Annotated in this window: 46 protein-coding genes, 1 tRNA gene, 8 pseudogenes and 1 riboswitch (1 of these 56 running past the window's edge); of the genes and pseudogenes, 24 read left to right on the top strand and 31 right to left on the bottom strand. The window is 71.8% G+C overall.

Translation table 11 applies throughout. From position 1 onward, the window contains the following. Positions 1-109, top strand: partial view of a hypothetical protein gene (locus ASD33_RS12370; RefSeq protein WP_157870033.1) — the 3' portion only. 632 nt of this gene lie to the left of the window's left edge; only the last 109 of its 741 coding nucleotides appear in the window; its start codon lies beyond the left edge, outside the window; the stop codon is at positions 107-109. Positions 110-146: 37 nt separating this feature from the next. Here the strand turns inward: ASD33_RS12370 and ASD33_RS12365 are convergent, their stop codons facing one another. The 4 genes from ASD33_RS12365 to ASD33_RS12350 form a co-directional block, all read right to left on the bottom strand. Beyond that, positions 147-1553 carry a GH1 family beta-glucosidase gene (locus ASD33_RS12365; RefSeq protein WP_056557848.1) on the bottom strand — a complete coding sequence of 469 codons (1407 nt, stop codon included), beginning with the start codon at positions 1551-1553 and terminating at the stop codon, positions 147-149. Between the two features lie 48 nt (positions 1554-1601). After that, positions 1602-2471 (bottom strand): carbohydrate ABC transporter permease, encoded by an 870-nt coding sequence (locus ASD33_RS12360; RefSeq protein WP_056557846.1) that lies wholly within the window; start codon positions 2469-2471, stop codon positions 1602-1604. Then, positions 2468-3415: a sugar ABC transporter permease gene (locus ASD33_RS12355; protein WP_242426971.1), complete on the bottom strand. Its 948-nt coding sequence runs from the start codon at positions 3413-3415 to the stop codon at positions 2468-2470. Before ASD33_RS12355 ends, ASD33_RS12360 begins: the two co-directional genes overlap by 4 nt. 216 nt (positions 3416-3631) lie before the next feature. After that, positions 3632-4996 (bottom strand): extracellular solute-binding protein, encoded by a 1365-nt coding sequence (locus ASD33_RS12350; protein ID WP_079044727.1) that lies wholly within the window; start codon positions 4994-4996, stop codon positions 3632-3634. Between the two features lie 339 nt (positions 4997-5335). Between ASD33_RS12350 and ASD33_RS12345 the strand changes: the two genes are divergently transcribed. Then, a complete protein-coding gene (locus tag ASD33_RS12345) occupies positions 5336-8107 on the top strand; it encodes a glycosyl hydrolase (RefSeq protein WP_056557842.1) in 2772 nt (923 codons plus the stop codon). A gap of 153 nt (positions 8108-8260) precedes the next feature. Here the strand turns inward: ASD33_RS12345 and ASD33_RS12340 are convergent, their stop codons facing one another. Beyond that, a complete protein-coding gene (locus ASD33_RS12340; RefSeq protein WP_056557840.1) occupies positions 8261-9286 on the bottom strand; it encodes a LacI family DNA-binding transcriptional regulator in 1026 nt (341 codons plus the stop codon). Between the two features lie 288 nt (positions 9287-9574). Between ASD33_RS12340 and ASD33_RS12335 the strand changes: the two genes are divergently transcribed. The 4 genes from ASD33_RS12335 to ASD33_RS12320 all read left to right on the top strand — a co-directional run bounded on the left by ASD33_RS12335 (position 9575) and on the right by ASD33_RS12320 (position 17737). Continuing rightward, positions 9575-9646 (top strand) — tRNA-Pro (locus tag ASD33_RS12335). A gap of 3 nt (positions 9647-9649) precedes the next feature. Further along, positions 9650-11974 (top strand): hypothetical protein, encoded by a 2325-nt coding sequence (locus ASD33_RS12330; RefSeq protein ID WP_056557838.1) that lies wholly within the window; start codon positions 9650-9652, stop codon positions 11972-11974. A 267-nt stretch (positions 11975-12241) separates the two neighbouring features. Then, positions 12242-17152 carry a hypothetical protein gene (locus tag ASD33_RS12325; RefSeq protein WP_056557837.1) on the top strand — a complete coding sequence of 1637 codons (4911 nt, stop codon included), beginning with the start codon at positions 12242-12244 and terminating at the stop codon, positions 17150-17152. Between the two features lie 216 nt (positions 17153-17368). Beyond that, on the top strand, positions 17369-17737 hold the full coding sequence (locus ASD33_RS12320; protein ID WP_056557834.1) for a VOC family protein: 369 nt from the start codon (positions 17369-17371) through the stop codon (positions 17735-17737). A gap of 112 nt (positions 17738-17849) precedes the next feature. Here the strand turns inward: ASD33_RS12320 and ASD33_RS12315 are convergent, their stop codons facing one another. From ASD33_RS12315 to ASD33_RS12305, 3 genes are all read right to left on the bottom strand, one after another. Continuing rightward, positions 17850-18113, bottom strand: a complete 264-nt coding sequence (locus tag ASD33_RS12315; protein WP_242426964.1) for a hypothetical protein — start codon at positions 18111-18113, stop codon at positions 17850-17852. 378 nt (positions 18114-18491) lie between these two features. Then, positions 18492-18926, bottom strand: a complete 435-nt coding sequence (locus ASD33_RS12310) for a hypothetical protein (RefSeq protein WP_056557832.1) — start codon at positions 18924-18926, stop codon at positions 18492-18494. Between the two features lie 265 nt (positions 18927-19191). Continuing rightward, the gene (locus ASD33_RS12305; RefSeq protein WP_056557830.1) at positions 19192-19626 is read right to left on the bottom strand and encodes a hypothetical protein; all 435 of its coding nucleotides are present in this window, start codon (positions 19624-19626) and stop codon (positions 19192-19194) included. 170 nt (positions 19627-19796) lie between these two features. Between ASD33_RS12305 and ASD33_RS34080 the strand changes: the two are divergent. The 3 genes and pseudogenes from ASD33_RS34080 (at position 19797) to ASD33_RS12285 (ending at position 22208) form a co-directional block, all read left to right on the top strand. Next, positions 19797-20620, top strand: a pseudogene (locus ASD33_RS34080) (IS5 family transposase). A gap of 426 nt (positions 20621-21046) precedes the next feature. Continuing rightward, a complete protein-coding gene (locus tag ASD33_RS12290; RefSeq protein WP_056557827.1) occupies positions 21047-21706 on the top strand; it encodes a pentapeptide repeat-containing protein in 660 nt (219 codons plus the stop codon). Between the two features lie 151 nt (positions 21707-21857). Beyond that, the gene (locus tag ASD33_RS12285) at positions 21858-22208 is read left to right on the top strand and encodes a hypothetical protein (RefSeq protein WP_242426963.1); all 351 of its coding nucleotides are present in this window, start codon (positions 21858-21860) and stop codon (positions 22206-22208) included. A 120-nt stretch (positions 22209-22328) separates the two neighbouring features. Here ASD33_RS12285 and ASD33_RS12280 read toward each other — a convergent pair whose 3' ends face one another. The 5 genes and pseudogenes from ASD33_RS12280 to ASD33_RS12260 all read right to left on the bottom strand — a co-directional run bounded on the left by ASD33_RS12280 (position 22329) and on the right by ASD33_RS12260 (position 25870). Further along, a complete protein-coding gene (locus tag ASD33_RS12280) occupies positions 22329-22736 on the bottom strand; it encodes a DUF6193 family natural product biosynthesis protein (protein WP_242426962.1) in 408 nt (135 codons plus the stop codon). Positions 22737-23016: 280 nt separating this feature from the next. After that, positions 23017-23736: a GNAT family N-acetyltransferase gene (locus ASD33_RS12275; protein WP_056557882.1), complete on the bottom strand. Its 720-nt coding sequence runs from the start codon at positions 23734-23736 to the stop codon at positions 23017-23019. A 350-nt stretch (positions 23737-24086) separates the two neighbouring features. After that, a pseudogene (locus tag ASD33_RS12270) lies at positions 24087-24434 on the bottom strand (transposase); the annotation flags it as partial. A 75-nt stretch (positions 24435-24509) separates the two neighbouring features. Then, positions 24510-25103, bottom strand: a complete 594-nt coding sequence (locus ASD33_RS12265) for a hypothetical protein (protein ID WP_157870032.1) — start codon at positions 25101-25103, stop codon at positions 24510-24512. Between the two features lie 239 nt (positions 25104-25342). Then, the gene (locus ASD33_RS12260) at positions 25343-25870 is read right to left on the bottom strand and encodes an ATP-binding protein (RefSeq protein ID WP_056557880.1); all 528 of its coding nucleotides are present in this window, start codon (positions 25868-25870) and stop codon (positions 25343-25345) included. Positions 25871-25960: 90 nt separating this feature from the next. Here ASD33_RS12260 and ASD33_RS12255 point away from each other — a divergent pair, with 90 nt between their 5' ends. Further along, positions 25961-26524: an N-acetyltransferase gene (locus tag ASD33_RS12255; protein ID WP_056557877.1), complete on the top strand. Its 564-nt coding sequence runs from the start codon at positions 25961-25963 to the stop codon at positions 26522-26524. Positions 26525-26726: 202 nt separating this feature from the next. On the opposite strand, the pseudogene ASD33_RS34070 reads toward ASD33_RS12255, so the two are convergent. The 6 genes and pseudogenes from ASD33_RS34070 to ASD33_RS12230 form a co-directional block, all read right to left on the bottom strand. After that, positions 26727-26884 (bottom strand): annotated as a pseudogene (locus ASD33_RS34070) (leucine zipper domain-containing protein); the annotation flags it as partial. A 103-nt stretch (positions 26885-26987) separates the two neighbouring features. Then, entirely contained in the window at positions 26988-27446 is a 459-nt protein-coding gene (locus ASD33_RS12250) for a nuclear transport factor 2 family protein (RefSeq protein ID WP_056557823.1), read from the bottom strand. 190 nt (positions 27447-27636) lie between these two features. Beyond that, positions 27637-28257, bottom strand: a complete 621-nt coding sequence (locus ASD33_RS12245; RefSeq protein WP_056557821.1) for a hypothetical protein — start codon at positions 28255-28257, stop codon at positions 27637-27639. A gap of 173 nt (positions 28258-28430) precedes the next feature. After that, on the bottom strand, positions 28431-32948 hold the full coding sequence (locus ASD33_RS34950) for a DEAD/DEAH box helicase (RefSeq protein WP_056557819.1): 4518 nt from the start codon (positions 32946-32948) through the stop codon (positions 28431-28433). A gap of 172 nt (positions 32949-33120) precedes the next feature. Beyond that, positions 33121-33978 carry a CbtA family protein gene (locus tag ASD33_RS12235; RefSeq protein ID WP_063991947.1) on the bottom strand — a complete coding sequence of 286 codons (858 nt, stop codon included), beginning with the start codon at positions 33976-33978 and terminating at the stop codon, positions 33121-33123. Positions 33979-33992: 14 nt separating this feature from the next. Continuing rightward, positions 33993-34220: a CbtB-domain containing protein gene (locus ASD33_RS12230; RefSeq protein WP_056557815.1), complete on the bottom strand. Its 228-nt coding sequence runs from the start codon at positions 34218-34220 to the stop codon at positions 33993-33995. A gap of 60 nt (positions 34221-34280) precedes the next feature. Beyond that, positions 34281-34357, bottom strand: a riboswitch (cobalamin riboswitch). 80 nt (positions 34358-34437) lie between these two features. Between ASD33_RS12230 and ASD33_RS34065 the strand changes: the two are divergent. Further along, positions 34438-35070, top strand: a pseudogene (locus tag ASD33_RS34065) (histidine phosphatase family protein); the annotation flags it as partial. 90 nt (positions 35071-35160) lie between these two features. On the opposite strand, the gene ASD33_RS12225 reads toward ASD33_RS34065, so the two are convergent. From ASD33_RS12225 to ASD33_RS12200, 6 genes are all read right to left on the bottom strand, one after another. Next, complete coding sequence (locus ASD33_RS12225) at positions 35161-36261, bottom strand: iron chelate uptake ABC transporter family permease subunit (RefSeq protein WP_242426960.1); 1101 nt, start codon at positions 36259-36261, stop codon at positions 35161-35163. 89 nt (positions 36262-36350) lie between these two features. Further along, positions 36351-37319, bottom strand: coding sequence for an iron ABC transporter permease (locus ASD33_RS12220; RefSeq protein ID WP_277922086.1), 969 nt, complete (start codon positions 37317-37319; stop codon positions 36351-36353). 81 nt (positions 37320-37400) lie between these two features. Continuing rightward, positions 37401-38453, bottom strand: a complete 1053-nt coding sequence (locus tag ASD33_RS12215) for an iron-siderophore ABC transporter substrate-binding protein (RefSeq protein WP_056557811.1) — start codon at positions 38451-38453, stop codon at positions 37401-37403. Between the two features lie 307 nt (positions 38454-38760). After that, positions 38761-39657, bottom strand: a complete 897-nt coding sequence (gene argB / locus ASD33_RS12210) for an acetylglutamate kinase (protein WP_056557873.1) — start codon at positions 39655-39657, stop codon at positions 38761-38763. 263 nt (positions 39658-39920) lie between these two features. Beyond that, a complete protein-coding gene (locus ASD33_RS12205; RefSeq protein WP_056557809.1) occupies positions 39921-40667 on the bottom strand; it encodes a hypothetical protein in 747 nt (248 codons plus the stop codon). Between the two features lie 119 nt (positions 40668-40786). After that, positions 40787-41455: a hypothetical protein gene (locus ASD33_RS12200; protein ID WP_056557871.1), complete on the bottom strand. Its 669-nt coding sequence runs from the start codon at positions 41453-41455 to the stop codon at positions 40787-40789. 209 nt (positions 41456-41664) lie between these two features. Here ASD33_RS12200 and ASD33_RS12195 point away from each other — a divergent pair, with 209 nt between their 5' ends. The 7 genes and pseudogenes from ASD33_RS12195 (at position 41665) to ASD33_RS12170 (ending at position 47823) form a co-directional block, all read left to right on the top strand. Beyond that, positions 41665-42282, top strand: a complete 618-nt coding sequence (locus ASD33_RS12195) for a TetR family transcriptional regulator (protein WP_056557808.1) — start codon at positions 41665-41667, stop codon at positions 42280-42282. Between the two features lie 63 nt (positions 42283-42345). Then, positions 42346-43119, top strand: coding sequence for an SDR family NAD(P)-dependent oxidoreductase (locus tag ASD33_RS12190; protein ID WP_056557805.1), 774 nt, complete (start codon positions 42346-42348; stop codon positions 43117-43119). 47 nt (positions 43120-43166) lie between these two features. Next, on the top strand, positions 43167-44207 hold the full coding sequence (locus ASD33_RS12185; RefSeq protein WP_056557803.1) for an NAD(P)-dependent alcohol dehydrogenase: 1041 nt from the start codon (positions 43167-43169) through the stop codon (positions 44205-44207). Positions 44208-44272: 65 nt separating this feature from the next. After that, positions 44273-44956: pseudogene (locus tag ASD33_RS36785) on the top strand (FAD-dependent monooxygenase); the annotation flags it as partial. 193 nt (positions 44957-45149) lie between these two features. Next, a complete protein-coding gene (locus ASD33_RS36780; RefSeq protein ID WP_277922085.1) occupies positions 45150-46013 on the top strand; it encodes an FAD-dependent monooxygenase in 864 nt (287 codons plus the stop codon). 228 nt (positions 46014-46241) lie between these two features. Next, positions 46242-46973 carry a TetR/AcrR family transcriptional regulator gene (locus ASD33_RS12175; protein ID WP_079044724.1) on the top strand — a complete coding sequence of 244 codons (732 nt, stop codon included), beginning with the start codon at positions 46242-46244 and terminating at the stop codon, positions 46971-46973. Positions 46974-47145: 172 nt separating this feature from the next. Further along, complete coding sequence (locus ASD33_RS12170) at positions 47146-47823, top strand: hypothetical protein (protein ID WP_056557801.1); 678 nt, start codon at positions 47146-47148, stop codon at positions 47821-47823. Positions 47824-47934: 111 nt separating this feature from the next. Here the strand turns inward: ASD33_RS12170 and ASD33_RS12165 are convergent, their stop codons facing one another. Continuing rightward, positions 47935-49494 carry a pectate lyase gene (locus tag ASD33_RS12165; protein WP_056557799.1) on the bottom strand — a complete coding sequence of 520 codons (1560 nt, stop codon included), beginning with the start codon at positions 49492-49494 and terminating at the stop codon, positions 47935-47937. A 362-nt stretch (positions 49495-49856) separates the two neighbouring features. Here ASD33_RS12165 and ASD33_RS12160 point away from each other — a divergent pair, with 362 nt between their 5' ends. The 3 genes and pseudogenes from ASD33_RS12160 to ASD33_RS12155 all read left to right on the top strand — a co-directional run bounded on the left by ASD33_RS12160 (position 49857) and on the right by ASD33_RS12155 (position 51146). After that, on the top strand, positions 49857-50231 hold the full coding sequence (locus ASD33_RS12160) for a VOC family protein (RefSeq protein WP_056557796.1): 375 nt from the start codon (positions 49857-49859) through the stop codon (positions 50229-50231). Positions 50232-50528: 297 nt separating this feature from the next. Next, positions 50529-50669 (top strand): annotated as a pseudogene (locus ASD33_RS36265) (IS5/IS1182 family transposase); the annotation flags it as partial. A gap of 99 nt (positions 50670-50768) precedes the next feature. Continuing rightward, positions 50769-51146 carry a nuclear transport factor 2 family protein gene (locus tag ASD33_RS12155; protein ID WP_056557794.1) on the top strand — a complete coding sequence of 126 codons (378 nt, stop codon included), beginning with the start codon at positions 50769-50771 and terminating at the stop codon, positions 51144-51146. A gap of 58 nt (positions 51147-51204) precedes the next feature. Here ASD33_RS12155 and ASD33_RS12150 read toward each other — a convergent pair whose 3' ends face one another. Both ASD33_RS12150 and ASD33_RS36260 read right to left on the bottom strand, forming a co-directional pair. Continuing rightward, positions 51205-51969, bottom strand: a complete 765-nt coding sequence (locus ASD33_RS12150; protein ID WP_056557792.1) for a maleylpyruvate isomerase family mycothiol-dependent enzyme — start codon at positions 51967-51969, stop codon at positions 51205-51207. A gap of 62 nt (positions 51970-52031) precedes the next feature. After that, positions 52032-52204 (bottom strand): annotated as a pseudogene (locus ASD33_RS36260) (IS5/IS1182 family transposase); the annotation flags it as partial. A gap of 97 nt (positions 52205-52301) precedes the next feature. On the opposite strand from ASD33_RS36260, the gene ASD33_RS12145 reads away from it, so the two are divergent. After that, positions 52302-53240, top strand: coding sequence for a MerR family transcriptional regulator (locus ASD33_RS12145; RefSeq protein WP_056557790.1), 939 nt, complete (start codon positions 52302-52304; stop codon positions 53238-53240). Between the two features lie 74 nt (positions 53241-53314). Further along, positions 53315-53881, top strand: coding sequence for a GNAT family N-acetyltransferase (locus ASD33_RS12140; RefSeq protein WP_199863517.1), 567 nt, complete (start codon positions 53315-53317; stop codon positions 53879-53881). A 35-nt stretch (positions 53882-53916) separates the two neighbouring features. Here the strand turns inward: ASD33_RS12140 and ASD33_RS34055 are convergent. The 3 genes and pseudogenes from ASD33_RS34055 to ASD33_RS12130 all read right to left on the bottom strand — a co-directional run. After that, positions 53917-54225 (bottom strand): annotated as a pseudogene (locus tag ASD33_RS34055) (IS256 family transposase); the annotation flags it as partial. 80 nt (positions 54226-54305) lie between these two features. Beyond that, positions 54306-54590, bottom strand: coding sequence for a hypothetical protein (locus ASD33_RS12135; RefSeq protein WP_157870031.1), 285 nt, complete (start codon positions 54588-54590; stop codon positions 54306-54308). A gap of 212 nt (positions 54591-54802) precedes the next feature. Further along, on the bottom strand, positions 54803-55168 hold the full coding sequence (locus tag ASD33_RS12130) for a hypothetical protein (RefSeq protein ID WP_242426957.1): 366 nt from the start codon (positions 55166-55168) through the stop codon (positions 54803-54805). A gap of 1051 nt (positions 55169-56219) precedes the next feature. On the opposite strand from ASD33_RS12130, the gene ASD33_RS12120 reads away from it, so the two are divergent. Further along, positions 56220-56618, top strand: a complete 399-nt coding sequence (locus ASD33_RS12120) for a hypothetical protein (RefSeq protein WP_157870030.1) — start codon at positions 56220-56222, stop codon at positions 56616-56618. The last annotated feature ends 111 nt before the right edge of the window (positions 56619-56729 follow it).

Genomic DNA, 56729 nt, shown 5'->3' with positions numbered 1-56729 from the left:
CGGGGCGGCCGGCGTCGTCGACTTCTTCCCGGCCGATGGTCAGTACCTCCCGATCGACTCCGCCGTCCCCTGGACCAGGGACTTCGTCGCCGGGGCCCTGCGCAAGTGACGCCGGGAGCGGGCGTACGCGCCGGTCGTACGCCCCCTCAGGCCTCCGCCCCGAGCCCCCCGCGCGCGATGACCTCCGCGTACCAGCGCGCACTGTCCTTGAGGGTCCGGCGCTGCGACGCGAAGTCGACGTGCACGATGCCGAACCGCTTGCTGTAGCCGTACGCCCACTCGAAGTTGTCGAGCAGCGACCACAGGAAGTACCCGCGCACGTCCGCGCCGTCCGCGAGCGCGCGGTGCACCGCCGCGAGATGCGCGTGCAGATACGCCACCCGCTCCGGGTCCTTCACCCGGCCCGAGGGGTCGGCGTAGTCCTCGTACGCCGCGCCGTTCTCGGTGATCACCAGGGGCACGCCCGGCAGTTCGTCGCGCAGCCGGACCAGGAGCTTGTGCAGCCCTCCCGCGTCGACGGGCCAGTCCATCGCGGTGCGCGGCCCGGGGGCCGGCTCGAACCGTACGTGCCGCTCCGCGCCCGCCCACGGCGAGGGCGACTCCGAGACGCCCGCCCCGACGACCGAGGGGGAGTAGTAGTTGATGCCCAGCGAGTCGATCGGCGCCGCCGCCGTGGCCAGGTCGCCGTCCCGCACGAAGGACCAGTCCGTGACGGACGCCGTGTCCCGGACCAGATCCTCCGGGAGCCGCCCGTGGAACACCGGGTCGAGGAAGATCCGGTTGCCGACCGCGTCGATGCGGCGGGCCGCGTCCAGGTCCTCGGGAGCCGCCGAAAGGGCGCGCACGGCATGCAGGTTGAGGGTCAGGGACACCTCCGCCGACCCGGGCAGCGCACCGCGCAGGGTCCGTGCGGCGAGCCCGTGCGCCAGGTTGAGGTGGTGGGCGGCCCGCAGCGCGGCGAGGTCGCTGGTGCGGCCCGGCGCGTGGACGCCGCTGCCGTAGCCGAGGAAGGCCGCGCACCAGGGCTCGTTGAGCGTGGTCCAGGTCGCCACCCGGTCGCCGAGCGCGTCCGCCATGATCCCCGCGTACTCGGCGAAGCGGTACGCGGTCTCCCGCTGCGGCCAGCCGCCCGCGTCCTCCAGCTCCTGCGGCAGGTCCCAGTGGTAGAGCGTGGCCACGGGACGGATGCCGGCGTCGAGGAGCCGGTCGACGAGCCGCCGGTAGAAGTCCAGGCCCTTGCGGACGGCCGGGCCGCGCCCGGTGGGCTGCACCCGGGGCCAGGCGACCGAGAAGCGGTAGTCGGTCACGCCGAGCCGCCGCATCAGCGCGACGTCCTCGTCGACCCGGTGGTAGTGGTCGGCGGCGATGTCGCCGGTGTCGCCGTTGCGCACCTTGCCGGGCGTACGGCTGAACGTGTCCCAGATGGAGGCCGTACGGCCGTCCTCGGCGGCGGCCCCCTCGATCTGGTAGGCGGCGGTGGCGGTGCCCCAGCGGAAGCCCGCGGGGAATCGGAGGGCGGTCGTGCCGTCGGTACGGGCGTCGAGCGCGGTCATGAGGGGAACTCCCTGGAGTGAGTCGTCGTGTGTGGGGGAGCGGACGGTTCAGCCCTTCACCGCGCCCTGCATGATGCCGCCGACGATCTGCCGGCCGAGCAGGCCGAAGACGAGCAGCACCGGCAGCGTGCCGAGCAGGGTGCCCGCCATGATCACGGACTGGTCGTGGACGTAGCCGCCGCCGAGCTGGCGCAGCGCGACCTGGACGGTGGGCTCGGAGGAGGTCAGGGCGACGACCGGCCAGAAGAAGTCGTTCCAGGCGGCCATGAAGGTCAGCAGCCCGAGCACGGCCATGCCGGGCCGCGCGATCGGCACCACGATCGACCAGAAGATCCGCGCCGTGGAGGCGCCGTCGACCCGAGCGGCCTCGATCAGCTCGTCGGGGAGCGACTGCACGAGGTACTGCCGCATGAAGAACACCCCGAACGCCGACACCAGCCCGGGCAGGATCACCGCCTGGAGCTGGTTCACCCAGCCGAGTTCGGCGATCAGCATGAACAGCGGGATCACCCCCAGCTGCGGCGGGATCATCATCGTGCCCACGGTGACCGCGAGGAGCGCGCCCCGGCCCCGGAACCGGAGCTTGGCGAAGGCGAAACCGGCGAGCGTGCAGCACAGCACGGTGCCGAGGGTGATCGAGCCGGAGACGAGGAGCGAGTTCAGGAGGGCCTTGCCGATGTCCGCCTCTTCGAGGACCGCGTCGAAGTTGCGCATCAGGTTCGGCCCCGGCAGCAGGGTCGGCGGGACCTGGGCCAGATCGGCGTTGGAGCGGCTGGCGGCGACGATCGTCCAGTAGAAGGGGAAGGCCGAGACGAGGACGGCGAAGGCGAGGACGCCGTAGGCGAGCGGCCCCGCGTGCAGGGTGCGGCCCGCCCGGGAGGTGCCGCGCCGCCGGGGAGCGTGGACGGGCGCGGTCATCGGCCGGCCTCCTTGCGGGAACGACGGCGCGCCAGCAGGGCGTTGACCCCGACGAGCACCACGATGAGCAGGAACATCACCCAGGCGATGGCGGCGGCCCGGCCCAGGTGGAAGAAGCCCCAGCCCTGCTCGTACATGTAGAGCCCGAGCGTCTGGTACTGGTGCGAGATGCCGCCGGAGACGGACCCTTCGAGCAGCAGCGGCTCCCCGAAGAGCTGGGTCGCGCCGATCGTCGAGACGACGACGGTGAAGAGGATCGTCGGCCGCAGCCCCGGCAGCGTGACGTGGAAGAACTGGCGCCACCGCGAGGCCCCGTCCATCGCCGCCGCCTCGTACAGCTCGTGCGGGATCGACTGCATCCCGGCCAGGTAGATCAGTGCGTTGTAGCCCGTCCAGCGCCAGATGACGACGGTGGACACGGCGATCTGCGAGGCGACCGTGTCGTTCTGCCAGTCGACGGGGTCGATGCCGATCAGCCCGAGTGCGTAGTTGATCAGACCGAAGTCGCGTCCGAAGAGCTGGGCGAAGACGAGCGTGGCGGCGGCCACCGAGGTCGCGTACGGCAGGAGGACGGCCGTCCGGAGGAAGGTCCGGCCGCGCATCCGGTAGTTGAGGAGGTGCGCGAGCCCGAGGGCCATGACCAGCTGCGGCACGGTGGAGAGCACACCGATGGTGAAGGTGTTCCGCAGCGCGAGCCAGAAGTACTCGTCGCCGAGGAGGGCGGTGTAGTTGCCGAGGCCGCGCCACTCCATCACACCGGGGGTCTGGAGCTCCACCCGGTACAGCGAGACGAAGGCGGTGTAGAGGAGGGGGAAGAGGCCGAAGGCGGCGAACAGGGTGAAGAACGGGGCGAGGTAGGCGTACGGCGAGAGGGTCCGCCACGTCCACCGGGCCGAGCCCCGCCGGCCGGGCGGTGGGACGGGCCTCGGCGGGGCGGCCGGGATCTCGGATGCGGTCAGGGTCACGGGGCGGCCCTTCGGGGGAGTCGGGGAGGGCGGGGGCGGGGAGGGGAGCCGGGGTGCGGGGTGGGGTGGGTCGCGCGGACAGGTCGGGTGGGGCCGGTGGTGGGTGCGGCCGGAGGCGCGGCCGAGCTCGACGCTGCGGGCCGCGCGGCCCGGCCGGATGGGGCCGGGGCCGCGCGGACGGGCCGCCTCGCCGGGTCAGCCGATGGTGTTCTCGACGCCCTTGCGCGCGTTGTCCCAGGCCTTCTCGGGCGAGGTGCCCTTGCGCTCGACCTCGCTCAGCGCGTTCGTGATCTGCTGCGCGATGTTCTGGTCGTGCACGCCGAGCACCTGGACCGGGGCCGCCTTCGCCGCGTCACCGAAGATCCGGCCGATCGGCGCGCCGGAGAAGAACGGGTCCTTCGCACCGGCGACCTTCTCGATCGCCCCCGTGGCCGAGGGGAAGTTGCCCTGCTTCTCGAACAGCCGCTGCTGCTGCGCCGGCGCCGTGAGCCACTTGACCAGCTCGTACGCCTCCTTCTTGTGCTTCGCCGCCTTCGGCACGGTGAGGTAGGAGCCGCCCCAGTTGCCGGGGCCTCCGGGCAGCGCGGCGACGTCCCACTTGCCCTTGCCGTTCTCGCCCGCCTGGCCCTTGATGTAGCCGAGCATCCAGGCGGGGCAGGGAAGGGTGGCGAAGGAGCCGGCCGCGAAGGCCTGGTTCCACTGCGGGGACCACTGGTCGAGCTTGGCGCTGAGGCCGTCCTGCGCCGCCCGCACGGAGTGGTCCCAGGCGGCGCGCAGGGCGGGGTTGGTGTCCCAGATCAGCTTTCCGGAGGCGTCGTAGTACCGCTCCTTCTCCTGCCCGATCATGATCGAGTAGAGGCTGCCGACGCTGTCGAGCCACGCGCTTCTGCCGGGGGCCTTCGCCTTGTACTGCTTCCCGAGCGCCAGGTAGCCGTCCCAGGTGGACCACTTCTGGGCGAGGACGGCCCGGTCGGTGGGGAGGCCGGCCTGCCGGAACAGGTCGGTGCGGTAGCACATGGCCTCGGGGCCGACGTCCGTGCCGAGCCCGAGGATCTCGCCGCCGCGGCCGGTGGCGGCCGCCCACTTGGCCGGGGCGAACTCGTCCTTGAGGGCTTCCGCGCCGTACTTCCGCAGGTCCTCGAACTTGTCGGACTGCTGCTGGGCGACGGAGGCGATCCGGCCGACCTCGATGCCCTGGACGTCGGCGAGGCCGCCGCCCCCGGCGAGCCGGGTCTGGAGGGACTTCCAGTAGTCGTTCTCGTCCTCGGTGTCCGTCTGCTTGATCGTGACGCCCGGGTGCAGCTTCTCGTACTCGGCGTAGAGCCCGGCCTCCTTGTATCCGAAGGATCCGAAGAGGTCGACGGTGAGGGTGATGTCACCCCCGGCTCCGTCGGAGGCCGAGCCGTCGGTGGAGGCTCCGCAGGCGGCGAGCAGCGCGCCGGTCAGCACGAGCGCCCCCAGCCGGACGGCGGCTCTTCCCGCGCGGGCGGGGCGGCTGGTGACGGAGGTTCGGACGGCTGCGGCAGCTCGGTCGGTGTCGGCGGCTCGGGCGTCGGGCATGGGAGGGCTCCTTGGGCTCCGGAACGAGCGAGCGCGTTTGAGAGCGCTCTCAAGCTTGCGGGGGGAGCGTGCCCGTGGAGAGGGGTGTCCGTCAAGACTCGAAGGCGTAACGGACGGGAGGGATCGCCAACTCCCGCCTGTGTTCAATCTATTGACACGCTCGATTCGCGGGTTCTACGTTTCCGGCGACCTGAGAGCGCTCTCAGACCTGCTCTCGGATCTGCTCTCACGACTGCCCCCACGACCTCCCCCGAACCCACGACCTCCCCCGAACCCGAACCCGAAGCCGCCCCGCCCCGCCCGAGCGCATCCCCCCGCGACGACATGAGGTGCTCCTTCATGCCAGCCCCCCGCACCAGGCCGGCCGCCGCGCTGGTCCTGGTCTCCGCCCTCGCCGCCCTGGGACTCGGCCCCGCCGCCGCCCCGGCCGCCGCCGCCACCGTCCCCACGGGAGCCGGAAGCTACTCCGACACCCGCCCCGCCGGAACCTCCGGCCCCACCACCAACACCGGCACGCCCGTCACCCCCAAGGTCACCCCCGCCGCCCAGGGCAAGCCGGTCCCCACCAACGACTGGTGGTCCTCACTCGCCTTCCAGCGCTACGGCGACAACCCGTACTCCACCCCCATGTACGGCCATCCGCTCACGTATCAGGCCGTCGCGGGCGGCCTGGAGATCGGCTACCCGACCAGCCCCGCGATCGTCGGCGACGGACGCCAGTACGAGTTCCCCCACAAGCGCGACCTCACCCTCGGTCTCACCGGTCTCAACTCGCCCGACACCAAGGCCGATGCCTGGTCCGACTGGACCGTCACCCCCTACTGGTCCGACGGCGCCCGCACCCTGCGTACCACCATCGGCCACGGCATGCCCTTCGTGTACGCCAAGGGCACCGGCGGCGACGCCCGGATCACCACCGCCGAGACGCCCGCGGTCTTCTCCGACCAGGGCAACGTCCTCGGCGTCACCGTCGCCGGGCACCACTACGCCCTCTTCGCGCCCAGCGGCACCGACTGGAACGTCTCCGGCACCACCATCACCACCGGACTCGGCGGGAAGGACTACTTCTCCGTCGCCGTCCTGCCCTCCACCGACGCCCTCGCGACCTACCGGAAGTACGCGTACAGCTTCGTCACCGGCTCCGCCGTGAACTGGAGCTACGACGCGGGCACCGTCCGCGCCACCTACGCCCTCACCACCGAGGCGAAGGAAGGCACCGAACGCGGCACCCTCCAGGCGCTCTACCGCCACCAGTGGCTGAACACCACCGACCCCCTCACCCCTTACACCTATGTGTCGCCGCGCGGCACCATGAAGGTCCGGGAGTCGGCCTCCTTCACCACCACCCAGCGGGCCGCCGCGACCCTGCCCGCGCTGCCGGGCGGAACCGGCGCCGACCCGTCGCGACTGCGCGGCTACCTGAACGAGGTCGCGAACTCCGCCGACCCCTTCTCCGGGGCCGTCGACACCTACTGGACGGGCAAGGCCCTCGGCAAACTGGCCCAACTGGTGCCGCTCGCCGACCAGATCGGCGAGACCGCGCTCCGCGACAGGCTCCTCGGCCAGATCAAGGGCCGCCTCCAGGACTGGTTCACCGCCGGCGGGGCGAACGAGTTCTCGTACGACCGCACCTGGAAGACCCTCACCGGTTACCCGGCCTCCTACGGCAGCGACACCGAACTCAACGACCACCACTTCCACTACGGCTACTACGTGTACGCCGCCGCGATCGTCGCCCAGTACGATCCGGCCTGGGCCGCCGATCCGGCCTGGGGCGCCATGGTGAAGACCCTGGTCCGCGACACCGCCAATCCCAGCCGCACCGACACCTCCTTCCCCTTCCTGCGCGGCTTCGACGTCTATGCCGGACACAGCTGGGCCAGCGGTCACCAGGGCTTCGCCGCCGGCAACAACCAGGAGTCCTCCTCCGAGTCGACCAACCTCAGCGCCGCACTCGTCCTGTGGGGATCCGCCACCGGCGACACCTCCCTTCGCGACCTCGGCACCTTCCTGCTCACCACCGAGGGCGAGGCCGTCGCCCAGTACTGGTTCGACGCCGACCAGCAGGTCTTCCCCGGCGCCTTCCAGCACGACACCGTCGGCATGGTGTGGGGCAGCGGAGCCGCCTACAGCACGTGGTGGACCGCCAACCCCGAGGAGATCCACGGCATCAACGTCCTCCCGGTGACGGGCGGTTCGCTCCACCTCGGCGCGCGCAAGGACGCCGTCCGGCGCAACATCGCCGAGATGGAACGGGAGAACGGCGGCCCCGCCGTCGAATGGCGGGACATCCTCTGGGAGTTCCAGTCCTTCGCCGACCCCGGCGCGGCCAAGGCCAAGTGGGACGCGGGCAACGCCGGATACACCCCGGAGGCGGGGGAGTCGAAGGCCCACACCTACCACTGGCTCACCGCCCTCGACACGCTCGGCGCGCCCGACACGACGGTCACCGGATCCATCCCCACCTCCGCCGTCTTCGCCAAGGGCACCACCCGGACGTACGTGGCCCACAACCACGGTGCCACCGCCCGCACCGTCACCTTCTCCGACGGTAAGTCCCTTTCCGTGCCAGCGCGTTCCACCGCGACCGGCAGCGGCACGGGCGGCCCCGGCCCCGACCCGGAGCCGTCCACCGGCGACACCTTCCAGCTCCGCACGGGCGGCACGCTCACCACGGCCACCGGCGCCACGGAAGGCAGCGACACCGTCCTCTCGGCGCAGGGCGGAAACTACGACGGCACCCCGAACCGGCCGCTCGTCTACCAGGTCAAGGGCCTCAACGGCACTCTGAGGAGCGGCGGTGCGACGGCCTTCCGCCTCCACGTCGACGCCGGGACGGCCGTCGGCCTCGGCCAGCAGGCCAGGATCAGCTACGACCTCACCGGCGACGGAACCTTCGAACGGACGGAGACGTACCAGTACTTCGCGACCGACCCGGTGACCGGCTGGGAGGAGTACGGCCAGAACCGAGGCCTGAAGTCCGCCACCGGAACGCTCGGTGACCTGCGCGGCGGCACCGTACGCCTGGAGGTCTGGGGCGCGATCGGGAACGGCGACGCACGGCTTCGGACGGGTACGGACAAGTCCGTGGTCGTCATCCCGTACGACTGACGGCACCTCCGGCGATCCGGAGACAGGGCGACACGGCGTCGGCGGGCCCGGGTGGAACGATCACCCGGGCCCGCCGGCTCGCCCGTAGCGGCCGTGTTGCCGGGGCGTGCCGGCCTGCCCGTGCGGCCTGGGCGAGGCGGGACGGTGTCGAGGTCAGGCCGAGGCGCGCCGGACCAGCGACGTCGGCGTGATCACGGAGGCCGGGGCCTCCGGCCCCGTCCCGTCGAGCAGCCGCATGAGCAGTTTCACCATCAGCCGGCCCATGCCCTCGACGTCCTGGTGCACCGTGGTGAGGGCCGGATCGGTCCTGCGGACCACCGACGCCATGTCGTCGAAACCGACGACCGCCACGTCCTCCGGCACCCGCAGCCCCCGCTCCCGCAGCGTCAGCAGCGCCCCCGAGGCCATCAGGTCGTTGGCGACGAACACGCCGTCGACGTCCGGCCGCCGGTCGAGCAGCTCCGCCATGGCGCGGGCGCCGCTCGCCTCCGTGAAGTCGCCCCGGCCCAGGAGGGCGGGATCGGCGTCGACGAGGACGTCGTGATAGCCGTGCAGCCGGTCGATCGCCGAGGTCTGGTCGTCGGGCCCGGAGATGTGGGCGATGTTCCGGCGCCCGAGACCGACCAGGTGGCGCACCGCCTCCCGGGCACCCCCTCGGTTGTCGCAGTCGACGAACGGGACGGCGGGGTCGGTGCCGGGAGCCGGGCGGCCGCCGAGGACCACCGGGATGCGGGTCCCGTCGATCACGGCCGGCAGCGCGTCGTCGTTGTGGAGGGAGAAGGCCAGCGCGCCGTCCACGTGCCCGCCGCCGAGATAGCGGGCGATCCGGTCGTGGTCGCCCGGGCCCTCCATCCACAGCAGCACCAACTGGGAGTCGTGCGCGGTGAGTTCACGGCTGATGCCGCGTACCTGCTGCTCGAAGAACGGGTCCGAGAAGATCCGGAACTCGGGCTCGGCGATGATCACGGCCACCGCGCCGTTCCGCCGGGTGACCAGCGAGCGCGCGGCGTGGTTGGGGACGTAGCCGAGCTCCTCCACGGCCCTGCGGACCTTCTCGACCAGCGGAGGCCGCACCCCCGCGCCGCCGTTGACGACCCGGGAGGCCGTGGCGCGGGACACGCCGGCGCGGTCGGCGACGGCTTCCAGCGTGGGGCGGGACCCCGTGCTCTGCTCGGACAAGGCGGGCGCTCCTCGGCTGCGTCGGGCGGGCTGCGGTGTGGCGTACGCGCTGCGGGGGTCGCGGTGTGCGGCGTACGTGCGTGCGTGTGCGGTGAGCTGTGTGGGTTCTTGTACGGATCAGGATATCCACAGCGGGCATGCCCCTGAGAGCGCTCCCAACCCGAAGGCCTCACCCCTCCGTACGGGGGGGCGGGCCAAGGCCCCGTACGGCGCCGGTCACCACCCCGAGCCGCCGCCGCGAAACCCCGTTGCCGGGCCGTCCGGGATCTGGCTACCGTCGGCGTCCTACGACGTGTAGCTCAGCAGCAGAGCGCCGGGCTCGGGACCCGGAGGGCGCGGGGGCGGAACCCGCCACGTCGGCTTATGGACATCCACGCTGACAAGCAGCCCCCGATCATCTCCGGCTCCTACGCCGAGGGCCGGCTCGCCCGCGCCTTCGTCACCGCGCTCACCCACGCGGACCCCGCCACGCGGGCGCGTGCCGAGGGACGGGCCGACGGCTGGCGCCGTGTGCTCTCCGGCATGGCCGACGGCACCCTCAGGGTCGGCTCGCGCACACCCGTGAGCGGCCTGCCCGCCTGGGTGACCCTCGAAGTGCTGCACGGCGGCTTCGCCACGGGCACCCCGCGCGCCGACGGCCCCCTGCTGCCGTACGAGGCCGATGCGGCGCGTGAGGCCGGGATCCCGGAGGAGAGGGAGGCCCTGTTCGCCCACTGCCTCACCGAGCGGGGCCTCGCGGAGCTGTGGGCGCTCCTCGACAGCACACGGTACGAAGTGACCGTGCCCGAGGAGGCGGCGCTGCTCACGGTGGCCTGGCTGGTGCGGGCCGGCGAACCCGACGCCGCCCTCGAACTGGTCCGGGAGATCCGCCCGTTCGCCGCCACGCTGAGGTTCACTCCGCGGCCTTCCGCCGCCCCGGCACCCGACACCGACGCCGTGCACCGCCGCACGGTCGGAGACGCCGGAGCGACCCTCGCGGCCCGGGGCCCGAACGCGGCCGTCGAGACCCAGCGCGAGGCGCTCCGCGTCTGGCGGCCCTTCGAGAACGAACTGCTCGGACACTGGCTGGAGACGGCCGGCCCCGACCATCGTGTCCTCGACCGCGAACCCGGCACCGGGTGGCACGCGCGCGGCGTCGCCCTCCTCGACCGCTACCGGGCCCTGGCCCGGGAACACACCCTGTGCGGTCGCCACCGCGACCCCAAGGGCAACCCCGGGATCCTGCGCGGAGCACTGGAGGAGACCGCGGCCGGGCGCCCGCTCGACGCACGGCGGCTGGGGCTGCTGCGGCACGCCGTGACGTCGATGGTCCGCAAGCGGGGTCTGCCCGGCTCGGAGCGTCACACGGCCGTACGGAGCGCGCAGGCGGCCCAGGCGGCCCTGCCGTCCCACCAGGACCTCGCCCACCTCGTCGCCCACCGGATGTCCGGCCTTCCGCAGGACACCGGGGCGGCGGACGTGACCGCGCTCGTCGCCCCGGTGACCGAGGCCGAACAGCGACGGTCGGGCCTGCCCGCCGGGACGGCCGTCCCGCCCGCGATCCGCCGTGTCGTGGAGGGCGCGCGCAGCGCCCCGCTCCACACCCTGGTGGAGCTCGGGGTGCTGCCCTCGGCCGAGGTGCTGGCCGAGCTGGTTCCGCAGCTCGTCGCCGCCGAGACCGCGGGGGCCTACCGGGACGCACCGCTGCGCGCGCTCGCGGCCGCGAACTACCGGGCGTTCCGCACCCGCCGCTCGGTGCTGCTGCTCGACCTGAAGCGGCAGGTCGGGCCCGAGGAACTGCCCTGGGTCCGCGCGGTGGCGGCACAGCGCTCCTCGGACGCGCACGTCCGCGACTCCGCGCACACGACACTGCGCCGGCTCGCCGAGGTCGCCGTGGAGGGCTTCCCCGGCACGCTCCTGCCGAACCCGCTCGTCCGCGAACTCGCCGTACTCGCACGCCGGACCGACCTGGACGCCCCCCTGGTCGAGGAGCTGGCGGCGGACATCTTCATGGGCACCTTCAGCCCGAAGTTCCAGGCCGCCGCCGTGGTGGCCGGGGAACTCCTCGGCGGCGGATCGCTGTACGAGCGGTACTACGGCATCGACTACGCCGCCGTCCGCGCCCTGCCGGACGGAAGGTCCGGACGTGGGGACGCCCGGCGGAAGGCACCCCGGGACGCACCGGACTTCGCCGCGCTGTGCCTGGAGCGGGCCGGCGCGTCACCCTTCGGCGGGGTGGCGGAGAACGGCACGGTGATCGAGCAGGCCCAGATCCTCACCACCCACAACCTCGCCACCCTGGTCCACCGGGTCGGGGTCGCGCCCGCCGCCGGCTGGGCCGAACTGGCAAGGCGCTGCTTCGCCACGGTGTGCCGCCTGACGGGGCGGGCCCACCACGAACGGCGCCCCCTCGGCACGGTCAAGGACGCGGCGTACGCCTGGCGGCAGATGCTGTTCCACCTGTCCCTCTGCGACGAGGCGGAGGCGGCCGGGGTACTGGCCTGGACGCACACGGAGGCGGCCCGTCACCCCGCGCACGTGGCGGCCCGGCTGGCCCCCGCCCTGGCGGGCCTGCGACTGGTCGCCGAAGGAGGCTCCTTCGCGGCGGACGGGACGGCCGACGAGGGGCGCGCACGCAGGCTGACGGGCTGGACGACGACGGGCGGCCACTGGCTGAGCGGCGAGCGGACGGGACGGGGACGGGGGTGAGTTCCTGACGGCGGAGGCGGGAGAGTTCCTGACGGTGGGGGCGGGGTGAGTTCCTGACGGTGGAGGGCGGCCGGGTCGTTGGGGCGGGCGACGTGACCGGGGCCGCTCGGCCCCGTCGTGACGGGTGCCGCTCGGCCGTGAGCCCCCGTGCCCGCACGGAGCCCCGCCCCACCGCGTACGAGACGACCACACCGGCCCGGGCCGGGCGCACGGTGCCGAACACCCGCCCCACGGGGCGGTGTCAGTGGGCCGTGTCAGGATCGGAGCATGATCGCCTCGCTCGCATCCCTCGTGCCCGCCCGGGGCCGGGCACACGTCTCGACCGCGTACGCCGACTGGGTCGCCGCCCACGACCCGGCCGCGGCCACCGTCGCGCGCGACCTGATCGCGGACATGGGTGCCGAACTCAACCGGTCCTGGACCAAGCCCGGCGCCTTCGTCGACGCCATGGCCGCGCGGGCGCGGCGACTGCCGCCTGCGCACCTTCCGTGGTTCTGGGACACCGTGGGGCACCGGCTGATCGGATACGGGAGCCGGCCGGGCGGCAGGGCGTACGTGGCGGCCCGAGCGGCCGAGGCCCAGCACGGGCTGCCCGTGGACCCCGCCTACCGCCGCGCCAACGGGCTGCTGTTCGCCACGGGCGGAGCCATGCCGGCGAAGGAGTTCGGTGCCCACCAGCGCTTCCTCGCGGACACCCTGGAGCCGGTCGAGGCCCACACGGCACTGGACGCCTTCCTGCGCGCGTGGGCCGGGTCGAAGGCCGATCTCCCGGCGGACCTGGTGCGCCGGGTACGGGCCTCCGCGAAGGCGGCCGGGCACGGCGAGGAGGAGGTCGCCCGCGTGGTGGGCGCCATCGTCTCCGTCACCCGGAAGAAGTCGGTGCCCGACGTGCTCCTCACCGCCGCCGAACCGGTCCTGGCGGCCCATCCGCCGACGGACGAGATCGCGGCGGGACTCCTCGACGTCTTCCCGGAGAGCGTCACCGACGGCGGACCGTGGCTGCGGATGCTGATCGCGTGCGGCGCGACGGAGGCGCTCGAAGCCGGCCGGGTGGTCCCGGAGGGCGGCCTGCACCAGTGGATCGGCACCTTCGTCCACATGTACCAGTACGCCCGGCAGTCCGGCGGCGGCGTCGGACGGCAGCAACTGCCGCCGGAGTTCCTCGACCTGGTCGGCCGACTGGGCCCGCGCCTGCGGGCGGCGGGCGAGCCGGTGACCGTGCACACCACCCGGCACTACTACCAGGGCTTCGACGCCGACGTCCTCGACGCCTGCCTCGCCGCCGGGGCCACGGTCGTGGACCCCGGGCCCGAGGTCCGGATGCGCTTCTGGGGCGAGCGGTCCCGGCGGGACCTCGCCGCGCTCGCGGCCGACCCGGTGTTCGGCCCCCGGCTCGAAGGAACCGTGCACGCGGACCTGAGGAACGACCGGTTCGGCACGCGCGTACGCAAGCCGGGCTCGGCGGTCACGCTGCTCCCGGGCAACGAGGGCATCGCCCACGAAGTGGCCGGGCGGGTCGGCAAGCTCGTCGACACGGTCGGCGGCGGGGGCATGGCGGGCGCGGAGGAGGCCGTGTCCGAACTGGAAACGGTACTGGACCGCCCCACGGTGACGGCCCTCGACGGCATCGCCGAGGCCCTCGCGAACGCGGACGCGGCGGGTGCGCTACGACGCTCGCTCGCGGCGGGCCTGCCTGAGGAACTGGGCTGGCCGGCCCTGGAGTCGGTGTACGCGGAGTTCGCGGAGGCGGCAGCCGAGGCAGAGACGGCGGGAGCGGAACCGGCGGCGGGGGCCGCGGACGATGTGCGGGCCGCAGGGCGCGCGCGGGTCGGCGCCGCCGGGCTGCCCGGCGTCGTCGGAGTGACGTCCACCTGGCCGGTCCTGACCGTGTTCGGCCCGGACCGCGCGGTCGCCGTGGCTCCCGACGGTGTACGAGCTTCCTGCGGGTTCACCGTCCCCGAGGCCGCGACCATGTACGCCGTCCACTACGCGGGTGGCTCCTTCCTGGTCAGCTGGAGCCTGAAGGAGAACCCGTACTACTGCGACACCGCGGTCTGGGCGGACCGCCCCGACGAGCCGTTCACGCCGGACGAGACCGGGGGCCTGGTGCCCTACGGCGGCAAGCTGGACGGAGCGTACGGCTTCCAGTTCGAGACCGCCGACGGCGGCGGTCGGCACGGCGGTCTGCGGGCACTCGGGCCGGGTGGCACGGGCGGGATCGACCGGTACGAACTGCAGGTCGGCGACGGATCGCGGATCTGGACCAACGGCGTGTACGAGAAGAGCCCGTGGCGTGCCGTGGACGCGGTCAGCGGCGAGCCCCGGGACGACGTGGAACCGCCGGACCTCCCCGGCGACGACCGGGCGCTGACACCCTTCCCGGAGGGGATGGCCCTCGCTCCGGGGGCGCTCCACCTGGCCCCGCTCCCCGCAGGCCTCACCGATTCACCCCTGGGCAGCCGGGACGGCCTGGTGGGGACCCGGCTGCTGTTCCGCACCCGCCACCGCGACCCCGCGCCCGACCACTACCTCCTCGAAAGCATCGACGGGCGCTCCGCCCGCTTCGACATCGACCGGCAGGGCCAGCGGCCCTGGGGTCTCTGGGCGCCGCCGGAGAGCACGGAACCGGGCGCCGGCGCGTCGGAACGGGGGTCCGAGCACACGAAGGAGCTCATGGACCCGGACGACAGCGTGACGGACGCGCCGGATCAGACGGATCACGCACCGGACACCGTGGTCCTCGCCGAGGCGGAAACCCCGACCGGCGTGCGCGCGTACACGGCCGACGGCGTACTCCTCTGGGAGCTGGACGGACACCACTCGCCCGCGCACCCCCGGGTACGGCCCGCCCGGCGCGTCACCGTCTCCGGGGGAGTGGCCCTGCCACCGGCCTTCTGGTACCTCCTGCGGACCAGGGACACCGCCGGCTCCCGCGCCCTGAGGACTGTGCGGAGGGGGACGGCGGACGTCCTGCTCGCGGCGGCACACGAGGGGGCGGAGGCGCTGCGCGCGGCCGTCGCGCGCGAGCTGCCGCAGATCACCGCACCGGTCCTGGTCGACGCCGTCGTCGCGGTCGCAGACCGGGCCGCCCGGGTGGAGGAGCGCCGCCGGGCCCTGCACCGGCGGGTCACCCTGCTCGCGGAAGCCCCTCCGGCCCTGCCGCGCGGAACCGCGCCGGACACCGAGCTGCTGCCCGCGCTGTTCGGGCTCGTGGCGAGCGGTGAGCGCGACACCTGGCGGCGGACCCCGGACACGGCCCTCCCGGCGACGCTGAGCGCGCTCGCCGCCGATGGTGCCTGCCTGGCCGGGACGATCGGGGAGGAGGTCCGGCGCCTCTCGCCGCCCGCGGCGCCGCACGACTGGTCGCAGCTGCTCGGGTCGATCGACGCCGTGGCCTGGCGGGCGGCCGTGGCACCGACCCCCGACCCCGACCGGGCCGCGTTGCTCGCGCTCCTGGCCACCTGGGCCGACCAGCCGTTCGCCCGCTCCGGCAGCGGCTGGTGGGTGGGCCGTACCTCCGGCAGCGAGGCACTGGACCGACTGCGGGAGAGCGGGACACCGGTGGCGTCCGCCGCCGTATGGGACGGCGGAGCGGTGAACTGGTTCGTGGCGCCCGCCGCGCGGCAGCAGGACGGCGGCCCGGTGCCGACAGCGTGCGCCGGGGCACGGCTCGTCCGCGTCGAGCGGGACGACACCGCCCGACTGCGGGCACTGATCACCGCGATCGAGGCGAACGGCCCGCTCCCGCTGCCGGAGTCGGCGGCCGTGCGGTTCGCCGAACTGACCGGTGTACGCCTCTCCCTGGCCCGGCTGGTCCTCGCGGGGCTCGTGGGCCGCGACGACCGCGAGGAGGACCGGTCCCTGGCACGCAAGGCCCCCTACAAGGCGACGCCACTGACGGCCGAGACGTACGAGGAGCTGCGCGGCCGGCTGGGCTGCGCGGGCCGCAGGGCCGTCCTCGCCGCCGCCGTACCGGAGGACCCGGCCGAGCTGTGGCGACCCGGAGGGGTGGAGGCGGCCGTGGCCCGGATGGCCGGGGCATGGAACGACCGGATCGGCGCGCTGCCCGCCGTGCACGACGAGGCGGCCGACGCCCTCGAAACGAGCCTGGGCCTCGGGGAGGTATGGGCGCGGCGCCTCGCCGACGGCTACGAAGCGGCCCGCGACGCGACGGTGCCCGCGGCCGACTGGGACCTCGCGGCACCCTCGTACGGCCTCGGGGTCGAGGTGAGGGCCCTGCCGCCGAAGGGCGTCGAAGCCCCTTACGGCACCCGGGTCGGGCTGTCCCTCGGGGAGATCGCGAGCGCCCTCGTGTGGGCGTGGACGGACCGGCCCGTCGGCGATCCGGCGGCGGCGGGCGCGACCGACCTCTACGAGCGGCTGCGGGCCGAACTGGCACGCCCGGAACTCCTCCTCGAACTGCCCCACGTCCGGGTCAGGGACACCTCGGAACGCATCGCCGAGCGATTCGGCCCCGCACGGCTCCCCGTGTCGATGGACCGCCGCAAGGACGAGGGCGAGCGGCCCTCCATGACCGCGTACGACTCGGGCACCCTCGTGGTCTGCGCCCCCGGCGGCACCGCCTTCCTCCGCCCGGCGCGCTGCGCCGACCCCGAGGTGTGGCGGCGGGTCCGGGAGGTCGCGGACCTCGGTGAGGAACTCGACCGGGTGGCGCTCCTCCTCGAAGGCGGCGCACTCGACAGGATGATGCGCAGGTCCCGTTCGGGCGCGGTTCCGGACGGCGCCTACGAGGCGGACCCCCGCAGTTCCTGCCCGGACCTCGTCGCCCACGCGGCCGTCGAACTCGGCGTGGGCACGGACGCCGCCGCGCTCTACCTCCAGATCGCGACGCTCGCCGCACCCACCGACCGGAACGTACGCAGGTGGAACGGCTGGACGACCAAGCAGCACGCGGAGGTACGCGCGGAACTCCTCACCACCGGCGCGGTCAGGGAGGCCAAACGTCCGAGGGCGGGCCGAACGGTGTTCCTGCCCGGCGAATGGACGGAACTGAAGGCCCCGTACCCGCCACTGGAGAAGATCAAACTGACGAGCCACCAGGTGCGCCCCTTGTGGGGCAACCAGATAGAGGCCCCGTTCGTACGGATCCTCCCGACAGCGCCGTTGCACGAGATGTTCGCGGAGGCGTGGAAGCGCGGAGGGGAGGGGCGGAACTGAGCGGAGACGCCGGAGAACGCCCCGGACGAAGCGGGCGAAGGTCGGACGGGGATCCGGAGAGGGGGCCGAGGAAGCTCGGGCGCGGTGCGGCTGAGCGAGAAGGCTCGGACGTCGTGCGGCCCGGGGCGTAGATCGTCTGGCAGGGCGGCCTTGCCGATGAGTTCACCGTCCGCGAACGGTCTACCCAGCAACACGCCCCTTCTCGACAGGAGTGCCATGTCCACCATCCAGCCGGTGATCCTGACTGCCGACCAGGACGTCCTGTTCGGCTTCTATACGAAGTTGTTCGGCGCCGAGGAGATCTTCCGGGTACCGGAGGAAGGACCGGCCTTCTACCGCGGCTTGCGCATCGGCGACACGGACCTCGGGCTGGTGGCCAAGAAGGACCTGGGGACCGGGGCGGCACCACGGATGCTGCTCAGCATCGGCGTGGACGACGTCGACGAGACACTCGGCCGCGTAGAAGCTCTGGGCGGCACGATCAGCGGCGGACCCCACAACATGCCGTGGGGACAACGCGTCGCCCACATCCAGGACCCCGACGGCAACCCGGTGAACCTGACCCAGCCGATCCGGGATCAGTGACACTGTTCCCCGTATCCGCCCGGGTGGCCGACCGCTGAGAGCAGCGCTCCACCACCGGCCCGGACGAGGGCAGCAGTGAGACCGGGGCCGTGAAGGCCGGGACTCCGACCTGTCAGAGCCCCGGGGCGGGGATGAGGCTTGGCCACCACGGAGGGACGCCGCCGGGGCAGGGCGGAGTGGCGGCGCCCTCCCAGAAGAGGGAGATGGCACACCAGACGACTCCGATGAGCGTCACCGCGAGGGCAACGGCATGGAGTACGGGACGGCCCCTGAGCAGGGCGCCCACCACAACCCAGACCAGCAGCAAGATCGTCCAGAGGCCCGGGACGAACAACCACAGCAGGAAGCCGCTGTTGGCAGCGTTGTTCACTCCCACGTCACAGGCATTCCACGCCCTGCCCAGAAGCATGGCGGCAGGCAACGCAAGGGCCAGCCCCACCGCTGTCCCGAGTACTCCGTGCAGCCGACGACTCTCCATGGCCCCCCGATCGCGGTCCGTTGCGGGAAGCACCGGATCCGTACCCCTCGTCATCGCCGCCGCATCCACCCGGTCAGGCAGCGCCGGCCGGCAGGATCGGCGCCCCTTGATCGTAGTAATCACATGATCCGCCGGACAGGCCGTGGAGTCCGGGTCCCGGCGCCTGCGGCATCTGGGCGAGCCGGGCTGACCTGGACCCAGCCCACCATCGCGGTCTCCCTGGCGGGACCAAGCGGGCCCCGCCAGGGACGGCCGTCGATGTGCGGGTGCGGGGGCTCAGTCGGTTTCGATGCCGCGCGCGGCGAAGACCTCCGCCGCGTCCGGCACTGCCAGGACGCCGTCCTCCAGGAAGGTGATCTCCCGCAGGTTGGGCAGCAGGGCGAGGTCGTCGAGCGAGCGGATGTCGAACAGGTCGTCCTCACCGTCCCAGGCGGGGGCGCAGTGCTGGAAGACGTTCGCTCCGGCGTCGAAGCACAGCTCCTCGACGCGGGCGAGCAGTTCGGCCGGGATCTCCAGGGACTCGAAGTGGGCCCGGGACTCCGGCAGCACCTCCGCGTGGAGGCCGTTCTCCAGAACGTAGGACGCGGGATCGCGGATTCCTCGCTCGGCCAGCCGTGCGGACACGTCGTAGACCGGGAGGAGCGGCTCGGGGCCGTACATGAGCTCCTCGATGACGAGCAGCTTGAGGTTGAAGTCGCGGAACTGGCTCATGAGACATGAGTACCACGGAGGTACGACAAGGCTCCTCGGGCCCGGCTCCCGCCGGGCGAAGGAAGGCGGCGCCGACCGCAAACGGAGCGAGATGACCGCCCGGCGTCGATGCAGACTGCTTCAGGAAGAGCGACAGCATCGAACGGGCGAACATCCGCCTGAAGTTAGTTCCGGGCAGTGGCCACTCGCCACGACAAGCGTGGCTACGTCCTCCTCGGCCGTGCCGCCGCTGCGGTCGCCGCGATCCGGCGACGAACACGAGCCCCTACGCGACCCAGCAGTAGACGCCTTGGCCCCGGCGCCGGGCGCTGCCGGCGAGCGCGGCCACATCGCTCACGATCGCGTCGGCGATCTCCGCGTCGATGATCTCGCCGTCCTCCGCACGCAGCTGAGTCCACGAGGTGGCGACGGCGCTCAACCTGGAGTTCGTGGCGTCCGCCAGTGCAGCGGTCAGGCGAGGAGAGAGGGTGAAGACGACGCATGCATCGTCGTCCTGGCCGCCGACGACGCGAGGCTCGTCGGCTTCGACGAGTTCCTCGAAGCTGCCGCCGGCCAGGAGGCATTCCCACTCGATCACGGCTTCCATGGGATCGAAGTTGCCGAACGAGAGCGACTCGAATGCGCGTCCCGGCCCGGTCTGGAGGGTCAGGCTCGCCGACGTATCGTCCGGCGCGACGAAGAACTCCACGATGATGCTCACCCGGGCATGATGCCCGACAGCCCACCGCCATGGTCGTCCGGACAAGTGCCAGGCGTCGGCGCACTCGCGACGGCGCTCACCGAAGTCCGGGCCAAGCCGCTAAGAACTCCTAACGAAATGATCTTCAAGGTGGTTGGATCACTCCGGGGCCGTTGATCTGGGGGTGCGGGGTGGCTCGGCGGAAGCCGTGGGACATCGATGACGAGCTGTGGGCGGTGATCGAGCCGCTACTGCCGAAGGTCGAACGTCGCGCTCGTCATCCGGGGCGGAAGCGGCATCCGGACCGGCTGGTGTTCCAGGGCATCTTGTTCGTGCTGCATACCGGGATCGCCTGGGAGCACCTGCCGCAGGAGCTCGGCTTCGGTTCGGGCATGACGTGCTGGCGCCGCCTGGCCGAGTGGATCGAGGCCGGCGTGTGGCGCCGGCTCCATGAAGCGCTCTTGGCCAAGCTCCGGAGCGCGGACGCCCTGGACTTCTCCCGGTCGGCGGTTGACGGCTCCCACATCCGGGCGTTAAAGGGGGCCCAAGACGGGACGAAGCCCTGTTGACCGGGGCAGGGCGGGCAGTAAGCACCACCTGATCACGGACGCCACCGGCATCCCGCTCGCCGTCACCCTGACCGGCGGCAACCGCAACGACGTCACCCAGCTCATCCCACTGCTCCAGGCAGTGCCGCCCGTGCGGGGCAAACGCGGGCGACCTCGGCGCCGCCCCCGACGCCGTGCTCGGTGACCGCGGCTACGACCACGACAAGTACCGACACCTCGTCCGCGCGCTCGGCGTGAAGCCACTGATCGCTCGACGCCTCACCGAACACGGCTCCGGACTCGGCACCCAACGCTGGATTGTCGAGCGTGCCTTCGCTCACCTGCATTGGTTCCGCCGCCTGCGGATCCGCTGGGAGATCCGCGACGACATCCACGAAGCCTTCCTCACCCTCGGATGTGCACTCATCTGCTGGCGACGGCTGAAGTCCTCGCTTCCCGTGCTCTGAGCAGCGCTTTTCGCCAGAACGGCGCGAGAGTCCGATCTTCGCAGGCGGGCGAAACGGCCCGAGGCGCAAAATCGAGCCCAGAGAAGCCCAGGGGAGCCCGGCGGGCGCTTCCGAAGCAGCCGTCGCCGCAGGCAAACACCCAGGTCGCGCCTGGAAGTTGGGCAGCAATGCCAGGTGCCGACCGGCCCATCCTCACCATCAGGTGTGACGGGAGTCACGGTGCAAGTATGCCATTTTTCGTATTTGCCTCTTTTGGCCCCCTCTTTGGGGTGTGGCCGCGCGCCTTTGCTGCCGACTCTCCGTCGCTGGCGCGATTGGCCGGGACCGCTCCGGTGCGGGTAAGCATGGAGGCATCCCCCGCACCCCTCTGCGCCGCCTTACCGCTGCGTCTCAGTGGTGTCCCGTGACCTCCCCCGAAGGACGCCGATGCACGCACCCACCCCCCGGGACCTGCCCTCCCTGCCCTTCGCGCACCGCCTCGAACCCTTCACCGACGACCTGGAGCGGGACGAGGTCTACGAGTGGCTCCACATCGACGGCCGCACCTTTGACGACACCGACGGCGGCATGACCCGCTTCAGCGAATGCGCCCTGTCCTCGGTGACCTTCACCGGCGGCCGATTCCGGCGCGCACGCCTGGACACCGTCTGGCTGGACAACCTCCGCACCGTGGGCAGCGACCTCGCCGAGACCGCCTGGCTGGACACCGAATGCCGCTCCAGCCTCCTGGCCGGCACTCAGCTCCACGGCAGCCAGATGCGCCGTACCGTCTTCCACCACTGCAAGTTCGACTCGGTCAACCTGCGCGCGGCCCAGCTGCGCGACGTCACGTTCGCCGACTGCCTGCTGCGCGACGTGGACTTCGCCGGCGCGACCCTGACCGGCGTCACCTTCCCGGGAACGACACTGGACCGGGTCGACTTCACCAAGGCCACGCTCGCCCGGGTCGACCTGCGCGAGGCGACCGCACTGGGCATCACCTCCGGGATCGAGGCCCTCAAGGGTGCCACCATCAGCACCCTCCAGCTCTTCGACCTCGCACCCGCCCTCGCCCAGCACATCGGCCTCACCGTGAAGGACAGCTGACCACCGTCAGCCCTTCACAGCCCCGAGCTCGGTAGGGCAACCCTCATTCCGTTAGGAGTTCTAAGCGGGAGGAGACGACATCCACCTGGCTCAAGCGGGGGCATGCCACGATGGCCACATGGAGAGTTCTGGTCCCTCGGCCCGTCGTCGCATGCTGATCGAGGCGTTGCGCGTGGTCGCGGCAGCTGCCGCGGTTCAGGTCGCGTGGCTGGACAAGTACGGCGTGCCGCCGGACGAGATCGCCTTGGACTTCGATGACGCAGTCGGTCTCGCTGGGCAATTGGTCGAGGACGGTCAGCTCGGCCGCGAGGTGCTGTCCTCGCTGCAGATGATCGATGAGGTCTTCAACGAGATGACCCAGGACTCGAACGTGGACCGATGGACGAGGGAAGCACTGTCCACTGACGCCGGATGGGCACACGCCCGCCAGTTGGCGCGAGAAGTCCTCACGGCGCAAGGCGAGCAGCCCACTCCGCTGCCGGACATCTGCGTCATTCGATGAATTCCGAAGCCCGACCCACGACCTCGGCCGCGTCTCGCGCTGAACAGCGGCGACGTTCTTCTTGTGTGTGGTTCGGAGCTGGGGACTAGAGCCCGTCTTCACCAAGCCAGTGAGCCCGCCCTACTTGCTGTCTCGTGCCTTCTCGTGAGCGGCCAGATCTCCCGCATTGCCGATGAAGGCCGGGCCGCAACGTGGCGGCAGGCGATCGACGACCATCGCTACTGCGGCCTGCGCGCTGTCCGTCTCGGCGATCCGAGGGCTGCTCCGATGCGGTCCTTCGACGTAGTACCGGCCGTCTCTCAGCGTGCCGATGTACGGGATGTCCCAGGTGTACTCCATCTCCGTGCACCTGCTGAAGTGCAGCTCCCACATACCGGTCCATGGGGAGAGCCGGCGAAGCAGCGGTTCGGCATGCGCTACCCGCACGAGCTTTGCGAACGGTTCCGGAAGCGGTGACTCTGCGGGCCGGAACGGTTCGCCGTAAGTGGTCAGGATGTCGTGCCAGGCTGCATCGACGATGTTAGTCATACCGCGATTGTGCGGGGCCCTTTCGGCCGACCAACACGCAACCGCAGGAAGCTCGGTTCCCTCGGTGGTCGGCCGCCCGGGTTCAACGCCGAGGACTACGAGGCTCGGCATGCCGTCGAGTGCGGCATCAAACCGCCTCAAACGGAACCGGGCCGCGGCCACGAGATACGACAAGCTCGCGGGCCGCTACGAGGCCACTGTCCTCGTAGCGGCCATCAATGAATGGCTGTGACCAGCTCAATCAGGGGCGACGGACGGATGTCCGTGGAGTCGTGGAGGTTCAGGTGTTGATGGCGTGTTCGACGAACTGGCCGCAGGCGCGGAACCCCAGACGGCGGTACACAGGCTTGCCGTCGGCCGACGCCTGCAGGACCGCGATGCCGTGGTCTCGTTCGCGGGCGGCGTGAAGGGCCGCGAGCGTGATGGCTCCGCCGTAGCCGCGTCGGCGGTGGGCGGCCAGGGTGGAGATGTTGTAGATGCCGGCGAGTCCCGCGTGGTGGAACACCTCGGCGGAGCAGACCGGACGGCTCTCCACGTAGCCCACCAGGTACTGGGCCGGGCAGGTAGCAACCAGCGCCTGGGAAGCGGCCCGGGAGAAGAAGTCGCGGACGGTTTCGGCGGGTGGATTCCAGTTCGCGGCGATGACCGCGGCGTAGTCGGCGAGCTGTTCGGGCGTGGTCACCGTTCGGATGTCCAGACCCGGGACAGAGGAAATCGGCAGGGTGTCGTCCAGCTCGGCCCACATCGCCGTCTCATGCTCGGAGACCGGCAGGCCGGCTGCCGTCAGGCGGACGGTGAGGTCTGTCGGTGTCGAGGCAGGTCCCACCCACCAGGAGAAACTACGGCCGGTGCCGGCCAGCGTCGCGACGGTCTCGGAGATGCGGGCCGCGGCGTCGCCAGCGGCGAAGCGGGCCGCGGCGACGATGTTGAACGTGTCGTCGTCCAGGCCGCTGTCCGCGACCAGGAGGTCACCGGTCTCTACGACGGTCGCACCGGACATGTTCCGGTGCAGATGGCAGGCGTGTTCCGCCAGGTTCCGCTTCGTCCTGTCCGTCAAGTCGGCTTCATCGAGAAAGTAATCATTCAAAGGGATCGATACCAGCACGACCGAGCGAAGACTGCATGTCATTTGAGGCGGTGCCACGCCGACGACCAGCTTCGATACACGCCCTGGAGCGGTTGTGGCAGACGCCTTGCTCCGCCCCGAAGACGTCGTTTCTGTTGGTGGGTGGGTGCCGGGCATCATGGTCGTCGACGGGAGCCGATGGCGAGAGGCGGGTGCGGCACGTGTCTGGAGGCGTACAAACGGCTCTCTACCACCCACTGGTGGCGGCCGAGCGGCTGTGCCCCCCCCTTGAGGGCACGAATGCTTACAGGGCCGATCGCGCACCTGGACCAGTCGAGCTGCCCGCGTGAGCCGAGCTCGTCCAGGACGACCCGGTAGAGGCGGGCCCGCACGCGCTCGCGGCTCCACCGCGCGAACCGCTCGTACACCGTTGCCAGCAAGCCCAAGACCGGCGGGAGTTGGCGCCAGGTGCAGCCCGACGTCGCCACGAACACGATCGCGGCCAGCACCTCACGGTCCCCGGCCCGCCGATGTCCCCCACCCTGTGGCCTATGCACCACTGTCGGTGGCACCACCCGCCGAAACAGCTCCCACAGCTCGTCCGGCACCAACTGCTCAACAGGACGGTCCACGTCCCGTCAACGAACGTCGAACATCTGAGAAAGCGACGCCCTAGTCGAGCAGCGCCAGCCGCGTCTCCCTCGTTCCTACCCGACGGAAAGGACCCGGTCGGGCCGTCCGTCCGGCGCGATGGTCACTTCGTGGACCGCGCCTCCTGCGGTGGTCATGCGAATTCGGTCGGGAGCCGTCCACACGGTCTTGCGGAGGGCGTTCTCCTCGGCGTCGCCGTTGAAGCAGCCGACGCTCCAGCGGCGTTCCCTTGGCGAGTTCCCCTGGTGGACGTAGACGCACCAGACCGGGTCGATGGAGTCGCTCTGCGACACCACGATCAGTCGGCGGTCGCCACGGCCGGGAGCCGTCTCCGTCGACAGCTGGCTGTCCGAACCACCGAACATCGCCGAGGCGACGCCGCCGATCAGCAGTGTCGGGGCGCCGATGACGAGCAGCATGGTGACCAGTGGCACGCGCAGCGAGGACTTCGCCAGACCCAGGAAGGCCGCTCCGGTGAGCGCCGCCAGGGCGAGCCACCCCAGCAGGAGGACGTACTCGCGGAGCTCGAGCAGCAGGGTCAGCTCGCCCTCGCCCCCCGACTCGAGTCCGACCACGGCCATGGCGCCGAGCACGAGCCCCACGGCCAGCAGGAGGAAGGCCATCGGTCTGCGACAGCGGGTGAAGTTCATGAAGACCCCCGGACGATGTGGATCACGCAGCTTAAGCGGCACGGTGGGGCAGTGACCAGGGCCGATGGGCGTCATGGGGCGGCGTCAGGGCGTCCGGGGTGCGTGTGGTCGCAGTCGGTCGGATACGGCATGGCAGCGATCCGGGGTCCGCCTCGTGTGCGGAACACGCGGGTGGCGCACGAAGCCGCTGAATCCGCGCCGGGGCGTACTCCTCGCGCACCCGCCGCCCAACGGTTCGGTCACGCGAAGGACGGCCACCGGCCGGCGGCCCACTCCCGCCAACCCGCCCAGCCCGAGGGCGCACCGGCGACCTCCGGCTGCCCCTCCAGTTCCGACGCGTCCGGTGCCTCGAAGTGGGCCCGGCCGTACTGGATGTCGGCCTCCGTGATCGGGAGCGTGCCTTCGGGCGTGGTGGCCCGGCGGTGGGCGATCCGGGCGCGTTGGGTCTCCTCGTCCACCGGCAGGTAGACCATGCGGAAGCGCGCGCCCTCGGCCTCCGCCAGCCAGCGGATCGCCGACCGCTCTTCCCGGGACCAGCAGCCGTAGTCCACCACCACACTGGTGCCCAACCTGACCGCTTCCAGAGCGAGCCAGAGCATGCGCCCCTCCAGCACGTCGCGCTTTCCGTCCGCCTCCGTCTCACCGAACAGGGGGAGCATCCAGTCGTCGGGCGTCAGGCGCAGCGCGCCGTGCTCTTCGGCGAGCTGCCGGGCCCGCGTGGTCTTTCCGGCCCCTGGCAGGCCGACCATCAGGAACAAGGTGGTCACACCGAGATCGTGCCAGGGCGGCTGGACGTACGACCACCGCATTCTCGCCTCGGATCTGGGCCGGGCACCCCGCTGGCTATGCTGCCGACCATGATCAGCGGTACGACTCCTCAGCTCACCGTCCTCGACGCCCTCGCGCTGACCTCCGATCCGGCGTTCGAGGTGCGGTTCGTGGAGTCGGCCCACCGGATCCTGGCGGATCTGGTCAGGGGCGGTGCCGCGCTCGGCTGGGTCGAGCCACCCTCACGCGGCGAGATCGCGGAACTCCTCCGCCAGGTGCTCTCCGCGGCACAAGCCGGAAACGCGGCCCTGCGGGTCGCCTGCCTCGACGGCCGGCCGGTCGGGCTGGGGTACTGGCTGCGCTACGCCCGACCGACCCATCGGCCGCACGCCGATCTGGAGAAGGTCGCGGTGGACGCCGCTTCCCACGGCCGTGGTGTCGGCCGGGCGCTGACCGCTGCCCTGGTCGCCGACGCCAGGGAGGCGGGCATCGAGGTCCTCACCCTCGACGCCCGTGGCGACAACACCCACGCCCTGCACCTCTACCGCTCGCTGGGCTTCACCGAATACGGCCGTCTCCCCGACTTCGTCGCCGTCGACGAACGCCGGTACGACAAGGTCTTCTACATGTTGGACCTCCGCCGACAGGGCTGACGATGGCTGCGGTACAGAACGCCTCCGCCGACAGGGCTGACGATGGCTGCCGTACAGAACGCCGCCGCGTCGCTTCGTACCTCTGGACGCCGTGGCGACGAGCCGCCCGTGAGGTGCGGCAGGGTTGTTGACACGGCTGATGGGTGGGTGTCCGTCGAGTGCGGTGTGGCAGCGGTGGTGGTTGTAGGTGTGGAGGAAGTCTGCCAGGGCTTCGGTCCGCCACCTGCGGATCCATTTGTGGGCTGTTGCCCGGGAGATGCCCATCTCGGCGGCCACATGGGCGACCGGACGGCCTGAGCAGACGCGTTCGACCAGCAGTCTCCTACCGAAGACGGTCAGCCGGGCATTACGGTGGGGCACGAAGACCTCCGTGCGGTGAGTTCCTAGACAGCTCCCACCACACCGGAGGTCTTCGCCATGTTCAAGACCAGACCAGTGTCAACAACGCTCGTGATCAATACACCTAGCGGTTGCTGAGGCCGGCGGCCACGGCGGCCACTCGGTCCATCGCATGAGCCACGCCGAGGCCGTCCATGTAGTCGCGGACATGCACGATCCGGCCGTTCAGGACGCGGATCACGAGGAGGCCCGGGATGGTGAAGGGCCGGCCGGTCGTGGTGACGGTCCCGGCGACGACCTGCTCGACGACGATCACCTCCGGGTCGGTGTTCTCGTGCACGACGACGTCGCGGATCTCCTGCGGCTGCGCCGGGCTCGCGCCCCAGGCCGCTCGATAGCCCGTACGGATCTCTTCACGTCCCTGGTAGCGCTCGGGCATGCCGGGGAAGAGGAAGGGGAACTCGTGGACGGCGTCGACCGCGTACAGGTCGGCCAGGTCGTCCGCCGACTTGTCGAGCATCGCCCGCTGGTAGCGGGCCAGGATGGCCCGGGGGCCCAGGTCGTCCGAGGCTGTGTCCGGCATGGCGGTGTGGCTCCGTTCGGTCGACGTGCTGACGAGTCCGGCCAGGTGGTGGTCGGCCAGGACTTCTGACCCTGGGCGCCCGGACTCAGGAGGCCTCAAGTCCCTTTCATTGAACCGGGGTTGAAGTCTTTACTTCCGTACCCTAGGTGAAGGGCGCGACCGATTTCCACGGGTGGCATGCAGGCCGGGATCAGCGTCGCGACGACTTCGTCCGGCTGCCCGGTCCGCGGAGCGCCGTACGAGCCGTTCCGTACGCGACTGCCGGGTCGACGTCCGGTGGGCCGGCCGGCTGCCAGGTGCCGTACCGCTCCACGTACGGGTGCCAGCGGTTGTCCGGACCGTAACGCAGCTGGACACGGGCGGGCGCGTCGGTGAGGTGGTTGTGGTGGCGCTCGACGGGCGCGGTGGGGGAGGGGCGCAGCGGCTGGACCGCGTGCTCGGCGGCGGCGAGCACCTCGGGATCGGCATGCCGTGGCGCGAGGCAGGTGGCGACGGCCGGCCGGCCGCCGTAACGATGTGCCGCGGCCAGCCGCCGCAGTTCCCCGACGCCGATCCCCAAATGAGCGGCGGCGGGTTCCATGTGGGCTTCCCCGCCGGGGAGCTCCCCGCTCCGGGCGACGAAGCGTGCGATGTCGGCCGTCACGTCGTCGCTGCTCCCGACGGACGCGGGACCGCCGCCGTCGCCGTCGTGATCGTCGAATGCTTCACCGCCCGGGTCCGACAGGAGGGCCTCCGCGCGGTGCGCCGCGTCGACGACGAGCGCCCGGAGCGCGTCCAGGGAAGGGAGTGGTTCCGGGGGAGGAGCCGTCACCCTTTCCAGTACGGGAACGACGTCCCCACGGGCCCCGGCCGCGGCCAAAGCCCCAGCTCCACCGAAAGCCAAAGGCCCAGCCCCAGCCCCAGTCCCAGATCCACCCCATGGCAAAGCCAAAGCCCCATCCTCAACCCAGGCCCCACCCCCGCGCCCCATCGCCTCATCACCCGTCATCGCCGACCCCCCAGCGCGACTAGTTCCGCCAGCTCGCGGTCACCCAATCTGGCCACCCCCGACTCGCCCGCCCCCAGGACCGTGTCCTGCAAAGCCCTCTTGTGTGTGAGGAGTTGGTCGATGCGGTCCTCGATCGTTCCTCGTGTGACGAGACGGTGGACGGTCACGGTCCGCCGCTGGCCGATGCGGTGCGCGCGGTCGGAGGCCTGGTCCTCGACGGCGGCGTTCCAGCTGCGGTCGAAGTGGACGACATGGCTCGCCCTGGTCAGGGTGAGGCCGGTGCCGCCCGCCTTCAGGGAGAGGACGAACACCGGCGAGCGGCCGGCCTGGAAGGCGTCGACCAGCTCCTGCCGTTGCCCCGTGTCCAGGCCGCCGTGCAGGAACAGGGGGCGATGGCCGAGGTGCGTCAGGTGCTCGGTGAGGAGACGGCCCATGGTGACGTAGCTGGTGAACACGAGCAGCGCCTCGCCGCGCCCGGTGATCGTTTCGACCAGCTCGCCCAGGGCTTCGAGCTTGGCCGACCGGGCGGCGAACTCTCCCGTACGGGACGGGCCCGGGTGTTCCTCGCCCCAGTAGTGCGCGGGGTGGTTGGTGATCTGCTTCAGCGCCGTGATCAGCTTGAACACCAGACCGGACCGTGCGAGGGACGGCGAAGCGGTGATCTGTTCCATCGTCTCGCGGACGACGGCCTCGTACAGGGCGACCTGTTCGGCGGTGAGCTCGACGATCCGCCGGGTCTCGACCTTCGCGGGCAGCTCAGGGGCGACGTGCGGGTCGGTCTTCCGCCTGCGCAGGAGGAACGGCGCGATCAGCCGCGCGAGAGCGTGCGCGGCCGGACCGTCGGGCTCGCGTTCGGCGGCAGCCGCGTACCGGGAGCGGAAGGTCTTGAGCGGTCCGAACAGGCCCGGGTTCGCCCAGTCGAGCAGCGACCACAGCTCGGACAGGTTGTTCTCCACCGGCGTCCCGGAGAGCGCCAACCGAGTCGTCGAGTCCAGCGCCCGCAGCCGGTGGGCGGTGGCCGAACCGTGGTTCTTCGCGTGCTGGGCCTCGTCCGCGATGACCAAGTCCCAAGTCCGCGACGTGAGTTCGTCGTCGCGACGGAGCACACCGTATGTGGTGAGGACGACGGTACGGTCACCGGCGGCGTCGAGACTGCGCCGCGCCCCGTGGTGGACCACCACGTCGAGGTGCGGCGCGAACCGACCGAACTCCCGCTCCCAGTTGGTCACCAGCGAGGACGGGCACACCACGAGGACCGGGCCGCGGTGCCCGTTCTCGTAGCGGTACAGGGTGTACGCGATGGCCGTGAGCGTCTTGCCGAGGCCCATGTCGTCCGCCAGGACCGCGCCGAACCCGATCCCGCCCGTGTGCGCGAGCCAGGCCAACGCCCTTTCCTGGTAGGCACGCAGACGCGCGTCGAGTCCGGCGGGCGCGGGCACCGGGACCGCGTGCTCGCCGCGCCGCAGCACCTCGACGACAGCGGCGAGGCCGCCGCCCGCCCGGCACGGCACCGTCCGGCCGTCCACGTCGACCGTGCCCGTGAGGGCGGCGGCGAGGGCGTCGGCACCGGACAGCCGGCCGATCAGCCGGTGGCGTACCCGCGCGGCCATGACGGGATCGAGCAGCACCCACCGGTCCCTCACCCGCACGAGAGGGCGGGTGGCTTCGGCGAGTTCGTCGAGTTCCGCCTCGGTCAGGACGTCCTCACCGAGCGCGAACTGCCAGCGGAAGTCGAGCAGAGCCCGGAGACTGAACCTGGGCGCGCCCCCTGCGGAGTGGGAGGTGAGGGGGCTACCCGAGGCCAAGGGGATACCCGAGGCGAGGGTGACGCGACGCGGTGCGCCCTCAGGGTCCCCGTCGACGGGATTGCCGGTCCCGAGAACGTGGTCGGCATCCGGGTTCTCGTGGGGGTCCGCACCGATGACCGTGCCGGCGGACAGCAGGTCGCGGAGAGCCGATGGCCACCTAAGTGTCAACCCGTGCGATTCCAGGTCCCGTTCTGCATCGAGCAGCTGCCCGATGCCCGTCGAGTCCCGTACGAATCGGGCAGGCAGTCCGGCCAGCCCGTCGAGCGCACCGTCGCAGCAGCGGGCCGCGCGCTCCAGTCGCCGCCGCACGCGCGCCCGCAGGCGGAACGGCTCGACGCCACCGACGGGCTCCGGGCCGTGAAGTGCGTCGGCGGGCACCTCGTCGTCCGGCCGGGCCGGGTCGACGACCACGAGCAGCCGGGCGGTCAGCCGTCCGGCGGCGGCCTCCTCCTCCGAGGGTTCGGCGAACTCGACGACGAGGCCGGGAAGCGGCCCCTCGTCGAGCCGGTCCTCCACCGTGTCGAGCCAGGGCCGTACGGCCGCGACATCCGCTTCCGGCAAGGGGCGCCCGACGGGCGCGAGGAACGGTCCGCTGCCGAAGAGGACCGCCGCCGGAGGGCGCAGCATCCCGTCCGCCAGGGCGTCGAGGAACTCCGGTACGGCGTCCCCGGCCTTCACACGCCCGCCGCCGACGGCCACGGCATGGGCGTACGGAGCCATCCGGCGGACCAGCTCGCCCGCGGCCCGTACGGTGGCGTCGGGCAGCGGGCCCACCCGCCACCGGTCCACCCCGTCGGCGGTGAGCGCCGGATGGACGAGCCCGGCGGCGATGACCCCGAGCCCGAGGCGAGTCGCGTCCGCCCACCCCACTGCCGTCGGATGCCAGGCGGCATCGCGGGCCCGGCTCAGGAGCACGGGTACGGCGTCGGCCAACGGCACCCGCCACCCCGAAGCGGATACGGAGACCGAGCCGGGGGTGGACGCGGGGGATGACGCGGACGCGGGAGTGGATACGGCTGCGGTCGCGCGAGGCGGGAGCAGCCCGCGCCGCGTCACGGCGAGCGGAGCCGGTGGGCGGTTCCCCGGCATCGGCGCGCCGTCGGGCCGGTGGAGGAGGAGCCCGGCGGGAGCGCCGTCAGCGGGAACGAAGGCGAGCGCGCATCCGGCCGCGAGAGCCCTCTCGACGGCCGCTCGGGCCGATTCGGCCGGCGGGGCGCCCTCGCCAGGAGGGGAACCTGCGAGCGTGCGGGCGTCGGACGTTTCCGGCGGTTCGGGGAAGCGCGGAGTTCCGGACACTCCCGGCGGTTCGGGGAAGCGCGGAGTTCCGGTCACTCCTGGCGGTTCGGGGAAGCCCGGAGATCCGGACGCCGGGCGGCCCGCGCTCGTCGTCTGCGCCGGCACGGACCGGGACGGGCCTGCGTCGAGGGTGACCAGCTCCGCCATCAACGCGGACGCGGCGGCACGGCGGGCGCCCGCCCTCGTCTGATCCCGGCGGCTGACCGAGACCTCCGCACCGGTCCGTACAAGGGTGCAGGTGTAGGTGCAGAGGACGCTCTTCGGGGCCGCGGTGAACGTCGGCTCCGGCTTGGAGATCATCTCCAGCTGGGTGTACTTGTTCAGGTACTTCACCGGATCCTGTCCGGCCGGAACGGGCCGGATACGCGGCGCCGGGCGGCCCGCCGCCTTGGACTCGGGGGCGGCCGGCTCGTCCTCGGGTTCGGGCAGGTCCGTCAGCTCGGCGAGGAGCGCGACCGCGCCCCGGTGCACGGCCTCGCGGCGGTCGCGCCGGGTGCGCTCGGCGCCGTCGACCGTACGACCGTCGCCGCCGTCCCAGCTCCAGCGGCAGGAGAACGCTCCGTCGGACGCGACGACGGTGTGCCGGAGTTCCGCCCCGCGCGCGTCCGCGTACCGCCGCAGCAGCGTGGACGCCGCCGTCTGGGTGCGCGCCGCGAACCGCAGGGCGCGTACGCGCGGTTCCCGCCAGGCGGGCCCCCCGGCGTCGAACAGGAGAAGCTGGATGTCCCGCTGTCGCAGCTGGGCGCAGTCGGCCCGACGGGCGATCTCCGCCATCAACTCGGCGCCCGGTCCCCGCTGTTCCGTCACGCGGGACTGGAGCAGCGCCTCGAAGACCTCGGTGCTCAACCCCTGGAGGGTGAGGCGTCCCTGCCCCCGTACCTGGTCGGACGGTACGGGTGCGGCGTCGCTCTCCTCGACGCCGGCGAGCCGGTGGAGCAGGGCGTGCGCGGCGGCCCGGCGGGCCAGCGCCGCCGTCGGGCCGCTCCGGGCCGGCCCGGTCACGAGTCCGTCGGGTGGCCCGAGCCGCGCCGCCGCCGTGTGCCGCGCCCGCCCGTCGGCCAGGTGGCCCGTGGACTCCTCGTACGTGAGGGGCGGCCAGAGCTCGGCCTGCGCGTGCGCGCTGAGTACCTGCTGCGGTACCTCGGGTGTGTCCCGCAGCCCTTCGACGGCGTGCCTCCGTGCCGGGGCCCACCCGGGGTGGTCGTCGGCTACGAGCAGGAGCATGCGTAGGTCCCGCTGCGTCAACCGGCCCATCCGTGCGAGATGTTCGGCCTCGGACGCGAGGTCGGCGTCGAACACGCCCGCCACGACGCCGTCCCTGGCCCGTTCGTGCCACGGCGGCGGGGTCACGGCTTCCGCGAGCCCGCCGAAGTGCCGGATCTCGTCGGTCGACTGGGAACGACCACCCAAGAGGGGACCCTCCGCATGCAGAACGTGATGGAACGCGTGCGCTCAGTATACGGAGGTGGGTGAGGGGGAGCGGTGTCGATCGTCCAACCGTCGCCGTCATGGTGGTAGTTGCCGGGAACGCGGCGGCGCCCCGCACACCTGAGGGCGTGCGGGGCGCCGTTCCGTCGGTCGGTCAGTCCGCGAGCGATGTCGCCGGCGGGGCCGACGTACCGGCGGTCGTCGTTCGGGCGGCCAGTGTCTTCTGGGCGAGGATGCCGAAGACCACTCCGAACACCGCCCACAGCACGAGCTGGATGGCCAGCGAGGCCACCCGGAACTCCCACAGGAGGGCGGCGGGGAAGTCCGACTTGACCGCGTCGTCGTTCGCCGGGAGTACGGCGAAGGCGACGGCGGTCACGAGGACGAACCCGGCACCGGCGGCCAGGCTCGCGTTCCAGTTGCCGAGCCGTGGCGCGAGGCGGCGGCCCGCGATCACGGCCGCGGCGCCGAGCAGCACGCTGAGCAGGATCATCAGGAAGAACAGGGTGGTGCGCTGCCCGATGGTGTCGGGGTTGCCGACGGCCGGTGGAGTCGCCGGGTACTTCAGGAACGGAACCAGGTACACGGTCGTGAACGCCGCTCCCGCCGTCAGCGCGGCGGTCGCCCTGGGGCTGAACCGGCCGATCCGGCCCAGCGCGAACGAGAAGGCGAGCGCGGCGATGCCGCCCAGCGCCACGCCGTAGACGAGAACGCCCGTGGCGAGCCCCAGGGTCGACTGGACGGAACGGCTGACCGCCGACTCCTCGTGCTCGTCCTGCTGCCCTCCGGCCGTGGAGCCCTCCCCGGCCCCCGCGGCCGTGGTGTCGGCGTCCCCGGCGTGCCCGCCGTGACCCGAGTGGGGCTCCTGGGCGGCCTGGGCCTCCTCCACCGCGATGGCACCGTTCACCGGCGGCTCACCCACCACGTAGGCGACGGCGAAGGCGAAGAGTCCGGCGATCAGGCCCGCGAGCATCCCGCGGACCAGCAGTGATCTGACTGTTGAGGCGTGCATGCGCGGATCGCCCCTCAGTGGCAGGGGAAGCCGAGCAGGTGGCGTCCGTCGTGCACCCACTCGTGCACGTCGGAGCCCGCGATCAGCGAGGTGGCGCCCTGCTCGGCGCCGACGAAGTACAGCGCGACGAGCGCGAGGAGCCCGACGAAGAAGGCCCAGGGAAGGACGGCCCGAACGGGCAGCGGAGCCGGAACGGCGACGGAAGGGCTGGATGCGGCAGCGGACACGACGGCCTCGGCCATGATGGAACCTCCTGCGGGAACTCGCGTCCCGATCGGTGGTGCAGGACGACGGTCCACGGGTCTGACTCGCCGTGACCCCACCTCGGGAGGGGGCGCCTCGGCATACAGTGGCGCGACCGTACCGGGTTCTCACCGGACTTCCGTCTCGCCGTCGTCACGTTTTTCAGATGTCGCCAGACGGTACCGCGCACCGCGTCCGCCGCCAAGGGCGTGAGGCATGGATCACTCACCCCGTACGCTCCTCGCCCGTACGCCCCTCCCGCACGCCCCACCTGACTCCAGTTCACCCCCGCGCCGACCGAGAAGGACCCCGATGACCGTTCGGCTGACGCTGATCTCCCCCGGAACGAGCGGAGCGCTGCGCGACGTCCGTTTCGACGACGGCAGCCCCCTGGACCCCGAGGGCATCGCGCGTGCCGAGGCCGTGGCCTCCGCCGTATCCGCCTCCACGCGCGCGTACTGCTCGCCGTCCGTGCGCTGCCGGCGCACCGCGCAGTCCCTCGGGCTGGCGCCCGAACCGGTGGCCGGACTGGCCGGCTGCGCCATGGGACGCTGGCGGGGCCGGTCTCTCGCGGCCGTCGCCGCTGCCGAGGAACCCGCCGTCGCCGCCTGGTTGTCCGACCCGACGGCGGCGCCGCACGGCGGGGAGTCCCTGCGCGACCTGCGCGTACGGGTCGGGGGCTGGCTCGACGCGCTCCGGGCGGAGGGCTCCGGACGTGTCACCGTCGTCGCCGAACCCGACGTGATCCGCGCCGCGACGGTCCACGCGCTCGCGGCCCCGGACGAGGTCGCCCTGCGCCTCGACGTCCGCCCCCTGACCGCCGTCCACCTCAGCGGTCGCGCAGGGCGCTGGAACCTTCGCCTGGGCGAGGCGCTCCGCCCGGAAGAGGACGAGAAGACCCGGGCCGCACGCCTCACTTCTTGGTCCCACACCCCGGCGTCACGCGGGCTTCTTCCACTCCCGCAGCAGGAGATAGCCGAGGTACGTGCCCCCGAGGGCCATCGTGTACAGCCCGACCGGCAGGTTGTCGAAGAGCGGCAGCTGCTGCGCCGTGAGGTCGGCCAGGACCAGGAGCAGGGCCCCCAGCAGGGTCGACATGACCAGGTGCGGGCCGCCGCTGCGGGTGACGCGCTTGGCGATCTGCGGCGCCGTCAGGGAGACGAACGCGATGGGCCCCGCCACGCTGACCGCGCCCGCGGAGAGGACGATCGACAGCGCGACCGCCGCGGTGGCCGTCCTGCCCGGCCGGGCGCCGACGCCGGTGGCGAGGTCGTCGCCCATCTCGCCGACGGACAGGGGCCGCGCGAGGAGCGCCGCGAACGGCAGGGACAGCAACAGCACGGTCCAGATGGTCGTCGCGTCGTCCCAGGAGCGGGCGGCGAGGCTGCCGTTGATGTACGCGGTCAGCGCGCTGGCCTTGTCGCGCTCGACGGAGTAGACGACGTACTGCGTCAGCGCCGTCGCCATCGCGGCCACGCCGATGCCGGCGACCACGAGCCGCCCCGGGCTGCGGAACCCGGTCCCGGTGGCGAGGAACACGACCACCATCGCGAGCACCGCGCCGAGCAGTGCCCCGACGGGCACCGGCAGCACGTCGGGCAGGAACAGCGCGGCGGCCGCCGCACCGGCACCGGCACCGGCACCGAGCCCGATCACGTCCGGACTGCCCAGCGGGTTGCGGGTCACGGACTGGAACAGGGCCCCGGACAGACCGAAGGCCGCGCCGGTGGCGATGGCCACCACGAGCCTCGGGCCGCGCAGCCGGTTGAGGACGAAGGCGTTCTTGCCGGTCGCCTCGCCCGCGAGGGCGGACGGCAGGTCGGCGAGGTCGATCCCGAGCCGCCCCATCGAGAGGGTGGCCACGGCCGCCCCGGCGAGCAGGACGAGCGACACCACGGCGGCGATCACGGAGGCACGGCGTACGGGCACGGACACCCACGGGCCGATCCGCAGGACGCCGCGCGCGGGGGAACGTACCGTCGACAGCCCGGCCGCAGCTGCGGAGCCCGTAGCAGAGCCCGTACCCGGATCCGTTCCCATGCCCCCACCTGTGTCCGTACCCGTACCCGTCCCCGTACTCGCATCCCGGTCGGCGGAAGCGTCCGGAGTCCCGTCCCGGTCGGCGGTCTTCATGACGCCCCCCTCATGCGGCGAACGGCGAAGAGCAGGGCCGGCGCACCGACGAAGGCGGTGACGACGCCGACCATGAGTTCCTGGGGGCGCAGCAGGACCCTGCCGATGACGTCGGCGAAGAGCAGCAGCGTGGGCCCCGCGAGGGAGGTGAAGACGATCTGGGCCCGGAAGTCGGCGCCCACGAGCGCCCGCACCATGTGCGGGACGGCGAGGCCGACGAAGGCGATCGGGCCGACGGCCGCCGTCGCGGCGGCGGCCAGCAGGGTCGCCGCGAGCAGCCCGGCGCCCTTGACGCGGGCCGGGCTGATGCCGAGGGACGCGGCCTTGTCGTCGCCCATCGCCATGGCGTTGAGGCCGGGCGCGAGCAGCACGGCGAGGACGAAACCGACCACCGCGAACGGCAGGACCGCCCAGAACGCGTCGAAGCCGCGCCCGCCGAGCGCACCCACCACCCAGTACCGGTACGTGTCGAAGACCTGCGGCCTGGACAGCGCGACGGCCTGGATGAACGCGGCGAGGACGGCGGAGAGGACCGCGCCCGCGAGGACCAGCCGGACCGGTCCGCCGCCTCCGCCGGCGGTGCCGAGGAGATGGACGACGACACCGATGACGAGCGCGCCCGCGAGGGCCCACCAGACGGTCTCCCGCTGCCCGGAGGCGCCGAGGAACGCGGTGGCGGCGACGATGCTCGCCGAGGCGCCCGCGTTGATGCCGAGAAGTCCCGGCTCGGCGAGCGGATTGCGGGTGATGCCCTGCATCAGGGTGCCCGCGACGGCGAGGCAGAGCCCCGCGAGCACACCGAGGACGGTGCGCGGATAGCGGCTCTCGACGACGGTACGGGTGTAGCCGTCGCCGTCACCGGTGAGGACCCGCAGGACGTCGCCGAAGGACGTCGGCTTGCTGCCGAACATCACGCTGGCGAACAGGGCCAGGGCGAGCAGGACCAGACACAGGACGGCCGCGATGACATGCCGGGCAAGGCCCCGCCGTACGACGGCGGGGCCTTGGCCGATCCGGGAGATGGTGGTCACGCTGTGGACCTGTCGCTACTTCCCGGCCTTGGCGACGGCCTTGTCGATCATCGGCAGGTAGCGCTCGATGCTGTACGGCACCGTCAGCGGGTTGATCATCGACGAGGCGGTGACGAACGGCTGGTCGTTGCTGTGGACGAGCGCGCCCTTCTTCACGGCCGGGATCGCCGCGTACAGGGGCTGGGCCTCGATCTCCTTGCGGGACTTGTCGTCCATGTAGAAGGTGAAGGCGATGTCGCTGCTGGACAGCTTGTTGGCGTTCTCCAGGCCGATCAGGGCCGAGTCCGTACCGTCGGTCTCCTTGAAGGTGTTGACGATCGGGTCGACCTTCAGACCGAGCTTGGACACCATCGACACGCGCTGCTCCTCGGGCTTGAAGATGCCGAGGGTGCCGGGGCCGGTGTTGTAGATGTATGAGAACGTGACGTTCTTGTATCCGGGACGGCTCGCGGCGGCGTCGGTGAGCTGCTTGTCGATCTTCGACGTCAGCTCCTTGGCCTTCTCCGGCTGACCGAGCGCCTTCGAGATGATCTCGATCTGCTGGTCCCAGTTCGTGCTCCACGCCTTGTCCGGGTAGGCGACGGTGGGCGCGATGTCCTTCAGGATGTCGTACTGCTTCTGCGTGATGCCCGACCACGGGGCGAGGATGACGTCGGGCTCCAGCTCGGTGATGGCCTCGATGTCGAGCTCCTCGCCGCCGTCGAACTGCTTGGGCAGCGTGGCACCGGACTTCGTCACGGCGTCGTGGATCCAGGGCAGGTAACCGGTCTTGTCGCTGCCCCACGGGTAGCTCTCGATGCCGACCGGGACGTTGCCCAGCGCGATGGCGGTCTCCGCGGAGCCCTGACCGAGGGTCACCACGCGCTTCGGCTTGTCCTTGATAACGGCCTCGCCGAGCGCGCTCTTGATGGTCACGGGGAAAGCGCCCGCCGGGGCCTTGGCCGCCGAGCCCGCGGCGTCGTCCTTTTTGTCGTCCGAGCCGCACCCGGTCACCATGAGGCCGAGCGAGACCGCGGCGGCACCCGCCGCGAGGACGCGACGGCGGACGGGGGTGAACACAGAAGGCATGGTGGATCCTTGTCTCCGGGCAGGGGGGTGCTGCCGCCCCGCCTGACACCCCCGCAGACAGGTGTGTGCGGGGGCAGCGGCCAACGCGAGGCGCTTGTTAGGTGAGCCTAACCTATCCCCGGCTGGGGTGGGGCGCCAGGGGTTGGGGGCGGAGAGCGGTCGGAGCCGGTCCCGCTGTGGGGGTTGGTGCCGATGTCGGTACGGGTGCTGGTGCTCGTACGGGCACAGGCGCAGGCGCGCGCACAGGTACAGGTACAGGTACAGGTACAGGCGCGGGCACGCGTACGGGTGTCGGTGTCGGCGCCCGTCAAGCGGTGGTTGAGCCGTCCGGGACGTCCGAGGCGTCCGCCGCCGGGTCGGGCAGGACGGTGGTCCCGGGGTTCTCCTCGGTGAGTACGCCCCGCAGGACGGCGTGCGGCGCCCGCCCGTCGAGGACATGGGCGCGCCCGACGCCCGAACGGACCGCGCGCAGGCAGCCCTCCATCTTCGGAAGCATCCCGCCGGCGAGGCGGGGAAGCAGTGCGTCGAGCTCACCGGCCGTCAGGCGCGGCACGACCTCGGTGCTGTGCGGCCAGTCCGCGTACAGCCCGGGAACGTCCGTGAGCATCACGAGCCGGTCGGCACCGAGGGTGACGGCGAGGGCCGAGGCCGCCAGGTCGGCGTTCACGTTGTAGACCTGACCGTCCCTGCCCCGTGCGACGGGGGAGACGACCGGAACGCGCCCGTCGGCGAGCAGGCTCCTGACGGCGTCCGGGGCCACGGCCACGACGTCGCCGACCAGGCCGATGTCCACCGGCCGTCCGTCCACCCGGGCCGGGCGGCGCTCCGCCGTCAACGTGTGCGCGTCCTCCCCGGACATCCCTACGGCGAAGGGCCCGTGGGCGTTGATGGCGCCGACCAGCTCCCGCTGGACCTGACCGGTCAGGACCATGCGGACCACCTCCATGGTCTCCGGCGTGGTCACCCGCAGGCCCGCCTCGAACCGGACCTCCAGGGCGAGCCGGTCGAGCATCGCGCTGATCTGCGGACCGCCGCCGTGCACCACCACCGGAAGGAGCCCCGCGTTCCGCAGGTCGACGACATCCCGCGCGAACGAGCGCCGGAGAGAGGCGTCCACGAGAGTGCTGCCACCGCACTTGACGACGACGGTCCGGCCCCGGAGCGCCGGAGTGGAGCCCACCCCTGTGCCCACTCCGGATCCCACCCCGGTCTCCGTCCGATGGGTGAGGAGTTCACGGGCGGCGGTCACGGTGACGGTCACGAAGCCACTCCATTCACGGGCGGGCCGGGCCCTTCGGGCAGGTCGACGGCGCGGGCGGTGGGCGCCCGGATCGACGGCCGTCCCGCACGTGCACCGTGCGGGTCCCGGGCACCGCGGCCGTGGACGGCCCCTTGCCCCGTGATGGCAGACGGAAGAACGATTCGCCCGGCGGGCGGGGTACGGGTCGGCGTACCGCCGTCGCTCGCTCAGGCGGGCGAACCCCAGGCCGTCGTCAGCCCGTCGAGCCACGCCGGCGGCAGCTCCGCGGCGTCCCATTCCTCGTGCAGGGCCGACGGCGTCGCCGCGAGCCGCTCCAGTACGGCGACGCTGGTGGGGGAGTGGACGAGGGAGTACCGGCCGTGGACGGCGATCGGGCTGCCGGGCCCGTACTCCGCGTACAGCCGCTCCAGGCGCTCCTGGTGGGCGGACGTGAACTCCGCGAGGCGGCCCGGGTACCCGGCCCGCTGCCGGGGGCTCATCGTACGGAGGACGGCGCCGAGCACCTGCTCGGTGACCTCGGGGTCGAGGTCGGAGACGTCGCTGAACGAGAGGTAGAGCGGGGTGACCGCGACCTTGGTCCGTTCCATCTCCGCCCGGCGGACGGGGGAGCGCTCGTCGGCGGCGTCGGCCGAAGGGCCCGCGGTGACGGCCCGGACGAGGGCCTGCTCGGCGAGGACCCCGAGCGCGTCGGTGACGGTCCGCGCACCGTCGGCCCACCCGGCCGCGTACTCCTCCCCGTTCCCCTCGCCCCTCTCCTCGGGGGCGCTCTTCCGGATCCCGTCGACCTCCGCGTGGGCGAGGGAGAGGGCGCCGGTCTCGACGAGGCCGATGAGCTCCTCGGCGTCGCCGGTGTAGACGCCCGCGCGGGCGAGCAGCTGGAGGAGCGTCTTCTTGGCGTTGATGACGCTGGCCGCGTCCAGCTGCCGCTGCCGTCCCTCGTCGGCGGTGTTCATGGGGGTCCTCCTCGTCGTACGGGCAGCGCGGTGCGCGGGCGCGGAACGCTCTGTTCGAGCCTACGCAACACCCGTTCCCGCAGGGGTCGCTGCCCCCTGCGACGCGCTGCGACGGCGTGTCAGTCCCGGTACACCCGCAACGCCGCGACCTCGTACGACATCTCCGACGTGTCGGCGTCGGGCGCCGGGTGGTACCGGCCCGCGCAGACCGAGAGGTTCACGATGAGGTGGGCCCGCCACGAACGGCCCACCCCCCTGCGGTCGTCGAAGACGCGTGCGCCGTTGACCCACCACACGACGTTCCGGGAGCCGAAGTCGACCCGCAGGTCGACCCACGCCCCGGGCCGGACGGCCGGATCCCGGAAGTAGTGGTGGCGGCCCCGGATCCGGTTCGACAGTTCGAGCAGGTCGGGGTTGTCGGGGTGGTACTCGAAGACGTCGATCTCCTGCCCGCCGTCGAGCCAGGTCCAGATCGCCGGCCATGCACCCGTCTCCTCCGGCAGGCGCACCCGCGCCTCCAGGACGTCGCCGGTGCGCACGAGGAAGCCCTCCGGGCTGCCCTCCGTGGTGAGCAGCCCCGCGTCCCAGAGCCCGTCGGTCCGGCGGGTCGCCCGGAAGAGCCCCGTCCGGCTGTACGAGGGGTCGTCCACGAGGTAGTCGAGTTTGTTGTCGCCCGGGTTGGTCGGCCCGCCGTCGGGATAGGCCCAGGAGTGGCCGGCGGTCCACTGCTCGGCCGAGGAGAAGTCCGCGTCGAGGACGAGGGTCCCCGGTAGCCGCGGACGCCCGATCGAGCCGGGGCCGGCACCGCGTTTCAACAGGCGGTCGAAGAGGTCGGACAGCACGGCACGCTCCTTCCGGTGGGGCACTCCCACCATGCACTCCACGGACCTTCGAGAACGCGGATTGGCGACAAGTCGTCACGGGTCCGTCCGCCATCGGGGTCATGCGGGTGCCCCGGAATGTCTCACTGCGACATTAATAGGTGTACGGTACAAATATGAGCACGGAGCGAGAACGCCGAAGCCCGCGGCGCGGCCCGAAGGGGACGCGGACCCGCGAGGCGCTGGGCGAGGCCGCACTGCGGCTCGTCCTGGAACACGGAACGGCCGGAGTCTCCGTCGAGGACGTCACCGACGCGGTCGGCGTCTCCCGGCGCACCTTCAGCCGCTACTTCGCCTCCAAGGAGGAAGCCGTCCTGGACGGCATCCGCGCCGACTGTGTACGGATCAACGAGGCCCTCGCCGCCCGCCCGGCGCGCGAGACCCCGCTCACCGCCTACCGGGCGGCCCTGCGGGTCTGGCTGGCGGACCCGGCCGTCCCGGCCTGGCACCGCCGTGCGGGGGTGCGGGAGGTCTTCCGCCTCGCCGAGGACGAAGCGCCCCTGCGCGCCGTACTCCGGCGCCTCCTCCTGGAGGGCGAGGCCGCCTCCGTGCGGCTGGTCGCCACCCGGATCGGCGCCGACTCGGTGCGCGACCTGCGGCCCGCCGTGGCCGTCGGCTCCGGCGCGGCGGCGCTCATGGCGGCCACCCGCGCCTGGGTGGCCGACGGCGATCCGGAGGCGCTGCCCGGCCTCGTGGAGGAGGCCTTCGCCCTCCTCGCGGCCGAGCCGCCGTAGCGGCGGATCGATCCGTCCCCATCGCCGCCATCACCCCCACCCTCCGCACACCAAGGACCTGACATGACCCTCTCCCCGACCGCCCACCCCCAGGAGTTCGCAGGCCGGATCGCGCTCGTCACCGGCGGCGCCTCCGGCATCGGACTCGCCGTCGCCCGCCGCCTCGCCCACGCGGGCGCCGCCGTGGCCGTCGCCGACTACGACGCCGACCGCGCCACCGAGGCCGTCGCCGAACTGACCGAGGACGGCGCCCGCGCCCTCGCCGTACGGATGGACGTCACCGACGACGCCTCCGTACAGGCCGGCGTCGAGGCCACGGTCGCCGCTTTCGGCGCCCTTCACCTGGCCGTCAACAACGCCGGCGTCGCCGGCCGCCGCGCCCCGATCGTCGAGACCCCCGCCGAGGAGTGGCGGCGCGTCGTCTCCACCAACCTGGACGGCGTCTTCTACTCCCTCCGCCACGAACTGCCCGCGATCCTCGCCTCCGGTGGCGGCGCCGTCGTGAACATGGCCTCGATCCTCGGCACGAACGGTTCCGCGGGCAGCGCCGCGTACGTCGCCGCCAAGCACGGCGTCGTCGGACTCACCAAGACGGCGGCACTCGAACACGCCTCCCAGGGGGTACGTATCAACGCCGTCGGTCCCGGCTACATCGACACGCCCCTCCTCGCGGGGATCGGCGAAGAGGCGTACGAGGCGCTGGTGGCCCTGCACCCGGCGGGGCGGCTGGGCCGGGCGGAGGAGGTCGCCGAGCTCGTCGCGTTCCTGCTCTCGGAGCGGGCGTCCTTCGTGCACGGCAGCTACCACCTGGTCGACGGCGCCTACTCGGCCCGCTGAGACCGCCGGCCCCCCCCACACACGAACGCACTGGAGAGGAAAGCGCCATGAAGGCACTGCAGTACCGCACGGTGGGCGCCGCGCCCGAGGTCGTCACCGTCCCCGACCCGGAACCCGGGCCCGGCCAGGTCCTCCTGAAGGTCACCGCCGCCGGGGTCTGTCACTCCGACATCGCGGTCATGAGCTGGTCCGCCGAGCAGCTGCCGTTCCCGCTGCCGCTGACTCTCGGACACGAGGGCGTGGGCACCGTCGCGGCCCTGGGCGCCGGCGCCGAGGGCTTCGCCGTCGGTGACGCCGTCGCCGTCTACGGCCCCTGGGGCTGCGGCACCTGCTTCATGTGCGCCCAGGGCAAGGAGAACTACTGCCTGCGGGCCGCGGAGCTCGGCATCAGGCCGCCCGGACTCGGCGCCCCCGGCGCCATCGCCGAGTACATGATCGTCGACAGCCCCCGTCACCTCGTGCCGCTCGGCGACCTCGACCCCGTGCGGGCCGTGCCGCTCACGGACGCCGGCCTCACCCCGTACCACGCGGTCAAGCGGTCCCTCCCGAAACTCGTCCCCGGCAGCACCGCCGTCGTGATCGGGACGGGCGGTCTCGGCCACGTCGCCATCCAGCTGCTGCGCGCGATGACCGCCGCCCGGGTCGTGGCCCTGGACGTCACCGAGGAGAAGCTCGCCCTCGCCCGCGCCGTGGGCGCGCACGAGACGGTCCTGTCCGACGCCGCCGCTGCCGCCTCGGTCCGTGAACTGACCGGCGGCCGGGGCGCCGAGGTCGTCCTCGACTTCGTGGGGGCCCAGCCCACGGTGACGTCCGCCGGTGCGATGGCCGCGGTCGAGGGTGACGTCACCATCGTCGGCCTCGGTGGCGGCGCGCTGCCCGTCGGCTTCGGAGCCCTGCCGTACGAGGTCTCGGTGACCTCCCCGTACTGGGGGACCCGGGCGGAGCTGATCGAGGTGCTCGACCTGGCCCGTTCCGGCGCGGTGGACGTGCACGTCGAGACGTACGGCCTGGACGACGCACCGAAGGCCTACGAGCGGCTGCACGAGGGGCGCATCAACGGGCGCGCGGTGGTCCTGCCCCACGGCTGAGGGCGGCTGCACCCAGGGCGATTCCCCCATCGAGTATTTCGGATACGCTGTAGCCGAAATACTCGATGGGGGTGCGCGTGACGGACCGCGCAGCCGGGGGACGGCGAGGGGTGCTGGACATGGCGGAATCGAAGGACGCGCCTGCCGATGCGGCGGACACGGCTCGTACTGGGGACGCGGTCGACATCGCTCGTACCGCTGAAGTGGCTGACACCGCTCGTCCGGCCGGAACGCCCGGCGCCGACTTCGACGCCGCTGATACGGCCGACACCACCACCACCACCGTCGTCGTCATCGGCGCCGGCCCCGTAGGGCTCGCCCTCACGCTCGATCTGGCCCGACGGGGGATCCCCGTTCGACTCGTGGAGCGCGCCGGGAGGCGCTTCGAGGGCTCGCGCGCCAAGGGCGTCCAGCCGCGCACCCTGGAGGTCCTGGACGACCTCGGCCTGGCCGACGCGGCACTCGGCGCGGGCGGCGCGTACCCGCCGATGGGCCTGCACCTGGGCCCCTTCACCAAGACATGGCACATGCACGCCACCGCCCCGGAAGGCGCCGGCACCCCCTACCGCGACGTGCTCCTGCTCCCGCAGTACGCCACCACCGCCCTCCTCCACGAAGCCGTCGAGCGCCTCGGCGTACGCGTCGACTTCGGCGTCCGAGCCGTCGAGATCACCCAGGACGAGGAGAAGTGCACGGTGCGACTGGACGACGGGAGGCGGCTGAGGAGCCGGTACGTCGTCGGCGCCGACGGCGGTTCCAGCACCGTCCGCAAGGCGGCGGGCATCACGTTCGACGGCACCACCGACGAGTCCGACCGGATGATCCTCGTGGACGGCACCGTCGACGGCCTGTCCGGCGACCGCTGGCACATCTGGCCCCCGCCTCCGGGGCCGCAGCGTCGCCGCCTGCCCCCTGCCGGGCGCCAGGAATCGCTTCCAGCTCATGATCAGAATCGGTCCGGCCGACCCCGTCGACCTCACCGAACCCGCCCTCGCCGCCCTCCTGCGCCGCCGCGTCGGGCGCTCCCTGACTCTGCGCGAGGTCACCTGGTCCTCGGTCTTCCGCCCCAACGTCCGCCTCGCCGAGCGCTACCGCGCCGGCCGCCTGCTGCTGTGCGGCGACGCCGCCCACGTCCACACACCGGCCGGGGCACAGGGCCTGAACACCGGCGTCCAGGACGCCCACAACCTCGGCTGGAAGCTCCAGCAGGTCCTGGCCGGCGCCGACGACGTACTCCTGGACAGTTACGAGCACGAGCGGCGCCCCGTCGCCGCGCAGGTCCTCGGCCGCTCCACCGAACTGTACGAAGGACTGCGCCGTACCCGTCCCGGCGGCCTCACCCGGGGGCCGGACGAACACCAGCTCGACATCTCCTACTTCGGCGGCCCGCTCGCCCCCGCCGACGGACCCCGCACCGCGACCCTGCGCTGCGGCGACCGCGCACCGGACGCCGCCCTTCCCGAGGCCGCCGGGACGGCGAACCGGCTCTTCGACCTCTTCCGGGGCCCGCACTTCACCGCCCTCGCCTTCGGGCCACGCGCCGCGACGGCCGTCGAACGCCTGCCCTGGCCGACGGGAGGTGTCCCGCTGCGCCGGCACACCGTCCTCGGGCACACCGACCCCCGCACGTCACGTGAGGCGGCGCTCCTCGCCACGTACGGCATCACCGAGGACACGGTCCTGCTCGTGCGCCCGGACGGTTACGTCGGCCAGGTGAGCCATGTCGACCGCGTGAGTCACGGCGGGGCCGCGGTCCACGTCGGTCATGCGGGCGGCGTGTTCACCGCCGGGATCGGGCCCGCCTGACGTCGGGCCCGGGGGTACGGTGGTTCACTGCGATGCGGCAGGCGGGGAGTCGCGTGCCCGCGGCCGAGGCGTGCCGGCTGTCAGAGCGGCCACCGGTGCCGAGGGGGACCGGGGCCGATCTGCCGCCGACGCGGGGGCGGACCGGCCGGCACCGAGCCCCGACTCCACCACTGCGCACAGACCCCGGCACCGAGCACAGCCCCCGTCACCGAGAAAGGCCCCGAGCGCATGGCGACCACCCCGCCGCCCCCCGGCAGTCCGGCCTGGTGGGCCTCCCGACCCGCTCCCGCCCCCGCCGCGGCCCCCGAGCCCCGGCGGGGCCGTCCCTCGCTCGACCCCGCCCACATCGTCGCCGCCGCGCTGGACCTGGTCGACGAGCACGGTGTCCAGGCGTTCTCCCTCCGCACGCTCGCCGAGGCACTGAACTCCGGAACGGCCACCCTCTACCGCCACTTCGACGGCAAGGACGAGATCCTGGCGTACGCCGTCGACAGCGTCCTCGGGGAGGTCGACCTGAACGGGCTCGCCACCGCCGCGGACTGGCGGGAGGTCCTCACGACCACGGCCCACCGCTTCCACGACACCCTGCGCAGCCACCCGCACACCCTGCCGCTCCTCATGGCGTACGTCCCGGTCGGCCCCCACGGGCTCGCCCGGCGCGAGCGCGTCCTGAGCGCCCTGCTCGCGCACGGCCTGCCGGTGGCCCTCGCCGCCCGCGCCTTCACCGCCGTCACGCACTACGTCATCGGCTTCGCCGCCCAGCAGTACGGCCCCGCCGCCGCACCCGAGCAGGGTGCCGAACTCGCCGCCTTCTACCGGGGGCTCGACCCGGACGCGTACCCCGCCCTCGGTCGGGCGGTCCGGTCCCTGACGTCGGTGTCCCCGGCCGAGGAGTTCGCCTTCGGCCTGACCCTCCTCGTCGGGGGACTCGGCCAGGTCGACGCGGTCCCGAATCCCTGATCGCCCCGGCGCGTCGAGAACGCCGACGCGACACGCGGGCACGAGGACCCGAGGACTCCTGTCGACGGCGCCGACGACAATGAGGGTGCTGATGGGGCGGACAGGGCAGGTGGGGCCGCCGGGACGGCAGGAGCCGACGCAACGATCCCCGCCCCGGCTCGTTGATCACGCCATGAAGAACGCCACCCCCCGCCGCCGCCTCCGTTTCCTGGCCACGGGCGTCGCCGCCCTGCTGCTCGGCATCACCGGCGCGCAGAGCACGTACGCGAGCCCCGTCCTCCCCGGTTGCCCGGCGGCCGAGATCTTCGCGACCGACAACACCGCGATCATCACGGACCCGGACGACCCCCGGCTCATGACCCGGCTGCGCCACTTCGACCACGAGGTGCGCCGGATCATCCGCGCCCACGGAGCCAGGCCCGGCGAATCGACGCTCCTCGACGGCGTCTTCTGGTCGGACGAGCTGCAGCAGACGACGTACGAACGCTCGCGCGAGTTCGACGTCGACCGCGCCGGCCCCGAGAGGCTGCGGGACATCGCGGGCGTCATCGCCAAGCAGTACGACCAGGAGGCCGTGCTCACCTTCCGCTGCCTGCCCCGCACGTCGCCGGAGACCGACGCGGTCGAGATCGAGGTGCCCGGCGTCGAGGCGAGCGATCTGAGGAAGGGGCTCGCCGAGGACCCGGAGGCGCGGGAGAAGCTGGGCGGCGGCTCGGTGACGCTCGACGGGCGGCTCGTTCTCGTCGCGGAGATCGAAGACCTGCCGCTGGCCCGGACGTTCACGATCGCCCTCGGTGCCGACTGGAACGAGGCTCAAGTGCAGTACGGGGACCGAGAGTTCGTGGGCTGATCCCGGACGCGCGCGAGGGAACGTCGGTCCGGTACGGGGAACCCCGTACCGGACCGACGAGCGAGGAGCGCCGTGGCGGGACGCCGAGCGGTGGCCCACCCGACAGGGTGCCTACCCGGCGTAGGTCTCGAACTCGGAGACCTTCGGCGTCCCGGTGGAGCCGAGGATCTCGAAAGTGATCTTCTTCAGCGCGGTACGGGGAACCGCGATGACGCCCGCGCCGCTACCAGAGCCCAGGACGGCGCCGGTGTCGCCGTTGAGAACTCGCCAGGCGCCGATCGCACCGGCGGACCCGGCCGCCTCGCGTATCGCGAGGACGGAGACGCTGGTGGCCGATCCCCACTTGATCGACACGGAACCGGTCGGCCCCGCCGGTGACCAGTACGTGCCGGGGTCGGCGTCCCGCACGTTGCCGTAGCTCGTGCCGTCGGCCTTGCTCGAACCGTCCGAGCCGGCTCCGATGCTGAGGTTGGTCCCGGCGGGCTGGCCGGGACCGGTCGTGGGCTGCGAGGTCGGCTCCGGCGTGGGGGCCGTGGGGGTCGGCGTGGTGGGTGCGGGCGTCTGCGGTGTGCAGTTGCCGTCCGAGACCTGAAGTCCCTTGCCCGCACCTGCGGTTCGGCCGACGATGTCGGGTACACACGAGGCCGGGTCGAGGGTGTGGGCGTACGGGATCGCCACGGTGGTGTTGGACTTCGGGTCGGGACCGGCCGGGTTGTTCTCGGCGCCGCGGGCGGACCACGTCACGTTGTCGAAGGCGTTGCCGCTGACCTGCCAGTATCCGGCCGCGTCCGTGTAGAAGGTGCCGAGGACGTCCTTGGAGTCCTCGAAGTAGTTGTTGTCCACCTTGGCGTGGGCGCCTGCGCGGGAGTTGATGCCGGACTCGTTGAGCCGCAGGTAGTGGTTGTTGTACATGTGGGCGGTGCCGCCGCGCAGCAGGGGAGCGCGGGAGTCGATGTTCTCGTACAGGTTGTGGTGGTAGGTGATGAAGCCGTTCGAGAGCTCGGTCTCGCTGGAGCCGACGAGCCCGCCACGGCCGGAATTGCGGAGGACGCTGTACGACAGTGTCACGTACTGGGTGTTGTCCTTCATGTCGAAGAGCCCGTCGTACCCCTCCGACTCGCCGCCGGAGGCCTCCAGGGTGGTGTGATCGACCCAGACGTTGCGGACGTCGCTCTCCATGCCGATGGCGTCCCCGCCGTTGGAGATTGGTGAGCCGGACTTCTTGACGTTCCGAACGGTGACGTTCTGGATGATGATGTTGCTCGACTCGCGTATGTGGATGCCGAGTTGATCGAAGACGGCTCCGGCGCCGACACCGATGAGCGTGACGTTGCTGATCTGCTTGAGTTCGATGACGCCGGCGGCGGTGTTGCAGCTGGGGCCGGACACCTTGGCGGTGTTGGCGTGGTTGATGGTTCCCTCGACCTGGATGGTGATCGGGGTGCTGCTGCTCGCGCGGTTGCACAGGGCGGTGTGGATCGCGGTCCCGGTCGTGGCGCGTACGGTCTGCCCGCCCGCGCCGCCGGTGGTGCCGCCGTTCTGGGTCGCGTATCCGGTGACTCCGCCGGTGGCCGCCGATGCCTGGGGCATCGAAAGCACCACGCCGGTGGCGGCGGCCATGGCCAGGGTGGCCAGTGCCGCGTGGAGTCGTAGTGCGATGGGTCGTCGCATGCTCGCCGTCCTTCTCGTCGGTCAACGGTCGGGAGTGCTCCGCCCCCGGGCAGCCCTGAGGAGGCCGTCCAGGAGGGGATGGAAAGCGCTTTCTATTGCGGGACGATAGGGGGACACGGGGGGAGTGGCAAGGTGCCGTGCGCGCCGGGATACCGCCTTGCCAGGGCAAGATCGGTCAAGTAGCGTCCCCCGACGTGAACACCGGACCGGCGATTCGACGCCACACACAGACGGGCCATCCGGTGGACGACTGACCGCTCTGAGGGTGCCGCGAAGGCACCCCTGCGGTTCGGCGCGCGGACCCCCCAGTGCCCCAGCACTGCGAGTCCCCTTCGAACCGAACCCACAGCGAGGTCATCCACATGGCAGTCAGCTTCAACCACACCATCATCGCGGCGAAGAACCGCGAGGAATCGGCGCGCTTCTTCCGGGAGTTGCTGGAACTCCCCGAGGCGCCGTCCTGGGGTCCCTTCCTCAACGTCCAGCTCGCCGACGGCGTACTGATCCAGTTCGCCGAACCCCCGGTCGAGATCCAGATGCAGCACTACGCGTTCCTCGTCGACGACGAACTCTTCGAGCGGGCGTACGCGCGGCTGTGCGACCAGAACGTCGAGCACTGGGCCGACCCGCAGATGAAGCGCCCCGGCGAGACGAACACGGAACACGGCGGCCGGGGCGTCTACTTCAAGGACCCGGCAGGCCACGCCTTCGAACTGATCACGCGCCCGTACCTGTAGGGCCTGGGGCCGGGACGCGGTGATCGGCGGAGCCCCGCCGGGACGCGGTGATCGGCCGGGCCCGCAGGACCCTTGATCCCGAAGCGCCGGCGGGGCCGTATCCGCCCACATCCCAGGCCGGGCCCGGCCGACATCTGCGGACACCTGCTCCGCAGACGTCGGCCGCCCGGCGCCGAGGCCGGAGGCACGGGACCGACGTCACGGACGAGCGCGGGGGCGCCGTCGACGGCGGACAGTCCCGGCCGTCCCGGCCGCGTGGGCCGCTCCGCGCCCGGGTGCTCAGCCCGCACGGTGTCTGCCGAGGGCCGGATCGACTGGAGCAGGGGAGGCGTCGATCCCACGACCTGCCGTGCTCGTGGGCAAGTGGCCGGCGCCTCAACTGACGCCCCGAAGCCCCCGGGTCGGCACAGGAGCCCGGCCCGTCGCCGCTACGACAAGTGGGCCCCTCTTCGCCAGTGCTGTGACCGGGGTGGTTCACCGTGATCGGAAGTCGGCTCGTGGGACGAGCCCACGCGAAACGGCTGGTATTACTGGGGCATGCCTGAAGAGACCGCACGCTCCGCGATCGACATGTTCATCTCCGCGTTCAACGCCTCGGACGACAGCTATGTGGCCGCCCTGCTCTCCCAGGCCCTGACCTCAGACGTGGTCTTCTGGGGACCGTTGGGTCGCAGCGAAGGAATTGCGGAGGTCGAGCGGTTCGTGCTGGACATCCGGCGCCACCCGGCGGGGACCGGAACGATGGTGCGCTGCTCAGCGGTGGACATGCCTGACGAATGGGCCCGGTACCAGTGGGTCTTCACCACTCCCGATGGAGGCCCCCGCCTGACGGGAACGGACGTCGTCCATCTGCGACGGAGCCTCATCGACCAGGTCATCGTCTTCGCGGGGGAGATCGAGCCGTCCGCCTCCTGAGCCATCCTTCTGTCGCTGTCCCACCCGACGCCTCAAGTGATCCGTCTGCCGGTCGGTATCAGCCCCAGTCCTGCAGCTGCTGGAGCAGGTCGGCGTCGCCCTCGACCCGCAGCGAGCCGGCCGGGATGCGCATGTACATGAGCAGGGCCATCTCGCTCGCCGTGCCGTAGAGGGCGGCGGTGGGCTTGCTCTCGGCGGCCTCCGCCGCGGTGAGGCGGGTGAAGCGGGAACCGGCGGCGTCCACCGTCTGGCGCCAGGAGCCGGCCTCGGCTGCGTGGTAGTCCATGGTGGCGGGCTCGCCCGGCCACGGGACTGTGCCGGTGCAGACGGTGGCGAGGAACTCCTCGATGGCGTCGCCCGCCTCGGTCGCCGGCAGCTCCTGCGGGACACCGGAGGCCAGCTGGGCGTCGTAGGTGTGGATCAGCGACTCGGGGACGCGGCGTCGGGCTACGGCGGCCACCGTGTGCGGTGAGGCCAGCGGCTCCCACCAGGCCCAGCAGCCCCGGTCCGGACCGGCCTCGCGCAGCGCGGTGAGCAGTTGCTCCGTCGAGTCGGCCAGCCAGGATATGAGGGCCTCGCGCTCCCTGGGCGCCGCCAGCCCGTCCTTGCTCGGCCGCTCGTCGCCCGGCGCGGTGTTCAGCACGATGTGGGCCCAGAAGCGGTCCCCCTCACTGAGGTGGTTCGCCAGGTCGTACAGCGTCCAGCCCGGACAGGACGGGACGTCGGCGTCGAGGCTGGGGGCCGCGGTGACGGCGGCGCGGAACGCGGCGGAACGCTCGTCAATCATCCGCAGCAGGGTGGGGAAGGAGAGATGATCAGTCACGCGGACCTTGTATCACCCGGACCCGGACGCTCGCACTCGATTAAGACCGACCAGCAGATGGATCACTTGCGGCGCCGGGTGGTGGGGCGGCCGTCCCAGCAGTAGCGGCTCGTCGACCTCGGATGAGCATGCGGAGCGCGACGAGAGTCGCGGCGACGTGGAGGGAGAACGCGACGACCGCGCTGTTCCTCTCGGTGCAGCGCCGGAGCTTGCCGTAGCCGTTCACCCACGAGTGCGGAGGAACTTTCAAGACGTGTGGATGAGGAGTGGTTGCCTGCCGGTGGGCGAGGGGACTTGAGTCTCCCGTAGGGGGAGACACGAAGGTGGGGTACATGGACGGCGACACGCTCTACTCGATCGGTGAACTGGCTCGGCGGACCGGTCTCACGGTCAAGACCATTCGGTTCTACTCCGATCGCGGAATCGTGGCGCCGACGGACCGCAGCCCGGCCGGCTACCGCCTCTACAGCATCGACGCCGTCGCACGCCTGGACCTCGTGCGGACCCTGCGCGAGCTGGGACTGGACCTTCCCACGATCCGCAAGGTCGTGGACCGCGAGCTCTCGCTTCCCGAGGTCGCCGCGGCGCACGCCGAAGCACTGGCAGTGCAGATCCGTGTCCTGCGCCTGCGGCGCGCGGTGCTGACGGCGGTGGCCGAGCGCGGGTCCACACCTGAGGAGACGGAACTCATGCACCGGCTGGCCCAGCTTTCCGAGAACGAACGCACACGTCTGATCGGCGATTTCCTCGACGCCGTCTTCGGCGGTCTTGACGCCGCCCCCGCATTCGCGGGGGTCATGCGCTCGATGACCCCCGAGTTGCCCGACAACCCGGAGGCGGAGCAGGTCCAGGCGTGGGTGGAGCTGGCCGAAATGTCCCTGGACCCGGGTTTCCGCGCCGTCGTGCGGCGGATGGTCGAGGACCAGGCAGCCGAGCAGACCCGAAGCGACATCATGGGCCCGCGCCGTGACATCGCCGCAGCTGTCCGTGACCAGGCCGGCCCGGCCCTGACCGCCGGTATCGACCCGGCCTCACCCCAGGCCGATCCGATCGTCGCGGAGTTCACGGCGCACTACGCGCACCTCCTCGGCCGCCCCGACGACGTCGAGCTTCGCCGCCGGCTGGCGACTCGGCTGGAGAGCGTGAACGACCCCCGCAGGGAGCGATACCTCCGGCTCCTCGCAGTGGTCAACGGCTGGCCGGCCCCGGAGAGTCTGGCTCCAGTGCTCGACTGGTCCGTCCGGGCTCTGCGCGTCCGGACACAGCAATGACGGGGCGGTCGCAAGGCGGCATGGGGCGGACGCGGCCGGCGTCGGGTGAAAACGCCGCCACATATGATCGGTCGGTGATTGCCCCGGTCGTACTTCAGGTGGCCGCGACGCCGGCCTCTCCCGCTCTCGTTCTTCGCCCCTGGCGCATGGAGGACGTTGCCGCATTGGTCGAGTTGAGCCGGGATCCCGCACTGCGCCAGTGGGCGAGCTCTGTCGTGGACAACGATACCGACGGGGCACGGTGGGTGCAGGCCCAGCAGCAGGGCTGGGCAGCGGGGGACCGGTTCGGCTTCGCCGTCCTTGAGGCACGACCCGGTTCAGTTCGCGAACAGTTGGTGGGCAACGTGGTCCTCAAGGAAGTCACCTCCGGCAAGCCGGCGGCCGAAGTGGGCTACTGGACCGCGGCACACGCTCGCGGGCGGGGAGTGGCCTCCCGCGCTCTGGAGGCACTCACCAGCTGGGCCTTCGACACCTTCGAAGCCGACGGGCTGGAGCGTCTCGAACTCCTGCACCAGGTGGACAACCTGGCATCGTGCCGGGTTGCACAGAAGAGCCGCTACGACTTCGACAGCATCCTGCCCGCTGCACCGCCCTCCTTCCCCCGCGATGGCCACCTGCACATACGGCGCACGAGTGCCTGAGATCCTCCCGGCTTCTGCGGATCGGCTGAGGCAGCTCACACCGCGAGGGTCTCGGGGCGTTCGACGAGTGGCCGCGTTCGAAGCGGGCCCCGGCACGGACCAGAGCGACGAGGCGGGGTGCGTTCACAGCCCGCCGGCGGGCCTGGGCTGACTCGACCAGCTTGAAAACATTTCGCCAGCCCGAAGGCCCGGCTGCCGGCGCCCTTCGTCACCTTGGTCCGCAGCCGCACGGTGGCGAACGTCGACTCGATGGGATTCGTGGTCCGCAGATGAATCAATGAATCCAGTGCTCGGCGGGGGAAGTCGTAGCACGCCAGCAGCTCGTCCTCATCGTCCACGATCTTCCACGCCGTTTAGTGAAGGGTGAGGGTCGGCGAGCGGCGCCGGGCAACCGCCTGCTGGCGGGCCGGAAGCGGGAACGGCACTACTCGCTGATCTGAGTGTGCGCCGGCCCCGAGTCGTAGCGGTCGAGGAATTCGCTCCCCGGGAGGTCGAGCGCGTGCAGCTTGGAGAACACCTCCACACCGGCACCCAGCTCCTCGTCGCCGTCGGAGATCCGATAGGCCTCAACCATGTCGAGGACTTCGAAGTCGTTCTCCCCGGCGTACGCGATCGACTCCTGCTCGGCCAGCTCGATGGCCTGTCGAGGGACCGCGCCAGGAACAGCACGACGCGCTCCTCGTACGGCTGGTTCTCCCAGGCTGCCCACCGGTAGAAGGTTCTGGCGCTGAACCACGTCTTTGGCTGCTTCTCCACTACCGGCCCGCCTTTTCACCTGGCACCGCAACATGATCACCGTAACGAACCGCGACGCACGCGACTGACCCTGACCGCAGCCGGCCGGCCTCTGTCCACTCGGCCAGGCGCCGCCAGCACGTCGTGTCCGAACCGAAGCCGAGCTCCTGCGGCAGGTGAGCCACCTCATACCCCCGGGTCAACGCACCCTGAGCGATCCAAATGCCGTTCGTGCAAGTCCTCTGCGAAGCGTGTGCGATAGACGCCGTAGACAATGGCGTCCGGGGACTGATAGCCCTGGTGCTCCGGGTCCGAGACCTCTGGATCCCACTTGGTTACGTCTCCGCTGAGCGGCGATGCGCGTCCCAGGAATGCCTGTGCAGCCTCTGCCAGTTCGCTCTCGCCAGTGGCCAACGCGTGGCAAAATAGGCGGCCCTGGCCGACCGCCCACATGCACAGATCCTCGGTGCTGTCTTCTGACCAGGCCTCTCCGTCGACAAGCACGCCTTCCGAGAAGTCGATCAGCGACTCTGCGGCATCCAGGTATGCCAACGCGAACCCCTGAAGGACTTCTCTCGGCTGTGACTCCAGCCAGGCCTCCAGGGCAGACAGGCGTGGTCTGGTCGAGTCCAAGACCTCCCAGAACCAGTCAGGAACTTGCCCCAATCCGCTCACCCTCCCTCACAGACCCTGGCAACTACCGTCCGCATCGTAAGAGCGAAGGACCCGGAACCGACCACGTCCCACTGACTGCGGCACCTCAGCTCGCGTCAGGCGCGCTCGACCTCGACTGTGCACAGGGCGACGGGTGCTGGACAGGCGGAGGTCTCCGGACCAGGATTCACAACGGACGCGGCCGGAGTTGAAGGTGATCTCCAGGGCGATCCGCCCGGTGCCCGGAGCGCTGTCTCAGCCGTCGTGATCGAGAACATGCTGCGGGGCGTCGCCGAGGTCCTCAAGATCCTGCCCATGCTTGCGCTATCGCCCCCACGGTTGCATAGCTGGAGTTCCCGTAGACGAAGGTGAAGGCCCCTTGTGGCGAACTGCCCACGGTACGGAACGGGCCGACCAGTCCCTCGTACTCGGCTTCCGTGATGCGGTCGCGCCTCAGCTGAACTCGGTGGCCGAGTGTCGCGGCCGCCTCGACGTACGCGGACACGGTCTCCGGCAGGGTCGGCACGCCTTCGCTCTCCCTGGTCCTCGCGGGTCGGACCGTGCGTTCTCGATCGTCTCCCAGCACCCTAATGGTGCCCCGCAACCACGGTTGTGTTGCGGGTATGGCTGAGCAGGAAGGGTGGCCCTGCCGGACAACTCCGAGCTTGGTGACGTACTTCTTCGAGGCAGTCGTGGCTGGTTTGTGGCTGGACAGTTGATGGGGGTCGCCGGAGCATGGCGCGCAGGTGCGGGGCCGTTCAGGGGAGGACCTGGCAGCATGGGCTTGAACGATGGAGAAGACCCAGGCGGGCAGCGGCCGTGGCAGCGGCCGCGCGCTAGTGGCAACCCTGGTGCGGCTGGGCCCGGAGGCCCCCGTGGGCCCGGGGGGTTCAGTCAGGGGCCGATGCCCTCGGGCGCGCAGATGCCGCAGGCGGTGAAGAGTCTTCGCGTGTTGATGCTGGTCCTGGGTGGGATGCAGGCTGTCCTCGGACTTGCTCTGCTGACCAACAGCGTGGCCATCGCCACGGCCATCTGGGGCGAGGGCGACGCCTCGAATCCGTGCTGCACCCCGCCGGGCGAGGCCCACTCCGGGATCATCGTATTCATCGGAGTGCTCGTACTTGCCGTTGCCGCATGGGGCGTCACCACCGCCCTGAAGTTCCCCACGCGCCACCCCAATCTGCGCGTGTCCGCCTTCGCCTACGGTTGGACGGCGCTGCCCTTCACCCTGGTCTTCTTCGAAGTGGCGCCCATTCTGGGCGTGATCTGGCTCGTGCCGGCCATCCTGGCCATCGTCCGCCCCAACCAACCCGAAAGCCGTGCCTGGTTCGGCCATCGGTCCCTCTGAGAGGGCGTTAAGTCCGATCTTCCTCGGTTCGTGATCGCTCGATCGTGGTACTGATCGCCACGCCGGGCACCTGCTGGGCATGCTCATGCTGAGATGCGAGCCATGGCCATG

Origin of the sequence: Streptomyces sp. Root1304 (assembly GCF_001426405.1) — a bacterium.
Taxonomy (GTDB): domain Bacteria; phylum Actinomycetota; class Actinomycetes; order Streptomycetales; family Streptomycetaceae; genus Streptomyces.
Note: the sequence above shows the minus strand (reverse complement) of the source record. Positions and strands in the feature narration are given on the sequence as shown.

What these genes read in the sequence shown, in the direction of transcription:
- ASD33_RS12250 (WP_056557823.1), bottom strand. Translation starts at nt 27,446, where the DNA reads ATGCCGGACACAGCCTCGGACGACCTGGGCCCCCGGGCCATCCTGGCC.
- ASD33_RS12325 (WP_056557837.1), top strand. Translation starts at nt 12,242, where the DNA reads ATGATCGCCTCGCTCGCATCCCTCGTGCCCGCCCGGGGCCGGGCACAC.
- ASD33_RS12215 (WP_056557811.1), bottom strand. Translation starts at nt 38,453, where the DNA reads ATGCCTTCTGTGTTCACCCCCGTCCGCCGTCGCGTCCTCGCGGCGGGT.
- ASD33_RS12275 (WP_056557882.1), bottom strand. Translation starts at nt 23,736, where the DNA reads ATGTCCGGTGCGACCGTCGTAGAGACCGGTGACCTCCTGGTCGCGGAC.
- ASD33_RS12190 (WP_056557805.1), top strand. Translation starts at nt 42,346, where the DNA reads ATGACCCTCTCCCCGACCGCCCACCCCCAGGAGTTCGCAGGCCGGATC.
- ASD33_RS12225 (WP_242426960.1), bottom strand. Translation starts at nt 36,261, where the DNA reads ATGGGAACGGATCCGGGTACGGGCTCTGCTACGGGCTCCGCAGCTGCG.
- ASD33_RS12280 (WP_242426962.1), bottom strand. Translation starts at nt 22,736, where the DNA reads ATGACTAACATCGTCGATGCAGCCTGGCACGACATCCTGACCACTTAC.
- ASD33_RS12160 (WP_056557796.1), top strand. Translation starts at nt 49,857, where the DNA reads ATGGCAGTCAGCTTCAACCACACCATCATCGCGGCGAAGAACCGCGAG.
- ASD33_RS12330 (WP_056557838.1), top strand. Translation starts at nt 9,650, where the DNA reads ATGGACATCCACGCTGACAAGCAGCCCCCGATCATCTCCGGCTCCTAC.
- ASD33_RS12310 (WP_056557832.1), bottom strand. Translation starts at nt 18,926, where the DNA reads ATGAGCCAGTTCCGCGACTTCAACCTCAAGCTGCTCGTCATCGAGGAG.
- ASD33_RS12230 (WP_056557815.1), bottom strand. Translation starts at nt 34,220, where the DNA reads ATGGCCGAGGCCGTCGTGTCCGCTGCCGCATCCAGCCCTTCCGTCGCC.
- ASD33_RS12350 (WP_079044727.1), bottom strand. Translation starts at nt 4,996, where the DNA reads ATGCCCGACGCCCGAGCCGCCGACACCGACCGAGCTGCCGCAGCCGTC.
- ASD33_RS12290 (WP_056557827.1), top strand. Translation starts at nt 21,047, where the DNA reads ATGCACGCACCCACCCCCCGGGACCTGCCCTCCCTGCCCTTCGCGCAC.
- ASD33_RS12345 (WP_056557842.1), top strand. Translation starts at nt 5,336, where the DNA reads ATGCCAGCCCCCCGCACCAGGCCGGCCGCCGCGCTGGTCCTGGTCTCC.
- ASD33_RS12155 (WP_056557794.1), top strand. Translation starts at nt 50,769, where the DNA reads ATGCCTGAAGAGACCGCACGCTCCGCGATCGACATGTTCATCTCCGCG.
- ASD33_RS12175 (WP_079044724.1), top strand. Translation starts at nt 46,242, where the DNA reads ATGGCGACCACCCCGCCGCCCCCCGGCAGTCCGGCCTGGTGGGCCTCC.
- ASD33_RS12185 (WP_056557803.1), top strand. Translation starts at nt 43,167, where the DNA reads ATGAAGGCACTGCAGTACCGCACGGTGGGCGCCGCGCCCGAGGTCGTC.
- ASD33_RS12365 (WP_056557848.1), bottom strand. Translation starts at nt 1,553, where the DNA reads ATGACCGCGCTCGACGCCCGTACCGACGGCACGACCGCCCTCCGATTC.
- ASD33_RS12235 (WP_063991947.1), bottom strand. Translation starts at nt 33,978, where the DNA reads ATGCACGCCTCAACAGTCAGATCACTGCTGGTCCGCGGGATGCTCGCG.
- ASD33_RS12195 (WP_056557808.1), top strand. Translation starts at nt 41,665, where the DNA reads ATGAGCACGGAGCGAGAACGCCGAAGCCCGCGGCGCGGCCCGAAGGGG.
- ASD33_RS12360 (WP_056557846.1), bottom strand. Translation starts at nt 2,471, where the DNA reads ATGACCGCGCCCGTCCACGCTCCCCGGCGGCGCGGCACCTCCCGGGCG.
- ASD33_RS12145 (WP_056557790.1), top strand. Translation starts at nt 52,302, where the DNA reads ATGGACGGCGACACGCTCTACTCGATCGGTGAACTGGCTCGGCGGACC.
- ASD33_RS12285 (WP_242426963.1), top strand. Translation starts at nt 21,858, where the DNA reads ATGCTGATCGAGGCGTTGCGCGTGGTCGCGGCAGCTGCCGCGGTTCAG.
- ASD33_RS12265 (WP_157870032.1), bottom strand. Translation starts at nt 25,103, where the DNA reads ATGAACTTCACCCGCTGTCGCAGACCGATGGCCTTCCTCCTGCTGGCC.
- ASD33_RS12255 (WP_056557877.1), top strand. Translation starts at nt 25,961, where the DNA reads ATGATCAGCGGTACGACTCCTCAGCTCACCGTCCTCGACGCCCTCGCG.
- ASD33_RS12320 (WP_056557834.1), top strand. Translation starts at nt 17,369, where the DNA reads ATGTCCACCATCCAGCCGGTGATCCTGACTGCCGACCAGGACGTCCTG.
- ASD33_RS12205 (WP_056557809.1), bottom strand. Translation starts at nt 40,667, where the DNA reads ATGAACACCGCCGACGAGGGACGGCAGCGGCAGCTGGACGCGGCCAGC.
- ASD33_RS36780 (WP_277922085.1), top strand. Translation starts at nt 45,150, where the DNA reads ATGATCAGAATCGGTCCGGCCGACCCCGTCGACCTCACCGAACCCGCC.
- ASD33_RS12170 (WP_056557801.1), top strand. Translation starts at nt 47,146, where the DNA reads ATGAAGAACGCCACCCCCCGCCGCCGCCTCCGTTTCCTGGCCACGGGC.
- ASD33_RS12165 (WP_056557799.1), bottom strand. Translation starts at nt 49,494, where the DNA reads ATGCGACGACCCATCGCACTACGACTCCACGCGGCACTGGCCACCCTG.